The organism is Plectonema cf. radiosum LEGE 06105 (assembly GCF_015207665.1).
Lineage (GTDB): Bacteria > Cyanobacteriota > Cyanobacteriia > Cyanobacteriales > Nostocaceae > Rivularia > Rivularia radiosa_A.
On the sequence record NZ_JADEWL010000031.1, the window covers coordinates 1 to 53,364 of the forward strand.

The following is a 53,364-nucleotide window of genomic DNA, read 5'->3' on the forward strand; positions in this document are numbered from 1 at the left end:
CTCTCCCCCTCTCCCCCTCTCCCCATTTCCTCCTTGAGCGCATATTGGGATACATTTAATTTGTGCGATCGTTAAGGATGCTATTAAATGGAGACCAAAATGAGTGAAGGTGTAATCAACATTAATGATGCAGATTTTGATCGAGAAGTACTGCAAGCCGAACAACCAGTATTAGTATACTTTTGGGCTTCGTGGTGTGGACCTTGTAAATTGATGTCCCCAGCGGTTGATGCTGCTGCTGCAAAATATAGCGACAAGCTCAAAGTTGTCAAAATGGAAGTTGACCCCAATCCAGTTTCGGTTAAACAATATCAAGTGGAAGGTGTGCCTGCTTTGCGATTAGTTCAAGGAGATCAGGTATTAGCCTCTAGCGAGGGAGTTGTTAATAAAGAAAAATTGATGAGCTTATTAGATAATCATTTAAGTGGATAGTGGTTCGTGGATAGTGGATAGTGGTTGGTGGAATAGTGGATAGTGGTTGGTGGAATAGTAGATAGTAGTTGGTGGTTCGTGGCTCTAATAACAACTAACAACTAACAATCAACAACCAACAACTAACAACTAACAACTAACAACATTAAAAATGCAATTTGCGAAGCGTTTAGAACCCCTGCAATCGAATGTATTTGCAGTTATGGACATTGCCAAGGCTAAAGCTTTGGCTAATAATCGTCAGTTAATTGATTTGTCTTTGGGATCTTCCGATTTACCAGTAGAAAGTCATGTCATCGAGGCGATCGCCAAGTCTTTGGATGACAAAAGTACTCATGGTTACTTGTTGTTTCATGGAACCCAAGACTTTAGAAGAGCCGCAGCAGAGTGGTATTCGACGCGATTCGGTATCTCGGTAGATCCGGAAACTGAAGTGTTACCCCTAATTGGTTCCCAAGAAGGGACGGCACATTTACCTTTAGCTGTGTTAAATCCGGGAGATTTTGCTTTATTACTTGACCCCGGTTATCCTTCCCACGCTGGGGGAGTTTACTTAGCTTCTGGTCAAATTTATCCGATGACTCTACGGGAAGAAAATAATTTTTTACCCGTATTTGAGGAAATCCCTGCGCCGGTATTGGCACAGTCGCGGATGATGGTATTAAGTTATCCTCACAATCCTACTGCTGCGATCGCAACTCTATCTTTTTTTGAACAAGCTGTATCTTTTTGTCAGCAGCATAATATTGTCCTGGTTCACGATTTTCCCTATGTCGATTTGGTTTTTGCAGAAAACGAAGCGCCAGCAAGCACCAATCTTAAGTCTTTTGTTCCTTCAATTTTGCAAGCTGACTTAGAAAAAAGCATATCAATAGAGTTTTTTACTTTGTCTAAATCCTATAATATGGGCGGTTTTCGTATCGGCTTTGCCATTGGAAACCGCGAGTTGATTGGGGCTTTACGTCGAGTAAAAGCAGTAGTTGACTTTAACCAATACCGGGGAATTTTGAATGGTGCGATCGCTGCTTTAAACGGTCCACAATCGGGGGTTCAAGCCGCTGTAGACAGTTTTCAAAAACGTCGCGATGTTTTTGTTAACGGTTTGCACCGCATCAACTGGGAGGTACCCACACCAAAAGCAACAATGTATGTTTGGGCAAAGTTACCGGAACCTTGGAGTCAAGATTCGATGAACTTTTGCCGTTCGTTAGTTGAAAATACGGGTGTTGCAGTTTCTCCCGGTGTCGGTTTTGGTAAATCCGGAGAAGGTTATGTGCGCTTTGCATTGGTACATGAACCACCTGTATTAGAACTGGCTGTAGAAAAAATTTCTCAATTTTTACAGTTAGTTCATTAAATCTTTATTTGAAATTGATACAAACTTAACTCATTTGTGTCAGTAGTTATAGTAATACCACGTTAAACTGAGCGTGGTATTACTTATTTTGTGCATCATTTTTTTGATATTTTGGGGCAATATACTTATTGTTAGAGAATTAATTGCACTTGAAAGAAATGGGTATCAATTAGTTGTTTTTTAGGTTACAAGGAACTAATTCCATGACAAAAAGTATAAAAAAAGTTTTTAATTACGTATTCCTTGGTACGATAATTAATGTAAGCGCTACAGTTCCAGCACAAGCAAGTTCATTTGAAAATTTTGCGCCTGATGATGATTTAAGAAAAACTCCACAAAATAAATTATCATCTGGTAGTAAAAATATCTTGTCAGAGACAGGATTGTCTAATAAACCAGATTATTGTATATCTTTCCCCGAATTGGATTTGTGTAATCAATTCACGAGGGATAAGAATAAAAATTCATTAAATAATTTATTGTTTCTAAAAGCTCAAAGCACCATACAATCAATTGAAGCTGCTGAAAACATCATATATAATACTGAATTTACTTCATCGCAAAACCAACAGCAATCAAATTTAGAGACTTATACTACTACTTATACTAGTGTTTGGCAGTCTAGAGTTCCGCATAAAAAGAAAGTTCCGGAACCTTCCGCACTACTAGGATTAATAGCATTCTACTTATTTGCTGCAAAGCATCGATCCGCAAAAAATAGCTCAGATTAAGTACTGTTATTACCCCAGAATAAAAATTTTGAATGTGACACTGAGTCTAACCTCTAACTAACTAAAGCCTTCCCCGGAGTATGACAAAAGTTTTAATTTCAGTTTAAATTTTACCTGTTGAGAATATAACTCAATCGTATTTTGTGAAATACAACCACAAGTAATGTGTCTCAATGTCAACTTACTTATCCTTAAAAAAATGTAAAATTTATCATAAAAACTTAAGGTAAGGTTAAAGATTAGTTTAACATTACCTTAACTTTTTATTTTAAGCTAATATGAATAAGCAGAAATAATCATGAAGCTAAATTTTGTTGATAGATAAGCATTGACTAATTAGCTTTTTTTTGTATATATATCTTTAAAATCAGTCTGATTGGAAATGATATATTGTATTTTTTCATGAACAATTCACTTGTAACCTAATAATGATAGGTGAAAATGACAGTGCAGCTAATAAGTGCAAAGCAGCAATTAAAGTTACATCAAATCAAAAAAATTTTATTAGTTGAAGATAATCATGCTAATCGGATGCTGTTGGGTGATTGTCTAAATTTTTGTGGATACGAAGTCAAAAGCTTATCTAATGGTTCTAGGTTTTTCTCTACAGTGGAGACTTTTCAGCCAGATTTAATTGTATTGGACTTAAAGTTACCTGATATTGATGGTTACTTGCTGCTAGAAAAAATGCAGCAAAACTCACAAACTGCTAAAATCCCTGTAATTATAGTTTCAGGGTTAGCTTTTAAATCAGATTGCAAAAAAGCGATAAGTTTAGGCGCTCGTCGCTATTTCATTAAACCTATAATTCTCAACGAACTTACTCAAGCTATTGAAAAAGAATTATCCTGTCACCAGATATAGTATTTGCTTGACAAATTGTACTTGAAAATGCATAAAAAATCATCTTTATTCGGACTTTTGTTTAATTAGATATTCTTCTACACTTTCACTCAAGTTTTTGACGGAAGAGCCAATTATGGAAATTTTACGTTGAGCTTGTGCTAATAATAAAATTGCTGATTGTAGTTCGTTGAGTGTTTGATTCATAGCTTCACGATACTGAGACTCAAAGTCTTGGGAATTCATGTTTTTCTCCTACTATATTTCTTTCAAATAACTGCAACTAAAAGGCAAATAAGAAAAAATTTTCTTTATCGACCTAAAGTAATTAATCTCAAAGGATACATGAGTTGATCATTAGTGCGTAAGCTATATTTATACCAATCATACTCATTCGATCGCAGTCTATGAATCCGTTAATATTCCTAATACTTAAAGGTTTGGAAAAAATCAGGGATTTTGCTTATCTAATTTGAGGGAGTATAACGAATTGATTATGAACAGCGGCTGAAGTATTGAGATTTAACGAAGAAAAGGGTCAAAATAGATGTATTCTTGGTTGAAATAACTTGAAACAAAATATATATCTATGTATATCTCCCAGATAATCGTAAGTTTAAAATATTCTAATTTAATTGTTAAAGATTTTCTAGCTCATTGATAAACAATTGAACAAGTAGTAGTTACAATTTACATAGTGGTTGTGAAAATAACTACAAAGCTAACGCAGCCGAAAGAGTGGAAACTAAAAAAAAATCAAATCTGTGCCAAACAACTAGGGATTTTACTTAAAATAGTAAATATGGTCGATTAGTAAAATTTTCCTTTGTTGATTTGTGACAAAAACTGCTGAAACTTTACCACTGCTTAAAAATCCAGAACGTCTGGAAAATCGTCTTCAAGAAATTCCCCCAGAAGCGGGAGTTTATTTGATGCGGGATGCAACTGACCGTATCATATATATAGGTAAATCGCGAAAATTGCGATCGCGAGTTCGTTCTTATTTCCGGGAGTCGCAAAAATTAACCGAGCGTATCGCTACCATGGTAAGACAGGTGACAGATATTGAGTTCATTGTCACTGATACTGAGACGGAAGCGTTAGCGTTAGAAGCAAACTTGATTAAGCAGCATCAGCCATATTTTAACGTGCTGCTCAAGGATGATAAAAAGTATCCTTACGTTTGTATAACTTGGTCTGAGGAATATCCGAGAATTTTTATTACCCGCAAACGCAGAATTGGTAAAGAAAAGGACAAGTATTATGGTCCTTATACTGATTCTCGCTTGTTGCGCTCCATATTGCATTTGTGTAAGCGGATATTTCCTTTACGACAGCGGCCGCAACCGCTATTTAAAGACAGACCTTGTTTAAACTACGATTTGGGAAGGTGTCCTGGTGTCTGTCAGCAATTGGTTACACCAGAGGAATACCGCAAAATCGTGCAAAAAGTAGCAATGGTTTTTCAAGGTCGGACTTCTGAATTAATTGATACACTGACACAGCAGATGCATCAAGCTGCTGAAGAACTGAACTTTGAAACTGCGGCTCGCACACGCGACCAAATAGCCGGGTTAAAGTCGTTAAATGCCGACCAAAAAGTATCTTTACCTGATGATACTGTTTCCAGAGATGCCATAGCTTTAGCGGCAGACGAAAAACACGCTTGCATTCAATTATTTCAGATTCGGGCAGGGCAATTAGTAGGGAGATTAGCGTTTATAGCCGACGCTCAAGCTGAAGCCGGAGCTATCTTACAACGAGTATTAGAAGAACATTATCAAACTGCTGATTCAGTAGAAATCCCCATAGAAATTTTAGTCCAGCACGATTTACCAGATGCGGAAATTTTAGCGGATGTGTTGACTCAGCGGAAAGGGAAAAAAGTCTCTATCATAACTCCCCAACGTCAGATTAAAGCAGAATTAATTGAAATGGTCGAGCGAAACGCTAGTTATGAATTGCAAAGAGTGCAAAAACTTGGCGATCGCGATCAATTAGCACTACAAGATTTAGCTAGTATTCTCGATTTACCCGATTTACCGCACCGCATCGAAGGTTACGATATTTCCCACATTCAAGGTTCCAATGCGGTAGCTTCCCAAGTAGTATTTATTGATGGTTTACCCGCAAATCAGCACTATCGTCGTTATAAAATTAGAAATCCCAACGTTACAATCGGTCATTCGGATGACTTTGCTTCCTTAGCTGAAGTTATCGGAAGACGCTTTCGTAAATATGTAGAAGATCCACAATTGCCGCGAGCGGGTAATCCTGATTTTCCCGATTTAGTAATGATAGACGGTGGAAAAGGACAACTATCTTCTGTGGTAACAGTTTTACAAGAAATGAATTTATTGGAAGATGTGCGAGTTGTCAGTCTTGCAAAACGACAAGAAGAAATATTCTTACCCGGAGAATCCATACCCTTAGAAACAGAAGCCGAACAGCCGGGAGTCCAATTACTGCGACGTTTACGCGATGAAGCACACCGTTTTGCTGTTAGTTTCCATCGTCAACAACGTACCGCCAAACTAAGGCGATCGCGCTTGGATGAAATTCCTGGTTTGGGACACAATCGTCAACAACAACTATTAGCCCATTTTCGTTCCATAGATTATATCCGGTTAGCTACACCCGCTCAAATCGCCGAAGTTTCCGGAATTGGTTCGCGTTTAGCACAGGAAATTTATGATTACTTTCATCCCAATAATTAAAGGTTAAAGGTTAAAGGTTAAAGGTTAAAGGTGGTTAATTAGTAATTAACTTTTTCCTCATTTCTGATCGCGGATTAAAAAGGATTGCACGGATTACACAGATTTTAATTACCTATTACCAATTAACCATTAACCATTACCAATTACCAATTATCAATTACCAATTTTATTTTATTGAAGGTAATACTTGTTTTTCAACTAATACACGTCTGTCCATACTAATTTCAGCAACATATTCCCTACCATCAAATTCATAAAATAGTAACAAAGTTGTGGAATTCTTTTGATGCGAACCTAAAAGCTGATCAATTTGATCAATTACTTCTGTATAATCGCTTCCTGAAACATCAGAAACGGCGATAGTTTTCTTATCTCGTTCATCTAAACGTCCATCATTATTACTATCAGCTTTAACGACTTCATACCACATCCCCGTGATAATTTTATCTTCACGTCTTTGCAATACTACTTCTTGAGCATTTAAAAACAAAAACTGATTGCCAGGAACTAATCGCTGTGCTGATTTATCGTTAATATTGAAAAATAAATAATTATAGATTTGTAAAGCATTTTTATCGTAATAGCTTTGACGAGAATTTTCTTGAGAATTAACAGGTGCCATTAAATAAGGTGTACCTTCAAGTTCTCGAAAATTTCCCAAAGTCATTTTTATGTTATTATCCTTTTCCGTTTCCTTACTTACTAAATTACTTGCTGTACCTCCGCTTAAAAAATAACGCCCCATGTGATAGCCTCCGTAGCCGAAGACTATAAGTACAATTAAACCAACACCCAAAAATAGCCAACGATTCGCGGATTTCATCTTTAATTTTGATGGAAATATGAAATTGAATTTATTTTACAAATAAATATATTATTTCATTAATTGTTACACACATACGTTAAGTAAAATAACTGGATACATCTATTTTCGATTTGGGATTCTGGTTCAAAATGACATGGTTTGGACTAAGGAAATTTTCCACCATAATTATCATAAGATTCTTAAAAAAGGTCAATTTAAACGAAATAAAGCGTAAACCCTAACTAATCAGAACTTACGCTACATATTCTATATTTGACCAACTGTTGCTAATTTTAATTAAGTAAGTCGGCAGAAATAAACCGAATCATGTAACAGAATGTTAATTAGCCTTAAACTCTTACCCCTACTGCCGACTGCCTACTGCCTGCCCTAATTATAATTTTCAACGCCAACCTACTTACTGTTGGGTGTTGGAAGAACCGTTAACAGGTTCAAAACCATTACTTCCAAAAGTAAAATCAACATCAGCACTCATAGGATCATCATTGCTTTGTGACGAAAAAGGAACAACACCAGTGGGAATCAGTTTTACATCGTCAAGCAATATTGCAGAATCGACAATAGAATCAGTTAAATCTACAATTCCAAAACCTAAATCGTATGTTCCTGCTTGAGAAATTGCAACTTTAATAGTTTTACTGTCGGTTGCTTCTGAAAATCCTTGTACAGATTTATCAGAAAAAGTCGGATCGAATGTATCACCTAGTTCCAGAGCAAAATTGCCCAAAGTAAAGAAAGCTGAATCGTTGAAAGTTGCAGAGGGTGTAGCTTCATTGGTAAGAAGACTGTAATCAAACTCTAGAATATCACCAGCTTGTGCGGTAAATGTTTGTTTGATTCCGGAACCTTCTGTCGCATTTCCATCAAGCAGAGCATCGAGAGAAGCGGATGGTAAATTCAGAAATTGCGATAAATCAGACTCTTCAACTGAACCACCCGCATCGCTAAAACCATTAGTAATCAAAGCTTGGAATTCTCCATCTGTCGGCTCGATTCCTATTTCTTGTGTTTCAATGCTGGTATCACCAATGGTTCTCCAATTTTGGAAAGTCCCTCCTTCAAAGGAATTACCCTCAAAACTACCGTTGTTAATAAAACTGTCTATGATTAAAGATTGTTCCTGTGAAGATTCTGTTTGTCTTGTTTGAGATATGTCTTCTTCAGGGGCTGTACTGGTTAAATCAGTTATGGTAATAGCTTCATCGTCGTTAGCTGTATTTGAGTTGGAACCAGACGTAGTATCTCTTACATTTGTACCATTTTCACCACTCATACCATTACTAGAAACCGATAGAGTCTTAAGGTCACCTGTACCATCATCAACAGATACAGAAGCCAGAGAATATCTAGTCTCAGTTCCATCTGGATTAATACTTACAGCAGATTTAGAACTTGAATTTTTTGTCTCTATGGGAGTGTTATTGTTAGCCATTTTTAAATTTACTCTTGAATTCTATCTGGGATTTTGACGTAACCATTCACATGGTAAATCATAAGCCATGATGATTCTCTGAATATAAAAAAAATCAATATTAGATATTTATGATTTTTCGTTGTTTTAATCATTAAAGGATTATTTTATTGTCTTCAATTTGATAATATAGGGGCATTTCAAAAATAAAAATATTTGAAAAAATAATTTATTTTTATAAACTAAGCGAATTGATATTTTTAAATTTGTTATAAGTTAAATTAGTCAACCTTTGAGTACTTGCATTTTTTAGACAAATGTTTTAGTACCTTTGTTTAATTTAAATAGGTAAGATAATTTTGTAAATTGAATAAATCACAGATAGAATCAATTTTTACTCAAGATATTACCTGAAAAAAGTATTCATTTCCCCAACATTAATGAGAAAATATAAAAGCATCTCGGAATTTTGACTGGAGGTATGGAATTATTATGAGTAAACCGACTGTTTTTATAGATGGTGCAGAAGGTACTACAGGCTTGCAAATTCATTCGCGTTTAAACCACCGCCATGACATGGAAATTGTCAGCATACCTCCAGAAAAACGTAAAGATGCTCAAGCGCGATCGCAATTAATCAACTCAGCCGATGTAGCCATTCTTTGTTTACCCGACGATGCAGCCCGCGAAGCCGTCAGTTTTGTCACTAATCCCAACGTTAAAATACTGGATGCAAGCTCTGCTCATCGCGTTACAGATGGTTGGGTATACGGTTTTCCCGAATTAGAACAGAACCGCAGAGAACAAATCAAACACGCAACACGAGTCAGTAATCCCGGTTGCTATCCCACGGGGTTTTTAGCCTGTGTGCGTCCTTTAATTGCATCTGGTATTATTCCCAATGATTTTCCCGTGACTATCAACGCAATTTCCGGGTATTCGGGAGGAGGAAAAAAACTGATTGAGGAATATCAAAGCATTTCTCAACAGCAAGCAGATAATTATGCTTACGGAATCTATGGTTTAAGTTTCGGACACAAACACGTTAAAGAAATCCACAAGCATTCGGGGTTAAAATTTCCACCTTTGTTTGTTCCTGCTGTGGGAAACTTTGAAAAAGGAATGTTGGTGCAAATTCCTCTACCTTTACAAGCTTTGAAAAATCAACCCAGTGGTGAATTGATTCATAATACCCTTAAAGAATATTATCAAAACGAAAAATATGTTCTTGTTGCTCCTTTGAATGATGATTCATTACGTAAAGGGAAATTTTTTGACGCTCAAGCAGCCAATGATACCAACTTAGTGCAAGTATTTGTGTTTGCGAATGACGAAACAAAAGAAGCTTTATTAGTAGCAAGATTGGATAACTTAGGAAAAGGTGCTTCGGGTGCAGCGGTACAGAATTTGAATATTATGCTGGGTTTGGATGAGGATTTGGGGCTTTGTTGAATATTTTTACAATTCTTCTCTGTTTGGTATAATTTCCTGTGCGCCATGTATCACAGCAAGTACGTCTATTTGTTCGGGTTTGATGTAATAAATAATTCGGTATGAACCTTCGATAACCTCTCGAATTTGCTCGGTTTCAAACTCAATTACAATTCGATCAGATAGAGGAAAATTCCTTCGCAATTTGTTGGGAACGTTTGGTTATGCGATCGATAATCCTGTCTGCATACTGAGGTGAGTTTTGAGCAATATAGGTATAAATTGCTGATAGATTCTCTACTGCTGTTTCTGTCCAGAAAACTTTCACTCTGGTAATCCAAATTTTGCCCTAACATCTTGTACCGAAATTACTTTACCAGCGTTACTATCGGCAAGTCCAGCTTCAACTGCTTGTCGAACATAAATCTCGTACATCAAGTCATCCCACGTAGAGTCATCGGGCAATTTATCGATCAGCTTTCGAGCTTCTTCTTTTATATTAAGCTTTTCCATAGAAATTCCAGATAACTTACTTTTTATATTCTAAATAAAAATACTTTTTTTATCTGTATTAAATATTATTTATTCAGCTTGCAGATTTAAAATAATCGAAGAGGCAATAAGCCTTATGTGTCACGGACACCCTTTGCTAAGAGTTATGCGCCAAGCGTTCGCAGAAAAAAGGACGAAATAACTCGCATCTCAAATTTGCCATTCTACCATACAGACGCACCAACCCCATATTGCACAACTGTCCGGCTTGCACAGCCTCGCAATCTACAGGACTTGATTGGTTGACAATTTCTGTGAATAATGGCAATAAATCGGGATATCGTAGCAGGTTCCACCATTGTGATTCTAGATGCTCTGCATAAATGGCAGCAGCAATTGAAGAATTTTCTAACAGTTGTTCCAGGGTTATAGTTTGCTGCTGAAGATAATAAAAAGCCAACTGCAAGCGATAGGGATGTCCTCCCAGAAGGGTAATTAATTGCTCGATTTGTTCTGCTGTCATATCCTCTCCCCATCGATTGGCTAATTCCTGCACTTGAGATGGGATAAACTCAGGTAAATCAATTGCCAACCCTGTATTCAAGAGGGATTTATCGATCGAAGCGGGCATTTGGATTTCGGTAGAATGAACCGTCACCAGTCGGAGGTTTTGCCAAAGATTGCTTTCTCCTACCCTTGCTTTCGCTCGCTCAGACCAAGTTCGCAAAAGTCGCAGAAATTCACTAGCAATGTCTGGGTAAGCAAAAAGCCGGTTGAATTCATCAATCGCAATCACCACAGGACAATTCTTCCTTGGAGAGTTTGCGCGATCAAAGTTAGCTAAGATAACATCCTCGAAGTAGTCAGTAGTGTTCGATTTGCTACCCAAGCTGTTGTTGTCAAAAGATGCGATGCCTACGGTGGGCTGCGCCAACGCATCTGGTAAGTCTAGCTGCTTGCTGACTCTGGCGCAAAACCATTTTAGGAAGTGTTCTAGGTTCTGTAAAATCTCACCGTCGGCAAGTTGTAAATTCAGGGAAACGGTTTTATGTCCCAGAGTTTTAGCGTAAGCCAGGATGCGGGTCATTAGGGAGGTTTTGCCCATTTGCTTGGGAGCGCGGATGTTGAGCATAGCACCGGGTTGCTGGATGGCTTCGTAACAAAGGGATTCGACGATAGGACGGTCAATGTAAAAGATTGAATCCAGGGGTATTTGCCCTCCCGGTAAGGTTGAAGCACGAAATTGCTGATTGTCTTGCGCTTGTTCCATTCTGTAGGTTTGAGGGGAATTGGTGCGAGAATTGCAAACTGATTCGATGGGACAGATGGTTTCATTCATGGACATTAAGCCAATCTCGGCAAAATTGTCTTTATCAGTCTTCAGGTAGAGATAATCGTCCTTTAACAACCTTAGATTAAAGGCATTGAAGCAGCATTCCAAGGTTCGCTTATCGACTCCTACTGAAGCATTAAAGACTTTGCTGAGGGTATTGGCAGTTAAATTTGTTTTCTCACTCAGGTCTTCGAGAGTATATCGCTTAAAGTCTTGCTGAATTTCTACCTCCGCTTTTGCCTGATTGAGTTTTTTGAAGCCTTGAGCAGTTAGAATCGCACCCCGTCGCCGTAGTTGATTTTTTGATTGTAATTGCATTTTTAACTACGAATAAAAGTATCAAAATGTGTTTAGTAATCCACCTACTAATATATGTAGATGAATACTGTTATGACTTATGCACTTTGCAAATTTACGCAGTATAGTTACGTAATTGATGAATTCAATTCTGAAAAGTTTATTTTCAACAAGCTTATTATCGACAATTTCAATAAAAGTCTATATTGTAAATACTTCTAAATACATAAATATATAAGCTTTGCATTGAAGTTTTCTATGGTAAAGGTAAACAAAATTATATTTATTAACTTAGGGTTTTTTCCAAAGTTAAGAACGGCGTTAATTAATAATTGCGAGGTTATTAAATTTTCGGTAACTGAAACCAATATGGGAATGGATTTGGGGATTTACTGGGGCTAAATCCTTAACTTTTTTCTTAAAGTTGTAAACTTTGGTGGCTTGGTTTTGATTGAAGCTGCAAACTAAGAGCAATAGTTAAATAGTTACAAAGAACGAAAGAAATAGTTATCAAATTAGTCAAAGGTGGGTGTAATTAGTTCATAGCATGGCAACTATAACGACTGACTTTACCGATATTTCAGCATTGCCCGGACTCAAATCACTTTGGGATGAATCACTGGGCGCTCCTGGCGTATGTGTTGCCGTACTTGACGGACCAGTTGACCAGTCTCACCCCTGCTTCGATGGAGCTAATCTTACTCGGCTTCAAACCTTGGTTTCTGGTGTCGCCGATCGCGGTTCTGCCTCCCAGCATGGAACTATCCATCCAGCTAGTGCTAGCTCTAGCAATTCTTAAATTAGGCGAAGGTATTGATAATAAGTATTTCTTCAGACGTATCAAATTACTGATTAGAGATGTGTTGATACTTGCGATTTTATTCAATAGACATCTCTAAAATAGTAACATTTTATGGTAAATCTAATAATTTTGTGAACTACTTAAATAAGCGTCAGGGCTGTTCTAAATGAATCTTTTACCTCTTGAGCAACTATGTACAAAAACTTCCGGTAGTCCCCAAATTTGTATTGCTGTACTCGACGGACTGATTGATTTTAAGCATTCCTGCTTTCTGGGAGCAGATTTGACCCAGCTACCGACGTTAGTTAGTGGGGAGGCAAATCCGAATGGCGGGATGTCTTTACATGGCACTCATGTTGCCAGCATAATCTTTGGTCAGTTGGGTACCCCTGTTAGGGGAATTGCTCCTCAATGCAAAGGATTGAGTATTCCGGTGTTTGCAGACGAAGGACGACAGTTGTCTCAACTGGATTTAGCCCGTGCGATTGAGCAAGCTGTCAATGCGGGAGCGCATATTATCAACATTAGCGGTGGGCAACTCACCGATGAAGGCGAAGCAGAAGGGTGGTTACGACGCTCTGTTCAGCTTTGCCAGGAAAAGAATGTGCTGATTATTGCAGCAGCAGGCAATGATGGCTGTGCTTGTTTACACGTTCCGGCAGCCCTTCCTGCGGTGTTAGCGGTTGGAGCAATGGATGACCAGGGTAAACCCATTGAATTCAGTAATTGGGGCGAGATTTACCAGAATCAAGGCATTCTAGCACCGGGTGAAAACATCTTAGGAGCAAAGCCAGGAGGTGGAACAACTCGGTTGAGCGGCACAAGTTTTGCCGCACCAATCACCACGGGAGTCGCAGCGCTGTTATTAAGTTTACAAATTCAGCGCGGTGAAACCCCCAATCCGCAAAAAGTTAGGGACGCAATCTTAAAGAGTGCTTTGCCCTGTACACCTGCCGATACATCCGACACAAGTCGTTGTTTACTTGGCAAGCTTAATATACCTGGTTCACTTAAATATATTTTTGGAGGAACTGTGTCTGACACTAACACTATAGAAGCCGTTACTGCCTCTGGTTGCGGCTGTACTAAAATCAAACCAATTACCGAACCAACTGAGGTGGAAGCATCCGATCTATCTCGTGTTAATGGATTAACTGCAAGCCCAACTACAAGCCCAACTGCAAATTCAATCGCTGCCTCAATTCCCCAATCTATAACCCCATCAATACCTCCTATGACTCCATCTGTATCGAATTTCGTCACTGCTAGCCAAGCTCCTAGTGAACTTACTGACAGTCAATTTGTATATGCTTTAGGAACCCTTGGCTATGACTTTGGCACGGAATCAAGGCGAGATTCTTTCAAACAATTGATGCCTGCTAATAATATTGGTGATATTACCGTACCAGCAAATCCCTACGATGCACGGCAAATGGTGGATTACTTGGCAGCAAGTCCTTCGGAATCCAGGTCGCTAATTTGGACGTTGAATATTGAATTGACTCCAATTTATGCGATTGAACCCCAAGGAGCATTTGCGCGAGACACCTACGCAGTTTTGCAAGAGCTATTAGCAGGGCAAATTCAAGCCGAAACCAGCGAGGAATTTGTGGAGCGGGTGAGTATCCCTGGTGTTTTGACCGGAAAAACTGTGAAGTTGTTTTCTGGGCAAGTTGTGCCGTTGATTGCACCCCAAAACCCACGGGGGATGTATGGCTGGAAGATTAATACTTTAGTATCTGCTGCCATAGAAACAGTACAAACTACCGTGGGAGATGCCCAAGAAGAGGCAATTCGGCGCACATTGGCTAGTTTCCTCAACCGGATTTATTACGACTTACGGAATCTTGGCACCACTTCTCAAGACAGAGCGCTCAACTTTGCCGCAACGAATGCGTTTCAGGCTGCCTCTACCTTTGCCGAAGCGGTGGCAACAGGCATGGAACTCGACAGCATTGATATCGAGAAAAGCCCCTTCTGTCGCTTAGATAGCGATTGTTGGGATGTGAAACTGAAGTTTTTTGACCCAGAAAACAGCCGTCGTGCCAAGAGGATATTCCGCTTCACCATTGATGTGAGTGACCTGATTCCAGTGACCCTGGGTGACGTGAGAACTTGGTCTTCGGCGTATTAGATTGAAGCACTGAGCAAACAGTCTTATTTTACACACAAGAAGCGGTCATAGTCACTGACTGAGCCACGACTCGACAACAGGACACTAACAAACAACAAAAATGGAGAAAAACTCTCATGGATAAGCAAAACTTAATGCCCCAAGCGGCACAACCCGTCAACCGCATTACCACTGGACAATTGCCTGCACAGTTAGCTGAATTATCGGAAGAAGCTCTGCAACTGAATGCTAGAGGCAGCAGTGCATCAGTTCTATCATCTCGTGAGTGTGTATTTGAAGAATGTATTATTACTGGTGGTCGTCCTATGTGGTGTTCTTATGACGGAGACGACGCAGAATAGGTTCCCACTCCATTCGGTTCTCAAATCTCTCTCAAAATTCCCTTTCCGCTCGCCCTGGAGCCTGGGAAAGCTCGGATAAATTGATTCGCGTGGCCTTCACCTGGGGAGTTTCCGTTACCTGGCATCTGTTGGGTTGAGGGGAAGATGAATGAAGTATAAGGGGAAGTTGCGCTGCGCCTACCGTAGGTAATCGCCTTTCTCGATATATAAGTAGTAGTGCAAAAATATTTATACATTGCGAAAATGCTAAAGCCTTGTGATTGCTTCGTTCCTCGCAATGACAATATATATTTAATTTTGCGTAATTACTTAGTTTGATTTTACACCAAAAAGCGGTCAGACCCACCGACTGAGCCACGGCTCGACAACGGGACACTAACAAACAACAAAAATGGAGAAAAACTCTCATGGATAAGCAAAACTTAATGCCCCAAGCGGCACAACCAGTCAACCGCACTATTACTGGACAATTGCCTGCACAGTTGGCTGAGTTGTCGGAAGAAGCTCTGAAACTGGATGGCGACAATTGTGCATCAGTACTATCGTCTATGTATGAGTGGAACTGTTGGATTAACTGTTCTTATGACGGAGACGACGCAGAATAGGTTCCCACTCCATTCGGTTCTCAAATTTCTCTCAAAGTTCCTTTTCTTCCCGTCCTGAAGCCTGGTTTGGTCGGATGAATCGATTCGTGATCGCCCTCACCTGAAGGATTTCGTTACCTGGTACCTGTTGGGTTGAGGGGAAGATGAGGGATTAGGGGAAGTAGGGGAGGTGGTTACGAGGGGAGGTTTTCCGCTTTTCTTGCCCCTTTAATATCTAAACCAGCTAGAAGTTTATTTCCCCAATTAGACTTTCTAGCTGGCTTACCTACACAACGTTTTGGATCATCTCAGCCATAACACATCCCAATTCACTAAAAGGAACTAAGCTATGAAACTTCCTAAACAATCTTCTCCCGTCAAACGTCCCGATTTAATTCAGCCCCACGAGGCTGTTGATGTGGTTCACGGCAGCGTGGAAGATTTGGTTAATATTCGGATTAAATTACTGCATGGTGCAAACTATAACGACCCCGCAGGGTTTCAATACCGCAGCTACAATCAACTTAAAGCTTCCGGTGGCTGTGGTTGATTTCACGCCGTCGCTGGAGCGTTTTTGTAATTTAAAAGGCAGGAAAGCAAGGAGCAGGGAGAATGAAAAAGGAAGCAATTAAAAGTAAGGTGCTGGTTTTCGATACCAATTCTCAGGGAATTGCTGTAGGTAGCTCCGCATTGCGACCACAAGGACGGTTCACCATCGAAGCATGGGTATGTCCCGCCACAGATGCGGAAAAGCAGGTGATTTTTGCCGATGGGGAGACGCAGTTTTATCTAGAAGCTGGCGAATTGAAGTTTCAGCTTACCCCAGAGGCAGAGGCCATTTCCTCAGTTGCTGCGGGTTTGGTGGCTGGTAATTGGTATCATGTTGCAGTGGCACGGGGGGGGAGTCGTCCCGGTGATACGAAGCTCTATATTAACGGCGTAGAAAACGACAATAAAACGGCAATTACTCCAGTTATTTCCTTTGGCAATACCTATTTAGGTAGATATCCAGAAGTGCCAGACTCCGGTTTTCATGGCAAACTGCTGGAAGTGCGGGTATGGCGGTTCGCGCGATCGCCAGCCGAAATTCAGGCAAATATGACCTACTTTCTCACTGGACGGGAACTGGGGTTAGTGCGCTGCTGGACATTAAATGAAGGTTTTGGTACCGCCATCGGCGATAAAACGACCAATCGGGCGACGGGAACTGTTCTGGGGAATGCCACTTGGGAAGAATCCGAGATTCCCATCAAAACCAATCTCAATGCTCAGGAACGGTTAACGCGATCAACCGGATTAGAGGATTACGCCTACTGGTATAAGGAAATGGCAAAACAACAAAAAACCGAGGCAGATTCCATATTCTGGCGGGGGCGGATTTGGGTATAGCGTATCACATTTCTCGTTAAGGGACTTCCAGAAAACTTCTTTATATTTATGTTACAAATTTATCAAGTGTCATGAAAATTCCCCAAATTAAACCCCACTTCCGCGTGGAGATTGTTGAACCCAAAAATGTCTATTTGCTCAGCGAATCTGCCACTTACGCGCTGACAGGTAGCCTTTATTGCCAAATTCTTCCCCTTCTGGATGGGCAACATACACGAGCAGAAATAATTCAAAAACTTGATGGACAAGTTCCCCCCGAACACTTTGATTATGTCCTTGAACGCTTGGATGAAAAAGGCTACCTCACCGATGCTGCTCATAGTCTAACCCGCGAAGCCGCAGCATTTTGGAGTCTGCTGAATGTTGATCCGCTACTAGTGAGCAATGGCTTACCCCAGACAAAAGTCTTCGTCACAACTATTGGTGCTGTTGACGCGCAAAATTTGATTGCAGCGTTGCAAGCAGTGGGAATTCCTGTACAGCAAGGACAGCCACAGGAGTCAACAGAGGAGTCAACATTGGGGATTCATTCCCTGTGGGTAGTTCTCACCGATGACTATCTTCAGCCAGAACTGAGTCGTATCAATAAAATAGCACTGCGAACTCAGCAACCTTGGCTACTGGTTAAGCCAAACGGTGGGATACTGTGGTTTGGTTCCATCTTTACTCCCAAAGAAACAGGTTGCTGGGAATGTTTAGCTCATCGGTTACAGGGCAATCGAGAGGTAGAGACTTCCATTTTACGACAGCAAGGGAAGACGGGGAATGGATGTTTACCGACTGCTATAGCTGGGTTGGCTTCGACGGAGCAAACAGCTATAACACTTACAACTACCGAAGTTGCGAAATGGTTGGTGCAACAGCTTGTCCCAGAGGCGAAAATTCAGACTTTAGCAGGGAAAATCATAACTTTAGACCAAACGAATTTTACCCTGAAAACCCATTCCCTAACTCAACGTCCCCAGTGTCCTGCTTGTGGAAATCCCGATTTAGTGAGTCAACAAGTCAAAAGTGCAATCGCTCTCACTAGCCGCAAAAAGCTGTTTACTCAGGATGGCGGACATCGTGCTTTTACACCAGATCAAATCTTAAAACGTTACGAACATCTAATAAGCCCAATTACTGGAGTCGTCAGTAGCCTAACGCGATTGTCCGATCCAGAGAATCCCTTTGTACATACCTACAGCGCAGTTCACACTTTTGGTTCTTCTGACAGTTTGGGTCAATTGCGGAAATCCCTTGGTCACAAAAGCGGTGGCAAAGGTAAAACTGACCGTCAATCTCAAGCAAGTGGATTTTGTGAAGCGGTTGAACGCTATTCTTGTATTTACCAGGGTGACGAACCCCGAATCAAGTCTAAGTTGGCTGATTTAGACGGTGCCATTCATCCAGCACAGTGTTTGCTGTTCAGCAAAACTCAGTATCAAAATCGGGAGGAATTAAACAAAAAGTTGTTGGTTGAACACGATTGGATTCCCAAACCTTTTGACGAAACCCAGATAATTGACTGGACACCTGTTTGGTCGCTCACTGAGCAAACCCACAAATATCTCCCCACTACCTTCTGTTATTACAATTACAAGCTCAATAAAGAACATTGCTTCTGTTGGGCTGATTCCAACGGTAATGCGGCTGGTGGAACCCTGGAGGATGCTATTTTACAAGGATTTTTGGAACTTGCAGAGCGCGATAGTGTGGCAATTTGGTGGTACAATCGTCTACAGCGTCCTGGTGTGGATTTAGCCAGTTTCAACGAACCTTATTTACTGGATTTGCAAGCCTGGTATGGCACTCAACAGCGAGAATTGTGGGTCTTGGATTTAACCACGGATTTGAATATTCCCGCATTTGCCGCCATTTCTCGTTATACGGGTGGAGAACAGGAATACATTATCGCTGGTTATGGCGCCCATTTCGATGCCAAAATTGCCATCTTACGAGCGGTGACGGAGGTAAATCAAATTGGTTGTCATTTACCAGAGAAGTATCCCTCAACCAATGCAGACTCGGCATTGAATTACTGGTATACTCACGCATCCATCGCCAACCAACCATATTTAGCACCTTCTCAAGCTCCTGCCAAACAAGCCACTGATTATAACCAACAGTGGAACGACGATATCCATCAAGATGTCTTGAACTGTGTGGATATTGTAGGAAAAGTTGGGCTGGAAATGCTGGTACTTAACCAGACTCGTCCTGATATTGGCTTACCTGTGGTCAAAGTTATTGTACCAGGTTTACGTCACTTCTGGTCGCGTTTTGGGGCTGGAAGGTTGTATGATGTGCCTGTAAAACTCGGCTGGCTCCCTGCACCTATAGCTGAAAATCAAATGAATCCTATGCCAATGGTGTTTTAATATGTCCGATACCTTCACCCTCTCCTTCCGCCCCGAAATTGTCTTTACCGATGAAACTGATCGCTTGACGCTGCAATTCGCGACCCACAGCCTCACTCTAGATCGCCCTCAACCAGGATTGAGATCGGCATTGGAACATCTAAAACATTCTGCCCTAACCACAGCCCAACTAACTGCTTTGGTTGTAGAAGCTGATGGTGTGGAAGACAGTTCAAACTTTGAAGCTGAGTTACAAAAGCTGATTAACCTGGGCTGGATTTGTCATTCTGTTTTACCCTTAGCAACCGCCGTTGCCATCACTACTGATTATCAATTGATTTCTCCGGTTTTTGATTGGGATAAGAATTTTAACCTATCTCGCTTTGCCTTTCTGCGTCAAGAAAATCAACAATTTGTCTTAGAATCTCCCTTATCTAAAGCCAAAATTATTCTTCTAGATTGGCGTGCTGCCGCTTTAATTGGGAAACTGGCTCAGTCTGATTCGTCATTGACGTTAGAGAATTTAGCAGATTCGCTAATTAATGTAGAAATAGTGCAATCGCTGATTAAGTTGCTGATTGCTACTAAGATGATTTCCTTAGAACCTGAAAGTGAAGCATTAGCGGAATGGCAATTTCACAATCTTCTGTTTCATCGTCAAACCCGTTTAAAGCGATTAGACGATGCACGAAAATCACAAATACCGAGCTTCGAGGATAGCGAGCGCGCGCACTTTGTCAAGTCTCCCATGAGCGATGAAGTCATTTTCTTAGAGAAACCTCACCTAGAAGCGTTAGCCAAAACAGATATTTCCCTCACCCAAGCGATAGAATCCAGACAATCAATTCGTGAGTATGACAACCAACCTATCACCCTCAAGCAGTTGGGAGAATTCCTATATCGCTGTGCCAGGGTGAAAGAGGTTTACACCCGTGAGGAGGATATTATGAACATTGGAGAACTTACAAAACGTCCTTACCCTGCTGGTGGTGCTTTATACGAGTTGGAAATTTATCCTGTGATTAATCAGTGTCAGGGATTGGATTCAGGATTATACCACTATCAGCCATTGTCTCACGCCTTGTATGCAATCGCCGATGGAAATTCAACAGTTGAAGCCTTAATTTTCGATGCCTGGAAATCAACGGGACAGCAAAATGTTCCCCAAGTGCTTCTGATTGTGACGGCTCGGTTTGGGCGATTGTTCTGGAAGTACTATGCCATCGGTTATGGGTTGATTTTAAAACATATTGGTGTTTTGTTTCAAACATTTTACCTGGTTGCTACTGCCATGCAATTAGCTCCCAGTGCAATTGGTGCAGGAAACTCGGAACAGTTCGTCAAAATCGCCAATCTCAACGAGTACGAAGAGTCTTCTGTGGGAGAGTTTATTCTCGGTTCATTGAAGCAATAAATTAAAATCTTTGCTTGCCCAACTCGATCCCACTTTATCCTATTTATTACTTCTATGCCTGACTTTAATACCATTCCCGGTTTTGCTGCTCTGCAAGCTCTGACTCTTGGTGATTCTCGGATCAAAATTGCTGTTTTAGATGGATCAGCCGATTTAGAGCGCGCTTGCTTTCGGGGTGCAAACTTGAGTAAAGCTAAAGCTTTTTGGCAAACAGATTTAGAGCCAATCGATCCGATTTATATTCAAAGGGAACTTCAAATTAGGAAGTTGGGAGACAAAAAAAAGGCTTTAAAGAAAGCATTGAAGCAGATCGAAAAGCAGAATACGGATACAGCCCCAGTGCTATCTGTTGCTGAAATAATGCCGCCGCATTCTATCACTACCATCTTCAATGGTGTATTAGAAAACACAGAGGCACCATTGCTAGAACATTATCATCAGTTAAAAAACTTCAAGCAACAGCAAACAAAACTCAAACCAGAAATCCCCGCAAACACCGACTATAAAGCAGAAATTAAAGCCTTAGAGGAAGAAATTGAGGCATTGAGAGACTCAATTCCCAAACTTGTTCGAGAACGTCTCAATTGTATCTTTCATGCAACAGGCATCTTTGGTACAATATTTGGGCAACCAGGTTCCCCAGTGGAAGGAGTTGCTCCCTACTGCACCGCTATTAACATTCCCCTATTTGAAACCTCAACGGGTGATGAGGCACTCTCACCGTTGAACTTAGCTCATGCCTTTAACCTGGCATTGGAACTGGGAGTAAACATCATCCACTGTGCAGCCTGTCATCCCACTCAAACTGGGTTTGCCCACGAAATGATTCAGAAAGCGGTGAAGCAGTGCCAAGATAATAATATTCTAATTGTAGCTCCATCAGGCAACAATAAGGGCGAATGCTTTTGCGCTCCGGCGATTTTGCCAAATGTCCTGGCAGTGGGTATGATGAAAGACAATGGTCAACCCGCCAACTACAGTAATTGGGGTGGACAATATCAGCAACAGGGTATTCTTGCACCGGGTGAAAACATAGTAGCAGCACAACCCGGTACCGATGAACCAGCACGCCAAGAAGGAACCAGTTTGGCTGCCCCCTTAATGACAGGCATTTCTGCTTTACTAATGAGTCTACAACTACAACGGGGCGAAAAACCTAATGCCGAAACTGTTCGTCAAGCTATTTTAAATAGTGCTATTCCCTGCGACTCCAAGGAAGTTGAGGAACCAGAACGCTGTCTAGTCGGTAAATTAAATATTCCCGGAGCCTATCAATTATTAACTGGGCAGCTTTTACCCAACATTCAATCAAGTGCAGTTGTCCTTCCGCAAATGATTTTACCACCAAACAGCAACTCTTTCCCAGATAGTTCTGAATCTGCCGTAATAAGTGCCTCCCAATCTCTTAATGAGGTTGACAATTCTGCCGCTATGAAACTTGTTACCGCCTCAGCTACAATTATAGATATTTCCCCTGCTCCCCTTTCACCTTCTAACATCACCCCCAGTGCCGTCTCCAACACAGTCTACGCCCTCGGCACCCTTGGCTACGATTTCGGTTCTGAAGCCCGCCGCGATACCTTCAAGCAACAGATGCCTGGGGTCAACATTGATGGGGTATTAATTCCGGCTAATCCCTATGATGTCAGCCAAATGGTTAATCATCTGGAGTTGAGTCCCACTGAAGGTAAATCTCTTATTTGGACGCTGAATCAAGAACTTACCCCAATTTACGCCCTAGAACCCCAAAAGGCTTTTGCCAGCGAAATATATACGGTATTTCAGATGCTTTTGGCTGGACAAATTCAGCCAGAAGAAAGCGATGATTACATTGAGCGAGTCAGCATTCCTGGCAATCTAACCAATCGCAGCGTCGAACTTTTTTCCGGGCAAGTCGTTCCTATCCTTGCACTGCCTAATATTCGGGGGATGTATGGTTGGCAAGTCAACTCATTGGTCGAAGCAGCCGTTGCCACCGTTAGCCCTGAGACCCGCGAATCTGATAACGTGATGATGCGCCGTACCCTCAAAAGTTTCCTGCATCGCATCTACTATGACCTCCGCAACTTAGGACATTTAGACCGCGATCGCGCTCTCAATTTTGCTGCGACAAACGCCTTTCAAGCAGCCTCCACTTTTGCTGAAGCCATTAATAGCGGCATGGGATTAGACAGCATTGAGATTGAAAAAAGCCCCTTTTGTCGCTTGAACGGTAATTGTTGGGACGTGATGCTGAAGTTTTTCGACTCAGAAAACGGCCGACGCGCCAAAAAGGTGTATAGATTCACCATTGACGTTGCCAATATTATGCCAGTCACTCTGGGGCAAGTGCGTTCGTGGTCAGTACCACGTTAGCTTTCTCACCTAGCGTTTTTGCGACACGACTCTTCGTCACATTCCTATAATATTCACCTATAAATTAATCAGGTAAATAAATGTCCAATAATTGTGGTGAATTTCTGTTATTAAATCTCCTAAAGATTACGAAGTCTATCGCATTAGTCCTGATGATTCTAATCGGTTAGCCTGAGTTAAGAATTATGCAAAAAGCACACCACGCTGGTACTGTTTTAAATTCCCAATAATGCGTGCTGAGTGCTATTGAGCGTAATGCGGTTATTTCAGTTTTTTGGGGATTAACTTCTGATAAATAGCTCATAAATAACCGAACTCATACATTGCTATTTATACAGCAAAAAATCAAGTTTTGATACCATCATCCCATAGTTTATATTTGGCATTTTCTGGGTTAATTCCCTCTTTTGTACCAGTTTATGTTAAGTAATCTGGTAGTGAAAAGATTGTTTTAAATAAAACTAGCCAAGACCAGGGAATTTACTATTATTTGCTTCTATAATTAATATTGACTCTAGACTAATTTGTTGTGGGTACAAATTTTACGAAAGCGGAAATTTCAACTATTTTCGGTGTTCCCAGGCTTTACAGGTGGTGGAAAAAGTTTCTCAGAAGGTTATTAGCTTTGGTTTTTTCCCAAAGTTAATAATGACGTTAACTAATAGTTGCTCGGCACTTAAATTTTCGGTAACTGAAACCAATATAGGGACTGTGTTGGAAAATTGCTGCTGCTAAATCTTTAACTTTTTTCTTAAATTTGTAAACTTTGGTAGCTTGCTTCTGATTGAAGGTGCAAACTAAGAGCAATACTATCGAAAATTAAGGAGAAAATTTGATATGGATCTTGTACAACAAGTTATTGCACTTACCAATCAAGAACGTGCTAATCATGGCTTAGGAGCCTTAGAATGGAATGAGCAACTGTTCAAAGCGGCACAAGGACATTCTCAAAACATGGCACACGGCGATTTCTTTGAGCATGGCGATCCCGTTAAACGTGCCAGAGAGGAAGGATATCCATCTTCCTTTGTTGGAGAGAATATTGCGGCAGGCAGACCTACACCAGAAGCTGTAATGCAACAGTGGCTGAATAGCCCAGGACACCGCAACAATATTCTTAGTCCAGATTATACAGAAATTGGTGTCGGTCATTGCTATCTAGAGAACGACCCAGGTCGATTGCAATACAAACATTATTGGACGCAAGTCTTTGGAAAACGCTAACCCAAACTAATGAGCCATCCTTAAAAACTTTATGATCGAGAATAGAACGTGCTTAGGTTTTACTCTCGATCATAAAGTGCGAGCGCAATCTCCTGTAGGTTGGAAAAATAAAGATTCTTTAAATCACAAAAATATATAAATTCAACGATTAAAATACGCTTCAAACAATTTATAAAATGTTGGGTTACAACGCAAATCTAGATTTTTCATATGGCTGCAAATATCTCTTGTGCGTTTCCACCCAGCCTACAAGACTGAAGGTTGATCAGCGTACTATTTTTTTTGTGCAAGTGCGATAATATTGATTTAGTCAGTTGTTGGATCGGGAGCAATCGTAATTACATAGTTCAACATCAACGATACATTGCTGCAAGAGGCACTTTCCCTGGATGACCAGATAACCGTTGATGCCCTGGTCGAAACCGCGCTGCGGGAATATATCCAACGTCGTAAGCGACTCAAAGTGTTAGACCTCTTTGGCTCCATTGATTATGACCCAGACTACGACTACAAACAGCAACGTCAGCAGGCATGAGCGTCATAGTTGATACTTCTGTTTGGTCACTGGCTTTGCGTCGGAGAACCCCACCCGATTCTTCCCCTGTAGTAACCCGATTACGAGATTTAATTATCAATGACCAAGTTGCTTTGCTGGGTGCGATTAGACAAGAAATCCTTTCTAGCATTCGCAGTTCGGAACAGTTTACCCGTCTACGAGATTACCTGCGAATATTTCCAGATATGGAACTCTTACCTGAAGACTACGAACTCGCCGCAGAGTATTTTAATACCTGCCGTAGCAATGGTATCCAAGGTTCAAATACTGATTTTCTGATTTGTGCAGTTGCCCATCATCGAAGCTACAGCATCCTCACAACCGATAACGATTTTCAGAGTTTCCAAGCACACATTCCTATGATTCTATTGAGTGTTGAAGGTTAGTGCGATCGCAATACAAGATTGGGTTGACATAAGGAAACCCAAGATTATCTATAATTAATCTCAACCCCATAACCTTTGAATACAATAAGCATCAAATTTGACATCCCGGCTAATTAAGATAAAAGAGTGATTCATAGCTTGAACAATTAACATTCAATCAAAGGGATCGCGATGATTTGATGGGAAAGTAAGTGTTGAGTATAATTCAACATCTTTATTGATAATAGGTAAGATTTGAATATTTATAGATTGCAATTCTTTAGATAAATCTTCAATAGGTCGATTTATTTGCAGCTTGCCTATGTTAATTTTAATAGCAGTTTCCCATAGACTCACTATACTAAAATACAAGCTTTCTTTGGCATCAATAATATCCTTGGCTTTAATCGTTAGATTAGTATCACCTAGTAAATACCAAAGAAAAGCATGAGTATCTAAAATATATTTCATGTTACATATATTCTAACAAATCTTCTAATGGTTCATCAAAATCATCTGACATAATGATTTGACCTGCCCAACTACCGTAAGCCCGATCGGTTTCTATCTTTTCCTGATATTGTTTATTATCTGGATATTTTTCTCTTAAATATTCTGCATCATGTAATAGCTCCATTTTCAGAGATTCAGGCAGATTAATAACAACTTTCCACAAAGCTAGTTCAGTATTCATACACTTTTATTTTAACCAGATATTACGATTATCAGCCTTTAAGCTTTCAATATATAATTCAATAGCTTCTGTGATATTATCAATGGCTTCTTCAAAAGAATTTCCTTGAGAATGACAACCTTTTAGGATCGGGCAAAAAGCATGATAACCTCCATCTGACTCTTTTTCTAGAAGAACTGTGTAATTGTAAATTTGCTTATCGTTGTTGTCCATATATCTCCATCTTGTTTACGTTCCATAATTTAGAAATTACCAATTAACAGAAGTAATGCAGAGTTTATAAGCAATTTCTAGGTATCATTTGAGTTAGCTAATTATAAATAAATAAATAAATAAAAACTGTAGTCAGCTACAAAAAACTACAGTTTCCAATCATCTACTTTCAACCACTTTTATCTAAAAGTTTACTATTGAGGTGATTCTACTGGTGTAGGAACTACCGTTTCTTCAGCAGGAATCAACTGATTTAAAAGGTTAATATATTTAATTATCTCAAGAATATTCCCAAAACACTTGTCATTTAATATACGCAGTAATTAAGAATTAATAACTCTTCACTCCGGTGGTACTAACTCCTAATTCCTAACTCTTCACTCCTAACTCCTTAAAGCGGACGCTGAGCGGGTACACCTACTGAACGAGGAAACTTTGCGGGTGTACTACCTACTTTTCTTAAATACAAACAATGGCGATCGCTATTACTTATGGGTGTATTAAATTGTTCAATTGATTCTATTACTCCACCTAACTGCTGTACGGCATTTTCCGTATTGGTAATTTCTTCGTCCGTTAAATTACCCCGGTAAATTATAGCTAGTCCCCCTTGTTTCAACAATGGTAAAGTATACTCCGCACAAGCCGAAACAGAAGCTACAGCCCGAATCAGTGCGATATCATAAGTTTCTCGATGCTGGTTTTCTCTACCAATTTCTTCTGCTCTACAAGTAGTAGCAAAAACATTATTTAACTGAAGCTGAGGCAAAATACTATCGATAAAATTAATTTTCTTCTTCGTAGAATCGACAAGATTAACAGTACAATTTTTAACAACCATAGCTGCCGGAATACCCGGAGAACCCGCACCAGTTCCCAAGTCAATTATAGTAATTGCTTGATTGTCTACGCTCTCTTCCCCTATTTTTTGTGAAATCAAGAACTTAATTCCTCGCAAAGAATCCCACAAATGTTTTTCCCAAAAATCTTCAGGGTTAGTAATGCGGGTTAAATTTAGCTGACGGTTCCCTTGAATAATCAACTTATACAGAGATTGAAACAGTTCTTGCTGTTGAGGAGATGGTTTCCACTCAAGGGTTTTTTCCCAGATATCCATCATCTGGGGTAGACAAGATATAGTTGAATCGTTCACAAGTAAAACAGCGAGTTACATTCTAGTACAAAGTAGTATTTTAGATATTAACTCGATAAAGGTTATGGAATCTGTGGTTTAAGTTTCGGACACAAACACGCCAAAGAAATGCATCAGCATTCGGGGTTGAAATTTCCACCATTGTTTGTTCCTGCTGTGGGAAACTTTGAAAAAGCAATGTTGGTGCAAATTCCTCTACCTTTACATTCCCTGCAAAATCAACCTAATGGTGAATTGATTCACAATACTCTCAAAGAATATTATCAAAATGAAAAATACCTTTATGTTGCTGCTTTGAATGATGATTCATTGCGTCAAGCTAAATTTTTTGATGCTCAAGCAGCGAATGATACCAACTTAGTACAAGTATTTGTGTTTGCGAATGACAAAACAAAAGAAGCCTTATTAATAGCACGATTGGATAAATTAGGAAAAGGTGCTTCGGGTGCAGCAGTGCAGAATTTAAATATTATGCTGGGTTTGGATGAAGATTTGGGTCTTACTTGAATTTAGATGATACAGATTGCTTTCACCGAGGAATATCGGGAATAAAATATCAGCCGTGAAAAATTAATTATTCTTTATAATTCCCAATAATTCACAATAATTCACAATTTCCTTTTCCGATGATTTTACCAGCAATTAAGACAATTATTTACTTTTAAGATGCAATTTTTAGCGCTTCCACATTTTGCTGCGAAATTTGTAACAAAAGTTTGTTAAGTAATGTAAAAAAATCCCTAAATTTACTTGACCTTAAAAGTAATAAATAAGTTTTTGAGTGTCTGAGTGCGGTACTCTATATAGAATATATCCCCACAAGAACGACACATTGGTTTATGACATCAGTTGTTTCGAGTTCTATCACTACTATTCGCATTGGTTCTCGTAAAAGCCAGCTCGCTCTCATTCAGACGTACTGGGTACAGGAACAACTTTCTCTAAGGTTTCCTCATATCAAGTTTGAAGTTCACACCATGTCTACCAAGGGTGACAAAATCTTGGATGTGGCTTTAGCAAAAATTGGTGACAAAGCACTTTTCACCAAAGAATTGGAGACGGGAATGATCAATCGGGAGATTGACTTTGCAGTTCATTCTCTGAAGGATTTACCGACTCGTTTACCATCCGGGTTGGGTTTAGCAGCAATCACCGAAAGAGAAAACCCAGCTGATGCTTTAGTCGTGCATTCCAAGCACAAAGATAAACAACTTGATACCTTACCCGAAGGTGCCGTGATTGGTACATCTTCTTTACGACGTTTGGCACAATTGCGGCATCATTTTCCCCACTTCGAGTTTAAAGATGTACGCGGTAATTTGAATACCCGCCTTGCTAAATTGGACGCGGGAGAATACGACGCTTTAATTTTGGCAGCAGCAGGATTGGGACGCTTAGGAATGGCAGATCGTATTCATCAAGTTATTCCCTCAGATATTTCTCTTCACGCCGTCGGACAAGGTGCATTAGGAATTGAATGCCTTGCTGATAACAAGCAACTGATATCCTTGCTCAAAGAACTCGAACATCCCCAAACTCGCGATCGCTGTCTTGCAGAGAGAGCATTCCTACGCGACTTAGAAGGTGGTTGTCAAGTACCCATAGGGGTAAATACGGAAATTAATGGTGATAAATTAACCTTGACGGGAATAGTCGCCAGTATTGACGGTACAAAGCGGGTTCAAGATACCGTTTCTGGTTCCATTTACGAACCTGAGCAGATTGGAAGCGAACTAGCGCAGCGTTTACGCCAACAAGGAGCGCAGGACATCTTAGATGAGATTTTTGCAACCGTTCAACGCGGGTAAATTTCAGTTGACAGTTGACAGTTGACAGTTGACAGTTGACCACCAACAACTAACAACTAACCACCAACAACTAACCACTAGCAACCAACAACTGATAACTTATAACTGACAACTGATAACTGATAATTCAAATGCGGATTCTATTTGTGGCAGCGGAAGCGGCTCCGGTGGCGAAAGTTGGCGGAATGGGTGATGTTGTGGGTGCATTGCCGAAAATTTTGCGACAGATGGGGCATGATGTGCGGATTTTCATGCCTTATTACGGTTTTCTACCGGACAAGATGGAAATTCCTTCCGAACCAGTTTGGAAGGGATCTGCCATGTTTAATGATTTTGCGGTTTACGAATCGGTGCTTCCCGGTACTGATGTTCCTTTGTATTTATTTGGACATCCGGCTTTTGATCCGCGCAAAGTTTATGGCGGTGATGATGAACATTGGCGCTTTACTTTCTTTTCTAATGGTGCTGCTGAGTTTTGCTGGAACTACTGGAAGCCAGAGTTAGTTCACTGTCACGATTGGCACACGGGGATGTTGCCGGTATGGCTGCATCAATCTCCTGATATCAGCACAATATTTACGATTCATAATTTAGCTTATCAAGGTCCTTGGCGCTGGTATTTAGAGAAAATTACTTGGTGTCCGTGGTATATGCAAGGACATAATACGATGGCGGCTGCGGTACAGTTTGCCGATAGGGTAACTACAGTTTCTCCAACTTATGCCGAGCAAATTAAGACAGTTGATTATGGTGAAACATTGGAAGGATTACTGTCATTTATTAGTGGTAAATTATCGGGTATTGTCAATGGTATAGATACTGAAGTTTACGACCCTGCAACTGATAAGTATATTGCTGAAAAGTTCACCAGCGATAGTTTAGAGAAACGCAAGGCTGATAAAATTGGTTTGCAAGAAGAATTGGGATTAGAAGTCAACAAAAATGCCTTTTTAGTTGGGATGGTATCCCGTTTGGTAGAGCAGAAAGGCATCGATTTAATGATGCAGGTTCTCGATAGATTTTTATCTTATACAGATGCTCAGTTTGTGGTTTTGGGGACAGGAGATCGAAATTACGAAACCCAACTGTGGCAAATGGCATCTCGTTTTCCTGGAAGGATGGCAAGCTATATACTATATAACGATGCTTTAGCTCGTCGTATTTACGCCGGTAGTGATGCATTCTTAATGCCGAGTCGTTTTGAACCCTGCGGTATCAGTCAAATGCTGGCGATGCGTTACGGTTGCGTGCCGATTGTCCGCCGTACAGGGGGATTAGTAGATACGGTATCTCATCACGATCCAATGAATCAAGCAGGTACGGGTTATTGTTTCGATCGTTATGAAGCCTTAGATTTGTACACTTGCATGGTGCGGGCTTGGGAAGGCTTCCGTTTTAAACCCCAATGGCAAGAATTGCAGCAACGGGGGATGAGTCAGAATTTTAGTTGGAAGCTTTCGGCTGAGAAATATGTGAGTTTGTATCGTTCGATTCTGGGTTTACCCGAAGAAGAGAAGAAAGAGTCGGTGCCGGTGAAGTCTTTGTAAGTTGACATTGAAACCTTACCCCTTTCCCTCTCCGATGCCTTGGAGAGGGGTTCTTAGCTGAGATTCATCTCAATCAAAATTTTCCTGCACTTTGTAGAGGTACTTCAATTTCTTCTACCCGCCAAGCAGCATAAGCAAGCGCTTCGTAGATATCAGCTTCTTCTAAGTACGGATATGCTTTGAGAATATCACTAAGTGTATGTCCGGATACCATTAAACCAACGATAGTACCTACTGTGACACGCATTCCTTTAATACAGGGTTTACCGCCCATTATTTCGGGATTTAAAGTAATTCTGGTCAGGTTTTTCATGGATGCAAGCTAAGATATTCCCTTTTATTGTAATTGAGCTGTTGCTCCAGGCTACGAACGCAGGAAACTCCGTTATGGCTCGGTTAATCTTTTTGGTTTACTGACTATACTCAACCGCAAACCGCTATATTTACCTGTGCCTACCTGAATTCAATGTCCCAAAGAACGCATCCGTTATAGAAATCCAAAATCGAATGTGAGATTTATCTAAGCATATTGATAAGCATTAATTAAAAAATTTATTCTTTTCCGTAGAAAAAAGAAAAAGTTACGTATATTCTCTGAAATTGAGATGAATTAAAAAGCATATCATGGCAATTAATAGCCGATTCAGTTATCCGTGTATATTCTAATTATTTTCCTTTTGATAAAGATTGCTCTAAACCCCTTCCCATTTTCAAATTATTTTGTCAAACTTAATAATTAGTTACGGAGCTAAAGCAACACTGCTAAAACTGAATATTGTTTAATACAGTAATTCAGAAAAAGTGAGTTGATTTCAAGCTCAATTGATTTAATGAAAGTTCTCAGCGTGCAGCCTTTTAGTGATGTAATATTCACATTTTTTATTGGGTGAATATTGCGATTATTGAAAGATAGTGTCAGGGATTAGTGCAAATACCATCTGTTAATTAAACAAGATTGTACCTTGACCCTAGAGAATTAAAATGAAAGAAGTTTTAGAATTGATTGAACAGAAAAAGCAAGAGTTTGCGAAGTTGCCGTTTTTTGAATATTTAGGGGATGAAAGTATAGATCCGAGGCAAAGATTGGTTTGGGTACCCTATATTGCTCCATTTGTGATGACTTTTGGAGAGTTAAATCAATATTTTTTCCGTAATGAAAAATTTGTTTATGAAAAATTAGAGGATAAGCAACTTCAGGAATTGATTAATCAGCATACTTATGAAGATCAGTATCATTGGATATGGTTTTTAGAAGATTTAGAAAAAATGGGATTAAATCCTTTAGTAAATTTTACAGATGTGTTGAAATTTATTTGGAGTAAAGAAACTCAAACAGCACGTACTATAGCTTATGAATTAATAATATCTGCTTTTAATGAAGATCCTGTACTTAAAGCAATAGTTTTAGAATCAGTAGAAGCTACAGGAAATGTCGCGTTTTCCGTATTTGGGAAATTAGGTAAGGAACTCGAAGAAATAACTCAAAAAAGCTATCGTTATTTCAGTTACAGCCATTTGAAAGTAGAAACAGGTCACCTTATCGCAGAAGTAAGTAATTTAGATGAGTTATTAGAAAGAATTTACCTTACACCCAATCAAAAAAAACAAGCTTATAAATTAGTTGAGAAAGTTTTTGATGGTTTTACAAAATTTATGAATCAAATGATGTTTATAGCATCTAAAGAAGCTTGTGATAAGCCATTTATATATGCTGCTTCTACTCCACGTTCATTAATATCTGTATAAAATGGTTGACTTGAAGTTAGTAGAATATCCATATTAATCGTCATTGTCAGCCAATTTAACGAAGTAATAGAATAGTTTTAAGATTGCTTCGTTAGCTTAAATATGTAGGTTTACTTAAAGACCATATCCGGTACTCTGAAGTATAATACTATGAAATTTATTGGATTAAGTATGGGAAATTCGGGTCAAAACCTATTCTAAACAGGACTTATGTAAAGCAAAATTGTTATTGGCACCTAAACTGGGTTTACAAAAACAAGCAAGCGCATTTTGTAAGATTACCTCATTATCAACCGAAGGGTGCAATTCATAAGTTCTAATGACGTAATTGCATTATTATGATCTAAGTACCAGTGTCTGTTTAATTTTCAACCAAATTTTGCCATAAGTGTTTAAAAAACTGAATATTTGGGAACCCTAGATATACAGAACATATTTATAATATTCTAGGAAGGATTGTGTAATGCTCGCATCTACCTTGGTTCCCGGTTATGACATTACGGAAGTCATTTATGAGGGAATCAACACTATTATTTATCGGGGTACATCGCACCTAAACCAAGAAAAAGTCATTCTTAAAATCCTTAAGGAAGACTATCCTACTTTAGATGCGATTACTCGTCTCAAGCATGAATACAAAATTACTGAAAATCTTAATTTAGAAGGTGTCGTCAAAATATTAAGGCTTGAGACCGAGCAAAATCGTTTACTACTGGTATTAGAAGATTTTGGGGGACAGTCCCTCAAGCAATTACTTTCTCTTTGCAAATTAGAATTACTGGAATTTTTAAATATTGCGGTGCAATTAGCAAAAGCTTTGATATCGCTGCATTCTCATAATATTATTCATAAAGATGTCAAAGCTGATAATATTATTATTAATCCTAAAACACGAGAAGTTAGGCTGACCGATTTTAGTATCGCTTCAAGACTCGGCAAAGAAAAACTGCAATTAACTAACCCCAATCAACTGGAAGGGACATTAACCTATATGTCCCCAGAGCAAACTGGGAGAATGAATCGGGTTCTTGACTATCGTACCGATTTTTATTCGCTCGGTGTAACTTTCTATGAAATGCTTACCGGAAGATTACCTTTTCAAAGTAACGATCCCTTAGAATTAGTTCACTTTCATATTGCCAAGCAACCCGTTGCAATTCAACAATTAAATCCAGAAGTTCCCAAGGCGATCGCAAATGTGGTAGAAAAGTTAATGGCAAAAAATGCCGAAGACCGCTATCAAACAGGTAAAGGACTTTTAGCGGATTTAGAACTATGTCGGGAACAGTTGGAAATAACCGGAACAATTATCGAGTTCCCACCGGGAAGATTAGATGTATTGAGTCAATTACTGATTCCTCAAAAACTTTACGGTAGAGAGACTCAAGTTACTAAACTTCTGGATGCTTTTGAAAGAGTCAGTAAAGGAAGTTGCGAACTGATGCTTGTTTCTGGCTATTCAGGAATTGGTAAATCATCCGTAGTTTATGAAGTTAATAAACCTATCACCCAAAAACGCGGTTACTTTATCAGCGGTAAATTTGATCAATTTAAGCGCAATATTCCCTATGCTTCATTAATTCAGGCTTTTAATAGCTTGATGCAGCAATTACTTACAGAAAGTGCAACTCAACTCGAAAAGTGGCGCAATAAAATATTAACTGCTGTTGGTGCAAATGGACAAGTAATTATTGATGTAATTCCAGAAGTGGAATTGATCATAGGTAAACAACCAGAAGTACCGCAACTAGGGGGAACCGAAGCACAGAACCGTTTTAATCGGGTTTTTACCGAATTTATTCACGTTTTTGCCAAAAAAGAACATCCCTTAGTTATCTTTCTTGATGATTTACAATGGGCGGATTCTGGGACATTAAAGTTAATGCAAATATTGACTGCTGACCCCGAAAGCAAATATTTACTACTAATTGGGGCTTATCGTGATAATGAAGTTAACCCCGCTCATCCTTTAATTCAAACTTTAGAAGAAATAGAGAAGAATAATACAATTGTTAATAACATTGTTTTACAACCACTGGAGAGTGCAGATGTAACTCTGTTAGTTGCGGAAACTTTAAAGGATAATACAGAACGAGTCAACACTTTAGCAGAGTTAATTTGTAATAAAACTGGCAGAAATCCCTTTTTTATCACTCAATTACTGCAAGCACTTTATCAAGAAAACTTATTAAAATTCGACTTTACTCCCTTTTCTTCCCTAACTAATAAACAAAAAAATCAAGGAATGTGGAATTGGGATATTGAACAAATTCAAGCTATAGGCATCACAGATAAAAGCGTAGTAGATTTGGTTGCCAATAGAATTAAAAAGTTGCCAGAATCTACACAACAAGTATTGCAACTAGCTGCTTGTATCGGAGATACATTTAAGCTCGAAGTATTGTCAATTGTAAATCAAAAATCTCTCGTCAGTACTGCCAAACAATTAGATGCAGCATTACAAGCTGGATTAATTTTGCCTTTGAGCAAAGCTTATAAGATTCCTTTAGTATTTGATGAAGATATAGAAAACTATGAGCAGGATATAAATAATCAAAATTTTTATCCAAAAAACTTAAAATCAAATATTATTGAAGTTGGTTATAGATTTTTACATGATAGAGTGCAGCAAGCGGCATATGGGTTTATTCCTGAATCAGAAAAACAAGTAACTCATCTTAAAATCGGTCAACTATTGTTAAAGCAAACACCACCAGAATTATTTTCAGAAAATATTTTAGATATTGTCAATCAGTTAAATGTTGGGGTTGATTTAATAACGGAACAATCAGAAAAAGATGAGCTAGCAAAACTTAATTTAATGGCTGGGAAGAAAGCGAAGACAGCCACAGCTTATGAAGCTGCTGTTAAGTACTTGAATTTAGGATTGGAACTTTTGAAACCAGATAGTTGGCAAAGTATCTATCAACTTACGTTTGATTTATATGTTGAAGCTGCCGAAGCACAATATTTAAAAGGTGATTTTCAAACTTCAGAAACTCTTTGTAATCTTTCTTTACAAGAAGTTAATACTATTTTGGAAAAAACTAAAATTTATCAAATAAAAATTCAATCTTATATTTTACAAAATAAAATATTAGAAGCTTTGGAAGAAGGAATAAAAGCTCTCAATCTTCTTGGTGTAAGATTACCTAAAAAACCTAAAAATTGGCATTTTTTAGAAGCATTAGTTCGCACAAAAATCATCTTAGCAAGACAACCAATAAAAGATTTAGTTTATTTGCCGAGAATGACTGATCCTTATAAACTTGCAGCTATGCAAATTTTAATGTTAGTTAATCCAGCAGCTAGCCAAGCAGGGTCTTTAATATTTCCATTGACTATATTAGGAATGGTCAGATTATCAGTTGAATATGGTAACTCAGCACCTAGTGCTTATGGCTATAGTATTTATGGTGCAATATTATGTGATAAATTTGAGGACATTGAAGCTGGTTATCGATTTGGGCTGTTAGGTTTGTCGCTTCTGGAGCCGATGAATGCTAACTCATACAGATGTAAAGTCTTCTATATCTTCAATGCGATGATTCAGCATTTTCATAAACATCACAAAGAAACTATAACTTCTTTGCAACATGGAATGCAAAGTGGTCTACAAACAGGGGATATAGAATTTGCTAGTTATTGTAATTGGACTGTAAGCATTAACTTATTTTTAAGTGGAAATAATCTAGAAGTTATTCATCATAATATTTTTAAATATTTCTTACTAACTCAAAACTTAAACATGATAGCTGTAGCATATTCTATCAGTTCAATAAGACAAGCAATTTTAAATTTTCAAGGAAGTCTATCTATAAAAGATATTTTGAAAAATGAGGCTTTTGACGAAGCTGAAATGATAGCTGGTTTAGGCAATAATTCCTCTTGGTTAAGTACATTTTATTTTACTAAAACAATTCTAAGTTATTTCTTTCAAGACTATCCACAAGCAATTGAAAACGCTCGCCTCACCGAAAAATACCAAGAAAGCAATCCAGGCTTTTTGATGTATTGCGTCAACAATTATTACTACTCCCTTGCACTCCTCGCTAATTACAAAAACGTCACATCAACTGAACAAAAGCAATATCTCAAAAAAGTCGCTGCTAATCAAAAGAAAATGCACAAATGGGCGCATCATGCGGCTTGTAATTTTCAACATAAATACGATTTAGTCGAAGCTGAAAAAGCGCGAATTTTCCGCAAAAATATCAAAGCGATGCATCTGTATGACCGCGCTATTGCTGGTGCTAAGGAAAATGAATACACTCAAGAGGAAGCACTAGGTAACGAACTTGCAGCACTGTTTTATCTCAATTTAGGTAAAGATAAGATTGCTAAAACCTACATGACTGATGCTTATTACGGTTATATTCGTTGGGGTGCTTTCGCTAAAGTTAAAGATTTAGAAGAACGTTATCCTAATTTAATTATTCGCAGCGAAACTAGCACACCATCACAAGATATCAGCAGAACTATTGTGAGTAATTCTGCGAGAATGTTAGAGTCATCAAGCAACAGCAATAGTATTCTTGACTTAACTACGGTAATGAAGGCTTCGGAAGCTATTACCAGCGAAATTGTTTTAGATAATCTCCTCGACAAGCTATTATCTATCATTCTAGAAAATGCAGCTGCTCAAAAAGGTTGTCTCATCTTACTCAAGGACAATCAATTGTTTATTGAAGCTATTGATAATGACCAAGATAGCGATTTAGTTGTGCTGCAATCAACCCCAATAGAAGAAAGTCAAGATATCCCCTTGAGCGTTATCCACTACGTTACCAGAACTCAACAACCTCTGGTACTCAAAGACGCAACCAAAGAAGAGATTTATAAAGAAGACTCTTACATACTACGAAAACAACCGAAATCGGTTTTATGCGCTCCCATTTTCTATCAAGGTAAGTTTACTGGCATTATTTACCTGGAAAACAACCAAGTCACTGGTGCATTTACCAACTCTCGTTTGGAAATTCTCAAACTACTCACCTCACAAGCTGCGATCGCGATCGAAAATGCTCGTCTTTATGCTCGTGAACAAGAAAAATCACAGCAATTACAGCAATCTCTCGAAACGCTCCAACAAACTCAAGCGCAATTAGTACAAACGGAAAAAATCTCTTCTTTAGGACAATTGGTAGCAGGTGTTGCTCACGAAGTCAATAACCCAGTTGGTTTCATTGCGGGTAATTTATCCATTGCTAATCAATATATCGAAGACTTGCTACAACTATTAAATCTTTACCAGACTAATGTACCTTCCCCACCGGAAGAAATTGAAAGTTTTCAAGAAGAAATCGACTTAGATTATCTCCTAGAAGATTTACCCAAGATGATAAATTCTATGGAATTAGGAACCGAACGAATTCGCGATATCATGCAGTCTTTGCGGAATTTCTCCCGTACTGATACTGCTGACAAAAAGCCGGTTAACGTTCACGAAGGTATTGAAACAACTTTGATGATTTTGCAACATCGCTTGAAAGCGAAAGCAGAACGTCCCACAATTCAAATTATTAAAAAGTACGAAGAATTACCCTTAGTTAGATGTTATTCCGGTCAACTCAACCAAGCATTCATGAACTTATTAGCAAATGCAATTGATGCTTTAGACGAATCCAACGAAGGTAAAACTTACGCAGAAATTGAGAAAAATCCCAACGTTATTACTATCCGTACTTCAGCAAAGGAAGAAAAAGTTACCATCCAGATTGCAGATAATGGTCCGGGTATGACAGAAGAAGTCAGAAGTAAACTATTCAAAGCATTCTTCACCACGAAACCGGAAGGAAAAGGAACTGGTTTAGGACTATCAATCAGCTATCAGATAATTACCGAAAAGCATGGTGGTAATTTATACTGCATTTCCTCTCCTGGAAATGGTGCCGAATTTGTGATCGAGTTACCGTTGGAAGTAACAGATGATGAAGAGTAAAAGGTGAGGAGTGAGGAATTGAAGACAAGAAAGGAAGCAGTGACTTGTTAATTCGTTCCCAGCCTCCAGGCTGAGAATGCATTTCCCTTATAATTGTTTAAGTCCCGCTAGTGGACACCAGTGTTTAAGTCCCGCTAGTGGTCACCAGGGAGCGAGACGCTCCCACTACGAATTTTTACACATCAAACTTAGTGTCACAGACCCCTAGCAACCACTCATAACTCCTAATTAACTCCCAAAAACCCCTGTACAACTTGTAAAATCCGCTGCGAAGCGTGACCATCTCCAAAGGGATTAATTGCACTTGCCATTGTTTCATAAGCTGTAGGATTGCTTAATAATTGTGCTGCACTAGCGACAATTGTCTGTGTATCTGTTCCTACAAGCTTGGCTGTTCCTGCACTTACTGCTTCCGGTCTTTCTGTTGTTTCTCTCAGTACTAATACTGGTTTTCCTAAGCTGGGCGCTTCTTCTTGTAACCCACCTGAGTCAGTAAGCAATAAGTGCGATCGCATTACCGCACCCACGAGTTGAGCGTAGTCTAAAGGTTCAGTTAAGAAAATTCGGGGATGATTTCCCAACATTGCCTGTAAGGGTTCTCTAACTGTAGGATTACGGTGTAGTGGTAACAATAATGCTGTATCCGGAAATTTATCTAATATTTGTAAAAATGATTTGGCAATACTTTCAAGCGGTTCTCCCCAATTCTCTCGGCGGTGAACTGTAGCTAAAATGACTCGATAATTTCCCCATTCCAAACCCGGTACATTACAAGGAGGTTCGCTTTTTGCCACATTCAACAGCGCATCAATTACGGTGTTACCCGTCATGTGAACTTCCCCTAACACCCCAGAACGTTGTAAATTTTCTGTAGCCAGAGGTGTAGGAGCAAAATGCAGCTGAGCAATTTGAGAAATTAAACGTCGGTTAGCTTCTTCTGGGTAAGGATTAAATAAGTCATCGGTTCTTAAACCAGCTTCTACATGACCAATAGGTATTTTTTGATAAAAAGCTGCTAAAGCTGCTGCAAAAGCTGTAGTTGTGTCTCCTTGTACCAAAACTAAATTTGGCTGTTTTTCCTCGAATAACTCTTGCAAACCACCCAAACTACGACAAGTAATATCGCTCAGAGATTGTTTTGGTTGCATAATCTCTAAATCGCGATCGGCTTTTAAATTGAACAATCCCATCACCTGTTCAACCATCTCCCGATGCTGTCCGGTTAAAATTACCTGAGTTTCCAAGCCTTCATAGCCTTGGAAAGTTTGAATCACCGGAGCCAGTTTAATCGCTTCCGGACGAGTACCTAAGATAATACAAACTCGCTTCATAATTAGTCATAAATCACTAGTTAATAGTCAATAGTCATTACCATAGGGGTGATTCGTCAATAGGCGATTGTCACAAAACCAGATATTTTATAACAAGGTTAAAGGTTAAAGGTTAAAGGTCAACTAACCACTATCAACCATCGACTAACCACCATCAACTATCAACCATCAACTAACCACTGTCAACTGTCCACTGTCCACTGTCAACAATGAAAAAACCCGGATAAACCGGGCAGAAATGCACTGTTTGTCGAATTAGTAGTGATGGTTATAATTTATTGAATTTATTGCAAGCTGAGGGATTCAACTTCGCAAGTTAAAGGACAAGCTGCATAAACACTTGTGTTTAATTCTTCTTCTTCTCCATGCAACCAGCTTAACCATTTAATTTGATTGGGATGAACACCTCGCAGTGTTAGTACACCAGCAGCCATTATTACTGCCATCACATTAAACATTACTAAGCTACCGGCTACAAGCAAAACCGCGCTAGCAGGCATTACAGATTGTAGAACAATAGACAGCAAACATCCAATCGTAGCCATCAAAACAACTAAAGGAAAACCGACAACCAGCAAACATACTGCCAGTGTAAATGTCCAGATTAAAAAGCTTTTTATCATTAATAATGAGTAGGTTTTTCTCATATCAGTAGTTTGTGACAAAGCCATTATTTTTCCTCCAAAGTACAATATATAGATTGAAATCGAGCAATAGTTTAATTAATTCCCGCCGGGATCAACATATTCAATTGTTCAACATATATGAAAATCAAGTATATATAAATTGCCTCAGAAGATGAGCATTTATTTAATAAACTTTACAGTTAATATTTCGTAATTATGTATTGGGATTTCTTTGCGGTTTAATTTGTTTTTATCATCTATCTGAAGGCATACACCCGAATACAAGGAAAATTATTTCCACTTTAAATATAAGACTTTAACTCTGTTTGCTTAATATTTCTTATTAAAATACCCGTTGATTCTGATAGTTTTTCTTTTAATTTAAGAAATCAGAGATATGGTAATGACCGATGAGTTGTTAAAACCTGTGGTGTTAAGAAACTCGGTTTTTTGAAAAAATGAGTTATTCAATAATTAGTTAAAATTCGGTTAAGAGTTAAAGGTAAATGCTGTTTTTTTTCTTTCGCAAATTGGGACGGGGTAAGGTTTTGGTGTACGATAGTAATGTAAAATGTCGAAGCCTTTTTCGGGATTGCATCTCTAGCTAAACTTTGATGTCATGCCTAAACGCCTGTTGATAGTAGAATCTCCTGGTAAAGTTAAAAAGCTGAGTAAAATTCTGGGAAGTGATTGGATTGTTCGTGCTAGTTGCGGTCACATTCGAGAACTCAGCAATGAAGGTGAGGATTCCTTGGGCTTTATTATGGATGGCGATCGCGTGCGGTGTCGCTACATTCCCCGCAATCAGCAAGCGAAGGAAACTATTAGTAAGTTAAAAGCTGCGGCTAATCAGGTTAATGAAGTTATTTTGGCTACAGACCCCGATAGAGAAGGGGAAACAATCGCGTGGCACCTCAAGGAAGCTTTGGGATTGAAGGAGCCGAAAAGGGTTGTTTATACGGAGATTACGGAAGCTGCGGTGCGGGCTGCTGTGGCTAAACCCCGCAAGCTTGATACTAATTTGGTTGGTGCTGGATTATGCAGGGATTGCTTAGATAAGTTAGTTGGTTATAAGGGAAGTCCGTTAGTTTGGGCTTTGAATAATGGTGCAAAAAGCGTTGGTAGGGTTCAAAGCGCTACCCTACATTTAATTTGTCAGCGTGAGAGAGAAATTCTGGCTTTTGTACCCCAGGATTATTGGAGCGTTTGGGTAGACTATGCTGAAGGGTTCCGGGCTTTTTATAAAGCAATAGTCGCCGTTACTCCGCCGTGCAACGGCGGAGCCGTAGTGCACCGGCGTTCCCCGGTCAATTCTCCACCGGAAACAGTACAGCAAGATGCTCAAGAGAATGATGACACGGTAATCAAGCAGTCAGAAACCGCAGAATCGACTCGTGTACTTTCCGAAGCTGAAGCCGAACGGTTGGTGACTCAAGCGCGAAATCATTCTCATAAAATAGTGCAATACGAAGGAAAAATTGCCAGCCGTCAACCACCTCCACCTTTTATTACTTCGACTCTGCAACAAGCTGCTGGTTCACGGTTGAAATTTGCTCCTGAAAAAACTATGCTCGTAGCACAAAAGCTGTATGAGGCTGGTTTAATTACTTATATGCGGACAGATTCGGTAATGTTGAGTCCAGAGTTCTGTGCTAGCGTCCGTAAGTGGTTGGAGCAAAATGACCCGCAAAATTTACCCCAGACAACAGCAAGACATCGGAGTAATAAAACTGCTCAGGAAGCTCATGAAGCTATACGTCCTACTGATGTATTTCGTCCTTCGGTTGAGTTGCGGGTTGAACTTACCCCGGATGAGTTTGATTTGTATGTAATGATTTGGAAAAGAGCGGTTGCTTCTCAATGTCGTGCAGCGCAGTTACGTAAAACTTTGGTCATAATTCAATCTGGTGAGATACTTTGGCAAGCGAGAGGACAGGTAGTGGAGTTTCTCGGTTATGCTAAATATTGGTCAAATTTGAGTAAAGATACACTTTTACCCAATTTACAACAAGGACAAATACTAACTTTAGAAAATGCTGGTCATGAGAAGAAACAGACTCAACCACCACCACGGTACAGTGAACCAAAGTTAGTTCAATTAATGGAGCGGAAAGGAATTGGTCGTCCTAGTACTTATTCTCCCACAATTGCAACTTTGAAAAAACGTGGTTATGTGGAGTTAACAAAAGCAATTTTACAACCGACAACTTTAGGTCTTGAGGTAGATGACTTTTTAGAGAAAGCTTTACCAGATTTATTAAAAACTGAGTTTACTGCCAAAATGGAAGATGCTCTTGATAGCATTGCTTCGGGAAAAGAACCTTGGCAAAAATATCTTACAAGTTGGAATCAAGATTACTTTGCACCAGCTTTAGTAAAAGCGAAAACTGTACCCGTCGCTGCGTCAAATGGAAAGAAAACAACAGTAGCAGAGCGTGAATATGAAAAATCTAGAACTCGCTGTCCTGAGTGTAATAATTATCTAGCAAAAATTAAGAGCAGTAAAGTTAAAAAGAAATACTTTCTTAAATGTGTCAGCGGTTGTGAAAATGTGGTTTTATTCTGGAACGATTATAACAAAACATGGCAAGCACCAGGTTCTAAAACAGAGAAGACTACACCTTCTCAAAAATCTCCGGGAAAAGTTACCAAGTATCCTTGTCCGGTATGTAAAAAACCTTTGGAAGAATATAATTACACAAAAGATGGACAAAATAAAACGATGTTACGCTGTTCCGATTCCGAATTACGTAAAGATAGCAAACACAAAGAAGCCGTTTATTTCAACACAGCCAAAGGATGGTGGAGTCCGAAATATGGAGAATTGAAAGATTAAAAAATTTTCAAATTAAAAAAATTAAGAATTGATTTTATTTTGGGTTTGAGATTGTATTGTGAAGAAAGATTTTTGTAGATTGTAGGTACTAATAAAAAGTTGCAAACAAATCAATGAGACTTATAATCAGCTTGAAAAACCGCTTCATGCAGTAGTCTAAATATTCAGCAATTACTGCTCGTGATTAATTATTAAGAAATAAAACTAAAAGGTTGACTTTTTGCCATTTCTCGTTGTTGCTGTAAACGTTCTTGCCATCTTAATACTCTTTCCCATCGTTGTTGGGGAGAACTTAATTTCTGAGTGAGAATTTTCTCAACCATTGGTGTAAATATGGGTTCAATTTCGTCAAACACTTCCAGAGGATTTTTACCATAAATACTAGGGATAAAAGGAATTTTACCCACAATAGTATCTTGGTGTTCCGCTTCAAAAGCTTCAACTTGGGGAAACTGATTGAGACATTTATTTAAAACGTAAACTACCGGAATTCCCAATTCTTCATCAATAGCGCGGATATCCTCGGAAATTGCGATCGCATCGGGAGTTGCTTCTACTACTACAACCACCACATTCGCACCAATAGGTAAACCAAATCTACCGGAATCCTCACCACCACCACAATCAAGAACTACAATCCCGTTTGTAGACAGCGCTAACCAAGCTTTTAAAGGGTTTAAAGTTGCGTGAGAACAACGAGTAGAGTATAGTTCTTCCATCCGCATCGCACTGGTTCCTACCGACATCAAAGCGAGTTTATCATCAAGGGATTTTGTGTATTTTTGAGTAAAATAGTCCGGTGGTTCAACCGAAAACTTCTGAACTCGCTCGAATGGAGTACCGTAAAATTCGCGGTAAGTTTGTTCGGAATCTAGTTGGTGATAATCGTAAAAATCTTGCTCAGCTTGAGTTATCAGTGGAAGTTGTTTTAACTGTTCTTCCCCATACCCTAGATAATGAGCAGCAAGATAGCGTGAAAGTGACCTATTAGTGTCTGCATCCGCTACAATCATTTCTCGATCCAACTTTCTCAAACCTTGGATTAAACCCAGTGAAGTGAAAGTCTTACCCGTTCCACCTTTACCCATCAAAGCTATGACAAGTTCGTTATCAAAAGATGCATTAACTGTATTGATAGTCATTGCGATATCTTAAGGCTGAAAAAATATTTGTTTCAATGACAATAATAATCATTCGCGTTGAGAGAAACAAGTAGTATGAGGCAATATAAAACAAGTGCTAATTATAACTTTATGTTAGAAAAACTACTTTTCAACAAAGCTTTCCGTATTATCTTGATTATTTTTAGCGTATCATTTTATGGTTGTAATAATTCTGACAATTCAACAAATAGTTCATCTTACACAACAACTGTAACTAAAACTACAGTTGAGAAAAATTTACCGCAAGTTGTGGCAACTACCAGTGTTTTATGCGACTTAACAAAACAAATTGCCGCAAAAACAATTAATCTTACCTGTTTAACTTCACCATCAATTAATCCCAAAATTTATCAACCAACTCCATCAGATCAACAAGCAATAAATCAAGCGAAATTAATTATTTTTAATGGTTACAATTTAGAACCAGGATTAGAGAAATATATTCTTTCGAGTAAAAATCCTGCAACGAAACTTCCAGTAGCGAAAATTGCCGTACCCACACCATTAATGATAACCATAAATGGGAAAAAAGTAGCCGACCCTTATGTATGGCACAATGCGAAAAATGCGGCAAAAATGGTAGAAGTAATTGGGATTAATTTAGCTAAATCAATACCCGAAAATGCCGAACTTTATCAAAGTAATACTAAAAAAATCAAGAATCAACTTTTACAATTAGATAGTTGGATAAAAACTAGAATTGCAACTATTCCTGCGAATAAACGGACTTTAGTAACAACTAATAATGCAATGGCTTATTACGTTCGTGCTTATGGTTTGAAATTAGCGGGAACTTTAAGGTTTATTAATCCTACAGAACAAATATCCGATGTGAAAGTTAACTTACTAACTAAAACACTGCAAAAAGCTAGCGTGCCAACAATTTTTGTCCAGCCGACAGTTAGTCCTCAATTAATAAAAACCGTGGCAGAAAAAGCAAAAGTAAATATATCACAAAGACAGCTTTTTGCCGAGAATTTAGGTTTACCAGGAAGCGAAGCAGACACTTACCAAAAAATGATGACAGCCAATACTCGTACTATTTTAGAAGGTTTAGAAGGAACTTATTTGATATTTGAAAAATAGAGAGTTAGTTGACAGTTGACAGTTGACAGTTGTTGGTTGATAACTGATAACTGATAACTGATAACTGATAACTGATAACTGATTTCACCATCCCCAACTACCGGGAATTCCTTTAAATGGCCCGACTATATCTTTAGTTATCCAACCACCATAAAAATTTCCTGGTTGTGGTTCGACTTTTTCTCCGTTTACGTAGCAACCATCCATAACGTGAGCGTAAAAAGCTACGTAATCTTTAAGTGATGCAAATGCTTCGGTGGGGTTAGTATAGAACCAGCAGACATTTTGGGCTTCTTTCTCGCCTACTTTCAGAGTGTAATAACTAGCACGTCCTTTCCATTCACAAAAACTTGATTGCGGTGTTTGGATTAAATATTCCATTTTGATGTCTTCGGGTGGAATATAGTAATTGGGAGGATGGCTGGTTTCTAAAACGCGCTTTGCTCCCTTGGTATCGGCAATAGTCTCACCGTTAAAGATGATTTGAATATGTTTATCAGTATCTTCTAAACGAGGGGGACGGGGATAATCCCATACTGATTCTTGTCCAGGTTCGGGTTCTATGGGTTGGGGATGGAACATTTTGGATTTTGGATTTTGGATTGATAAATATAGTAATTGTACTATCCCAGAAGCCCAAATCTCTATTCGTCGGGTTTCTCCTCAAACATACCCGTAACAACTCAAAATCATCCTATAAACCCGACTTCTTACAAAACGAGAAAATCCCCAAATACCTATAATTTTAATTAACTAAATACTCCACAAGCAACGATCGCATATAATCTAAAGTACGAATGTACGCCTTAGTGTATGGATAATCATCACCTGTTTCCAGGTAGAATAAAGCGATGGCAGGTATATTAATCACCGCAAGAGAGTGTAATTTTTCTACTGCTTGCTGTTTATTTTTTACCTGATCCGTCACCAAGATTTGACTTGCGTAACCTCTAATATCTACCGTTAAAAGTTCAAGTTCTTCCAATGGTGTAAATTCATCATCAGATTGAGATAACAATGAAGCTATTTTCTTTGTTTCTGATTTGATATTTTTATAATCATTAGTTAGCTGATTTAATAAACGATGAATATAAATTTTATGAATATCTGGATTTTGGATACTTAGAACTGTATCAGTCATCATTAACACCATATGTAACTATTTTTTCAGTACCAAAGCGGTCAATTCTTACAATCAAAAATTCACTCCCCTTACGGTAAACAGCAGAACCATCTTGACGAAAACCATTTTTGGGAACTCTAATGGCTCCCTTTTTATTAAAATTATGCGCTTTACGCAAATATTTCAATGGCTCAAACTCTTTTCTTAAAGCATGGTCTAAAATATTATGGGATACAGTAATATATGTAGCAGCATCCCACTCGTTGATATACTTTTTAATCTCAGCGACTTCTGTTTCTGAATATCCCTCACAAAGCTGTTCTAAAAATGGATCAATAGATGATTCATCTGTCATAGTCAAAAATTACAAGTAGATGCTGATTGTATTTCACTGATAATATCAAGCGATGGCAATCTGCAAGACCCCCATTCGTCGGGTTTCTCCTCAAACATACCCGTAACAACCCAAAATCATCGTAGAAACCCGACTTATTGCCCAGCGGATATTTAGAATATTGCGCTCCAATCGAGTAAATTTTATCGCTAATTTCTCTGCCAAATTTTAATAGTTTTATCTAAACTACCACTGACTAAGATATTTCCTTTTTCAGCAAAAGCTACCGCAGTGACAGTGTTATTATGCCCTGTAAAAGTGTTTAGTAACTCTCCCGTTTCTAAATGCCATAATTTAATCGTGTTATCAGCACTTCCACTAGCAATAATTTGCTCATCTTGACTGATTGTAACTGTATATACTCCATCTTCATGTCCTTCAAGAATACGAAGCAATTGTCCTGTTTTCAAATCCCAAACTTTAATTGTTTTATCTGTACTCGCACTCACCATAATTTTTCCATCTTTACTCACCGCTAAGGAACGAACTATGTGAGAATGACCTGTAAGAGAATGCTCTAATTTTACCTTTACGTCACATATTTCTTGATTAGGAGAGATTTGCCAAACTTTTATTTTCCGATAGCTACCCGTAACTAAAGTCTTTCCATCTTGACTGAAAATTAAAGAATGAGCCGCAGTATCATCTAAAGAAAGCGTCATCGCAACTTGACGATCGCTCATATCCCAAAACTGAATTTTGCGATCGTCACCACCAGTAGCTAATATTTTACCATCAGGACTAAAAGCAACACAGCGAACCATGCCATTATGTTTATCCATGATATCAATCAAGTCTTTAGCACCTAAATGCCAGATTTTGATAGTACAATCAGCCCCACCGCTTGCTAAAATTTGTCCATGAGGACTAAAGGCTAAATAATTGATTTCATCTGCAATTCCGGTACGAACCCAAGGATATTCCGATAAAGTCGCAATTAAATCACCCTTTTTTAAATCCCAAATTTTTATTTCTCCTCGACTTCCACTAGCTATTAATGATTGGGAATAATGTTGATTTTTAGGTGTTAAAGCAATACAATTAATTCCTTTAATATGTCCAGTTAAGGTCTGGGAGCATTGCCATTTACCTATTATAGTTTGTAGAGGATGATTTGATGAGAGAGTTGCGATTGTTTTGGCTTCTTGAATATCATCAACTTTTTTCGGCAGATTTTTCTGGTTTTTAAGTAAATTTAAGTACCAAGATAATCCTCCTGTATACAGTAATTTACTTGGGTTAACATGAGTTTGCAAACCGTTAAATTCAATTTGATTCGTTGGTAAAAATCCAGCAATTAGAGCTTCTTTTTCATATCCTCTTTGTCCGGAACCAGGGAAAAATAAACATAAAAAAAATAAAATTTGGTAATTATTTAAATCTTCTTGAGTGATTGTCCAACGTACTTTATCTTTTTTGAGACTATTAAAGCTTTCTGAATCAGAAATACAAGCTCTAATTTTTATTTCGGGGTCATTTGTAACTAAAAAAGAATATTTACTTTCACCTCTAAGATTTCCTTCATCATCTAAAGGAATATTTGTTAAAACATCTAGGGGTATCTTTTTCACCAGCTTACCAAAACAAGCTTTCATCACCTCTTCAACAATCAATTCCCGCAACAAATAACTTTCAGCTTGGTGTTGAAAAAAAGTGGCAAAAGGTATTGTCCAATCAGGGTCTTCGGGATATTCTAATGGAATTGGTGGCGGATTTCGAGCCAGAATTTCTGCTTGTTGACGAGCATTTTCCATGAGTAAAGTCAATCTTTCACCCCAAAATGCCATATATTCTCTATGACAACCTTTAAAACTAGTTTCGAGCAAACTAATCTCATAAGTTTTTGGTTTTTTGATTCGCTCAAGAAAGTCGGCTTGTAGAGCTTTTAGTAAGTTAATAGAATTTACGTCCATACTTTAATGCACAACCTTGAATAATTAACTTAATTTAAAAGAAGACAATTGTTTCTCGTTGATCAAGTAAAGTCGATTAATATCCATAAAAAAAACATAAATCAAAATAATTTTATTTCTTTTAATACAGCTAATCTGGTTAAATCAGTATTTTAAATGTTATCAATAATTCCTTAATGGTACAAGCCCCAAGATTGATTTGTGGGGTTAATCCAAAATCGATTTTGAAAAGTTTGCGGGGCTAGGAGGAATCTTCCTATCTAACTTTTCGCAAAATTTAAAACTTATACTGAGCGGAGCGAATTGCTAGAGACAGCTACTAAAAATAATTTTTGAATCAAATTGATCAATATTACTTGTTTGTAGTGGAAGTAAATTATAGCGAAATTATAGAGATTGTGTAGTTTTTAGTTGATTTCTAGCTTTTCTCGGCATCCTCTGTAGTCACGATTGTTTCTAAAAAAGCGATTCTCTCTTCTAATTGCTTAACTTGGGAATTATTATTTCCTCCAAACCATACCGCAAAAGTGGCAACTGCTGCTCCTATAATCGTCGCTAGAGGTAAAATTGCACCAGTTTTTGTCACCATTACAAGGGGAATGCAAATTGCCAGCATTCCTCCACTAACTCCCCAAATTACAGATGTGGCAGCAACTCTTCCAATTTTTTGCATTTTTTGCGAGTCTTCTTCTAATTTATCCATAAGTTTTGAGCAAAGTATAGCAATGGGATATTGGTTAAGACATGATATTTTTGCTTTTAAGGGTTGGGGGGAAATCTCCTAAAAGGCTACCGCCATAACAGCAAAAATATAGAGACATGAAGTCTCATGTCTCTAGAAAATGTCTTACATTCTATTTTAGATAACTCTATTTTTACCAGAGTTGGATATCAAAGCTATTTGTCTTCAACATACATTTTTGGTTCAACCGCGAAGTTATCGAGTTTACCCGATTCATCAATAATGTAACCGTCGGTGGTGTTTAATGTACCTTCTTCTTGCTTCTCTAAAGCTTTAACTTGCTGTTTACTCTCTTCTGTCGGGGTATTCGCTGGGATTTTTGCATCAGCGGGATTCACTGCGGTTGTTTGTGCCATTTGCACCCCGCTATGATTATTTCCGGGCGCACCTTTTCCAGGTTCTGCTAAATCTGGATTTTCTGGTAAAGTTTCTTTTTCTTCGTTATTCATATATTTGACCTCTATTTTGCTTTGAAAGCGATATTAATCACCTTTGATCTAATATTGATTTTTGGTGACTAATTATGATTCACATACTTAGTTATTTACGAATTTACCGCGATTAATACTTAGATTTACTCTTTCGCTAGTTATATTTTTTTGTCTTTAAGGTAGGACTTATGATATTGTCATAATTGGTGGCCGGTGCGTGACGCTATAAATCTCATTGCTACGTTCAAATTTTCTCATAGCGTCACACATCCTACAGGAAAAATCTCCTCAATCAAATCAACTTACCTTTTCAGTTTGATAGATTTGTTGTTCTCGATTAATAAAAATCTCAGCTAATGCCTGATAAGCTTGAGTCCACGCTGTCATGATTTCTTCGCTTGCAGCGTCTCCCAATACATCTTGAATTGCTTGCAATAAACATTCGCCGACAATGGGATATTGTTCTGGTAAAACGTGGGTTTGTACGTGACGATGAGCAACTTTATCTACCATTGCTTTTAATGCTTCTAAATCATCGATATGAGTAGCATAGCTATAAACTGCGGTAGCAAGTTTAGCTGGTTGAGTACCATTCGCTTGTGCGGACATATCAAATTGTGCTTTCACTTCTGGATGAGTGCGAAACATAATTTCGTACATCCGAGTAGTAATTTTTTGCCCATGTTGTTTGATTACGGGAGCGGTAGATTTGACAATATCAATGGTTTGTTGACTAATTTTTTTCTTGGCAAGATGTTCGGATAAAGTCAGCACAAATGCCAGATTTTCTTTTGCTTGTAAAGCATGGGGTGCATTTGCCCGCATAAAGACAAATACTCCTGGTGCTAAAGCAATATCTTTACCTTCTAAATTCAGGTTTCCCGTTCCTTCTACTACTGTGATTACAGCATTACGAGTGGAGGTATGTTCATCAATTTCCGTACCTGCTGCCAAACAAAATAAGCTGTATTGACTGTTATTATCTTTGAATATAACTTTACTGAGAATGCCACTTGTAGGATATTCAATTAAATCCTGCAAAGTAGTATTAAAAGAATTGTTGGATGTTGTCGTATTCATAATTTGATAAACTCCTATTTATTCAACTAAATGACCAATAATCAATTACTAATCTTTGCCCAAAAAACGATGTTACCGATATTATGACGCTGCTGTTGAAAGCTACGGCGCATTTGTAAGACTCTTTGACGTAAATCAGAATTAGTTAAAACATTCCAGACAATTTTGATTGTTCTGAATAAACCTTCATCCCGAAGTATCCGATCAAAGTTAAGTAATCCCATTGCTCCTGTTTGCTGCTGTTGTATGCTTAAACCAGCTTTTTTACAGACTGTTTGCCATTCTTCTATTGTTAGAGGATTAGCATTCACCCGAATAGTTTGAGACAGACTTTTACGCACTTCTGACTCATGACTACGAACCAACATTTCATGGGAAAGAAACTTCCCTCCTGGTTTCAAACAGTCTTTAATTGCTGATAATATCTTGGCTTTTCCTGTATTTGATTGCATGGTTAGTATGGCTTCAGCCAAGACATAATCAAACTTTTCTGTAATCTGATTTAACTCAAAGATATCCCCTTCAATAATAGTTATTCGATCTGATAATCCCGCAGCTTTGATGTTTTCTCGCGCTTTAGCTACGCTATCTGGATTGTTCTCAATTCCCACAACCCGGACGTTAAATCTTTTCGCTATTTCAATTGCACTTTCACCAAAGCTAGCTGCTAACTCTAATACTGTTTCTCCTGGTTGAAAATTAGCCCAACTAAATAGTTTTTCTGTAGCTGCTTTTCCTCCGGGACGTAATATTCTTTTTCCTGCTGCGGCTAAAACTTGATGACCTGGTGCAGTGGCATAATTAAAAGTAGTTGTCATGAGTCGTATCCAAACTCGATACTCTTACTTTGACATCAAGTTTTAGTCCCGTCTCTGAGGTAGCTCATATTTAAGTGTAAACTTTTGTTTATCGGACGCTTGGGTTAAACTACAAACAGGTTTAGTGAATGATTTTTAATGAGGGGATTGATGTCGGGGAAATTATCGAAACCTTATCAACCATTATTACTACGTGTTCTTCACGGTTTAACTGGCTTATTCGCAATTTTAGCTGTTATTACGGCTTTCTGGACTTACGATGTTTATGATGGGCGTTGGGGACAAATTCCACTACCCAAATGGACAGAAATTGAAGGTATTCATGGTACCTTTGGACTGTGGACTTTACTTATTTTTCCTCTATTTGCTATCTATGCTTTTCATCGTGGTCAAAGTCGATTAATTCAGTCAGATTCTTTAAGTAAACTAACTCGATTTGGACAACCAATTTGGTGGTATACTCTGCATCGTTTAGTTAATACCTTGAGTATTTTGGCATTAACTTTTGCTGTTTATTCGGGCAAGATGATGAACGAAAAGTGGCTACCCCAAGGAGAACTTAATCATTCCTGGTACTATGCTCATCTGATTTCTTGGCTTGTCTTAGTAAGTTGCATCGCGCTGCATTTATTAATGAGTATTAAGGTTGGAGGTGTACCTTTAATCTTATCAATGATTAATTGGCGATTTCGTAGTAAAGATAGTCCTAATTTGTGGCGCAAAAATATTGCTAATTGGCGTTCTGATTTTGATATAATAATGATTAAGCAATGGCTATCATCTCTCTCTTTGCTTAAAATTATCGAAATTTTTGTATTAATTACTATTGTTTTAGCTTGGATAATTTCCCTCGTCAAAGAAGTTGGTTAATTACTCTTTTTTCCCCAGAAGATTATCTAAAAAATAATCGCACCAGACACTGAGAGCGCAGAGGAAACACGTAAAAAGAGATAAAGTCTTATTCTGAATTTCTCACAATTAAGTGGTAAGCGTTGAAGGCAAGTTTGGTCAAGGTAAAAGAAGATTTAGTCTTAATCGTGTGATGACTAAACTTTCTCATACTTCTAAAACTGCAATCGCCATCACTTTTTTAGTAATGAATCTTTCTGCTTATCTCTCACGTTTATTAAGAGCTTTTTTGTGCTTCTGCATTCAGAAATCGATCTTTTTTACAGTCTGACATTAGCAATCATTATGACTTTCTTGTTTTTTATAAAAAAACTTATTTTTTGTCCTTCCTTGAATAACCAATGAATCTCCATCTCACTTTTTTATGACTTTTTCAGCAACCCCTACATTATTTACAGCAACGGAGCAAGTAAATGAAGTACACCCCTCCCCAACCC

Annotated in this window: 49 protein-coding genes and 1 pseudogene; 27 read left to right on the forward strand and 23 right to left on the reverse strand. The window is 38.6% G+C overall.

Annotation, left to right across the window (positions count from 1 at the left end; all coding sequences use genetic code 11):
- The first annotated feature begins 99 nt into the window (after positions 1 to 99).
- The 4 genes from IQ247_RS11850 to IQ247_RS11865 all read left to right on the forward strand — a co-directional run bounded on the left by IQ247_RS11850 (position 100) and on the right by IQ247_RS11865 (position 3,384).
- Positions 100 to 432 carry a thioredoxin family protein gene (locus tag IQ247_RS11850; protein WP_193920161.1) on the forward strand — a complete coding sequence of 111 codons (333 nt, stop codon included), beginning with the start codon at positions 100 to 102 and terminating at the stop codon, positions 430 to 432.
- A 151-nt stretch (positions 433 to 583) separates the two neighbouring features.
- The gene (locus tag IQ247_RS11855) at positions 584 to 1,789 is read left to right on the forward strand and encodes an LL-diaminopimelate aminotransferase (protein WP_193920163.1); all 1,206 of its coding nucleotides are present in this window, start codon (positions 584 to 586) and stop codon (positions 1,787 to 1,789) included.
- 203 nt (positions 1,790 to 1,992) lie between these two features.
- Positions 1,993 to 2,520, forward strand: a complete 528-nt coding sequence (locus IQ247_RS11860) for a restriction endonuclease, SacI family (RefSeq protein ID WP_193920165.1) — start codon at positions 1,993 to 1,995, stop codon at positions 2,518 to 2,520.
- A gap of 441 nt (positions 2,521 to 2,961) precedes the next feature.
- Complete coding sequence (locus tag IQ247_RS11865) at positions 2,962 to 3,384, forward strand: response regulator (RefSeq protein ID WP_193920167.1); 423 nt, start codon at positions 2,962 to 2,964, stop codon at positions 3,382 to 3,384.
- A 45-nt stretch (positions 3,385 to 3,429) separates the two neighbouring features.
- Here IQ247_RS11865 and IQ247_RS11870 read toward each other — a convergent pair whose 3' ends face one another.
- On the reverse strand, positions 3,430 to 3,609 hold the full coding sequence (locus IQ247_RS11870) for a hypothetical protein (RefSeq protein ID WP_193920169.1): 180 nt from the start codon (positions 3,607 to 3,609) through the stop codon (positions 3,430 to 3,432).
- 590 nt (positions 3,610 to 4,199) lie between these two features.
- Here IQ247_RS11870 and uvrC point away from each other — a divergent pair.
- Positions 4,200 to 6,080: an excinuclease ABC subunit UvrC gene (gene uvrC, locus IQ247_RS11875; protein WP_193920171.1), complete on the forward strand. Its 1,881-nt coding sequence runs from the start codon at positions 4,200 to 4,202 to the stop codon at positions 6,078 to 6,080.
- Positions 6,081 to 6,246: 166 nt separating this feature from the next.
- On the opposite strand, the gene IQ247_RS11880 is transcribed toward uvrC, so the two are convergent.
- Together IQ247_RS11880 and IQ247_RS11885 are read right to left on the reverse strand one after the other, a co-directional pair.
- Complete coding sequence (locus IQ247_RS11880; protein ID WP_193920173.1) at positions 6,247 to 6,903, reverse strand: hypothetical protein; 657 nt, start codon at positions 6,901 to 6,903, stop codon at positions 6,247 to 6,249.
- Between the two features lie 400 nt (positions 6,904 to 7,303).
- The gene (locus IQ247_RS11885) at positions 7,304 to 8,338 is read right to left on the reverse strand and encodes a hypothetical protein (protein ID WP_193920175.1); all 1,035 of its coding nucleotides are present in this window, start codon (positions 8,336 to 8,338) and stop codon (positions 7,304 to 7,306) included.
- A 471-nt stretch (positions 8,339 to 8,809) separates the two neighbouring features.
- Between IQ247_RS11885 and argC the strand changes: the two genes are divergently transcribed.
- Positions 8,810 to 9,769, forward strand: coding sequence for an N-acetyl-gamma-glutamyl-phosphate reductase (gene argC / locus IQ247_RS11890; protein ID WP_193920177.1), 960 nt, complete (start codon positions 8,810 to 8,812; stop codon positions 9,767 to 9,769).
- Positions 9,770 to 9,775: 6 nt separating this feature from the next.
- Here the strand turns inward: argC and IQ247_RS33585 are convergent, their stop codons facing one another.
- From IQ247_RS33585 to IQ247_RS11905, 4 genes are all read right to left on the reverse strand, one after another.
- On the reverse strand, positions 9,776 to 9,952 hold the full coding sequence (locus IQ247_RS33585; RefSeq protein WP_265579682.1) for a type II toxin-antitoxin system RelE/ParE family toxin: 177 nt from the start codon (positions 9,950 to 9,952) through the stop codon (positions 9,776 to 9,778).
- The gene (locus tag IQ247_RS33125) at positions 9,927 to 10,076 is read right to left on the reverse strand and encodes a type II toxin-antitoxin system RelE/ParE family toxin (protein ID WP_322745492.1); all 150 of its coding nucleotides are present in this window, start codon (positions 10,074 to 10,076) and stop codon (positions 9,927 to 9,929) included. The genes IQ247_RS33585 and IQ247_RS33125 overlap by 26 nt, the downstream gene beginning before the upstream one ends.
- On the reverse strand, positions 10,073 to 10,261 hold the full coding sequence (locus IQ247_RS11900; protein WP_193920179.1) for a hypothetical protein: 189 nt from the start codon (positions 10,259 to 10,261) through the stop codon (positions 10,073 to 10,075). Before IQ247_RS11900 ends, IQ247_RS33125 begins: the two co-directional genes overlap by 4 nt.
- Positions 10,262 to 10,397: 136 nt before the next feature.
- Positions 10,398 to 11,891, reverse strand: a complete 1,494-nt coding sequence (locus IQ247_RS11905; protein WP_193920181.1) for an AAA-like domain-containing protein — start codon at positions 11,889 to 11,891, stop codon at positions 10,398 to 10,400.
- Positions 11,892 to 12,417: 526 nt separating this feature from the next.
- Between IQ247_RS11905 and IQ247_RS11910 the strand changes: the two genes are divergently transcribed.
- The 12 genes from IQ247_RS11910 (at position 12,418) to vapC (ending at position 25,394) form a co-directional block, all read left to right on the forward strand.
- A complete protein-coding gene (locus tag IQ247_RS11910) occupies positions 12,418 to 12,669 on the forward strand; it encodes a S8/S53 family peptidase (protein WP_193920183.1) in 252 nt (83 codons plus the stop codon).
- Between the two features lie 169 nt (positions 12,670 to 12,838).
- A complete protein-coding gene (locus IQ247_RS11915; RefSeq protein WP_193920191.1) occupies positions 12,839 to 14,806 on the forward strand; it encodes a S8 family peptidase in 1,968 nt (655 codons plus the stop codon).
- A 116-nt stretch (positions 14,807 to 14,922) separates the two neighbouring features.
- Complete coding sequence (locus tag IQ247_RS11920; RefSeq protein ID WP_193920192.1) at positions 14,923 to 15,147, forward strand: DUF5837 family cyanobactin class RiPP; 225 nt, start codon at positions 14,923 to 14,925, stop codon at positions 15,145 to 15,147.
- 407 nt (positions 15,148 to 15,554) lie between these two features.
- On the forward strand, positions 15,555 to 15,752 hold the full coding sequence (locus tag IQ247_RS11925; RefSeq protein WP_193920193.1) for a DUF5837 family cyanobactin class RiPP: 198 nt from the start codon (positions 15,555 to 15,557) through the stop codon (positions 15,750 to 15,752).
- Between the two features lie 328 nt (positions 15,753 to 16,080).
- Entirely contained in the window at positions 16,081 to 16,281 is a 201-nt protein-coding gene (locus IQ247_RS11930) for a cyanobactin biosynthesis system PatB/AcyB/McaB family protein (protein ID WP_193920194.1), read from the forward strand.
- A gap of 89 nt (positions 16,282 to 16,370) precedes the next feature.
- Positions 16,371 to 17,120 (forward strand): LamG-like jellyroll fold domain-containing protein, encoded by a 750-nt coding sequence (locus tag IQ247_RS11935; protein WP_322745493.1) that lies wholly within the window; start codon positions 16,371 to 16,373, stop codon positions 17,118 to 17,120.
- 71 nt (positions 17,121 to 17,191) lie between these two features.
- Positions 17,192 to 19,480, forward strand: coding sequence for a TOMM precursor leader peptide-binding protein (locus IQ247_RS11940; RefSeq protein WP_193920196.1), 2,289 nt, complete (start codon positions 17,192 to 17,194; stop codon positions 19,478 to 19,480).
- 1 nt (position 19,481) lies between these two features.
- On the forward strand, positions 19,482 to 20,873 hold the full coding sequence (locus IQ247_RS11945; RefSeq protein WP_193920197.1) for a SagB family peptide dehydrogenase: 1,392 nt from the start codon (positions 19,482 to 19,484) through the stop codon (positions 20,871 to 20,873).
- A gap of 54 nt (positions 20,874 to 20,927) precedes the next feature.
- Positions 20,928 to 23,228 (forward strand): S8 family peptidase, encoded by a 2,301-nt coding sequence (locus tag IQ247_RS11950; protein ID WP_193920199.1) that lies wholly within the window; start codon positions 20,928 to 20,930, stop codon positions 23,226 to 23,228.
- A gap of 837 nt (positions 23,229 to 24,065) precedes the next feature.
- Complete coding sequence (locus IQ247_RS11955; RefSeq protein ID WP_193920201.1) at positions 24,066 to 24,452, forward strand: CAP domain-containing protein; 387 nt, start codon at positions 24,066 to 24,068, stop codon at positions 24,450 to 24,452.
- A 352-nt stretch (positions 24,453 to 24,804) separates the two neighbouring features.
- Positions 24,805 to 24,987 carry a type II toxin-antitoxin system VapB family antitoxin gene (locus IQ247_RS11960; RefSeq protein WP_193920245.1) on the forward strand — a complete coding sequence of 61 codons (183 nt, stop codon included), beginning with the start codon at positions 24,805 to 24,807 and terminating at the stop codon, positions 24,985 to 24,987.
- A complete protein-coding gene (gene vapC / locus IQ247_RS11965; protein ID WP_193920210.1) occupies positions 24,984 to 25,394 on the forward strand; it encodes a type II toxin-antitoxin system VapC family toxin in 411 nt (136 codons plus the stop codon). The genes IQ247_RS11960 and vapC overlap by 4 nt, the downstream gene beginning before the upstream one ends.
- Before the next feature lie 153 nt (positions 25,395 to 25,547).
- Here vapC and IQ247_RS11970 read toward each other — a convergent pair whose 3' ends face one another.
- The 4 genes from IQ247_RS11970 to rsmG all read right to left on the reverse strand — a co-directional run bounded on the left by IQ247_RS11970 (position 25,548) and on the right by rsmG (position 27,433).
- A complete protein-coding gene (locus tag IQ247_RS11970; RefSeq protein WP_228059677.1) occupies positions 25,548 to 25,844 on the reverse strand; it encodes a type II toxin-antitoxin system VapC family toxin in 297 nt (98 codons plus the stop codon).
- A gap of 1 nt (position 25,845) precedes the next feature.
- A complete protein-coding gene (gene vapB / locus IQ247_RS11975) occupies positions 25,846 to 26,067 on the reverse strand; it encodes a type II toxin-antitoxin system VapB family antitoxin (protein WP_193920212.1) in 222 nt (73 codons plus the stop codon).
- 6 nt (positions 26,068 to 26,073) lie between these two features.
- Positions 26,074 to 26,280, reverse strand: a complete 207-nt coding sequence (locus IQ247_RS11980) for a type II toxin-antitoxin system HicB family antitoxin (RefSeq protein ID WP_193920214.1) — start codon at positions 26,278 to 26,280, stop codon at positions 26,074 to 26,076.
- 391 nt (positions 26,281 to 26,671) lie between these two features.
- Positions 26,672 to 27,433 (reverse strand): 16S rRNA (guanine(527)-N(7))-methyltransferase RsmG, encoded by a 762-nt coding sequence (gene rsmG / locus IQ247_RS11985; protein WP_322745494.1) that lies wholly within the window; start codon positions 27,431 to 27,433, stop codon positions 26,672 to 26,674.
- Positions 27,434 to 27,502: 69 nt separating this feature from the next.
- On the opposite strand from rsmG, the gene IQ247_RS11990 reads away from it, so the two are divergent.
- The 3 genes from IQ247_RS11990 to glgA all read left to right on the forward strand — a co-directional run bounded on the left by IQ247_RS11990 (position 27,503) and on the right by glgA (position 30,788).
- Positions 27,503 to 27,940: an N-acetyl-gamma-glutamyl-phosphate reductase gene (locus tag IQ247_RS11990; protein ID WP_375341224.1), complete on the forward strand. Its 438-nt coding sequence runs from the start codon at positions 27,503 to 27,505 to the stop codon at positions 27,938 to 27,940.
- Between the two features lie 332 nt (positions 27,941 to 28,272).
- Positions 28,273 to 29,241, forward strand: coding sequence for a hydroxymethylbilane synthase (gene hemC / locus IQ247_RS11995; RefSeq protein ID WP_193920215.1), 969 nt, complete (start codon positions 28,273 to 28,275; stop codon positions 29,239 to 29,241).
- 131 nt (positions 29,242 to 29,372) lie between these two features.
- Positions 29,373 to 30,788, forward strand: coding sequence for a glycogen synthase GlgA (glgA, locus tag IQ247_RS12000; RefSeq protein WP_193920217.1), 1,416 nt, complete (start codon positions 29,373 to 29,375; stop codon positions 30,786 to 30,788).
- A gap of 73 nt (positions 30,789 to 30,861) precedes the next feature.
- Here glgA and IQ247_RS12005 read toward each other — a convergent pair whose 3' ends face one another.
- Positions 30,862 to 31,101, reverse strand: coding sequence for a DUF433 domain-containing protein (locus IQ247_RS12005; RefSeq protein ID WP_193920219.1), 240 nt, complete (start codon positions 31,099 to 31,101; stop codon positions 30,862 to 30,864).
- A 668-nt stretch (positions 31,102 to 31,769) separates the two neighbouring features.
- Between IQ247_RS12005 and IQ247_RS12010 the strand changes: the two genes are divergently transcribed.
- Both IQ247_RS12010 and IQ247_RS12015 read left to right on the forward strand, forming a co-directional pair.
- Positions 31,770 to 32,534: a hypothetical protein gene (locus IQ247_RS12010; RefSeq protein WP_193920221.1), complete on the forward strand. Its 765-nt coding sequence runs from the start codon at positions 31,770 to 31,772 to the stop codon at positions 32,532 to 32,534.
- 463 nt (positions 32,535 to 32,997) lie between these two features.
- Positions 32,998 to 38,475 carry a trifunctional serine/threonine-protein kinase/ATP-binding protein/sensor histidine kinase gene (locus IQ247_RS12015; RefSeq protein ID WP_193920223.1) on the forward strand — a complete coding sequence of 1,826 codons (5,478 nt, stop codon included), beginning with the start codon at positions 32,998 to 33,000 and terminating at the stop codon, positions 38,473 to 38,475.
- A 224-nt stretch (positions 38,476 to 38,699) separates the two neighbouring features.
- Here the strand turns inward: IQ247_RS12015 and wecB are convergent, their stop codons facing one another.
- Together wecB and IQ247_RS12025 are read right to left on the reverse strand one after the other, a co-directional pair.
- The gene (gene wecB / locus IQ247_RS12020; RefSeq protein ID WP_193920225.1) at positions 38,700 to 39,806 is read right to left on the reverse strand and encodes a non-hydrolyzing UDP-N-acetylglucosamine 2-epimerase; all 1,107 of its coding nucleotides are present in this window, start codon (positions 39,804 to 39,806) and stop codon (positions 38,700 to 38,702) included.
- 284 nt (positions 39,807 to 40,090) lie between these two features.
- The gene (locus IQ247_RS12025) at positions 40,091 to 40,477 is read right to left on the reverse strand and encodes a hypothetical protein (protein ID WP_193920227.1); all 387 of its coding nucleotides are present in this window, start codon (positions 40,475 to 40,477) and stop codon (positions 40,091 to 40,093) included.
- Between the two features lie 574 nt (positions 40,478 to 41,051).
- On the opposite strand from IQ247_RS12025, the gene topA reads away from it, so the two are divergent.
- Entirely contained in the window at positions 41,052 to 43,268 is a 2,217-nt protein-coding gene (gene topA, locus IQ247_RS12030) for a type I DNA topoisomerase (protein WP_193920229.1), read from the forward strand.
- Between the two features lie 191 nt (positions 43,269 to 43,459).
- Here the strand turns inward: topA and IQ247_RS12035 are convergent, their stop codons facing one another.
- Positions 43,460 to 44,410 (reverse strand): nucleotide-binding protein, encoded by a 951-nt coding sequence (locus tag IQ247_RS12035; RefSeq protein WP_193920231.1) that lies wholly within the window; start codon positions 44,408 to 44,410, stop codon positions 43,460 to 43,462.
- Between the two features lie 75 nt (positions 44,411 to 44,485).
- Here IQ247_RS12035 and IQ247_RS12040 point away from each other — a divergent pair, with 75 nt between their 5' ends.
- Positions 44,486 to 45,517, forward strand: a complete 1,032-nt coding sequence (locus IQ247_RS12040) for a metal ABC transporter solute-binding protein, Zn/Mn family (RefSeq protein WP_228059679.1) — start codon at positions 44,486 to 44,488, stop codon at positions 45,515 to 45,517.
- Between the two features lie 84 nt (positions 45,518 to 45,601).
- On the opposite strand, the gene IQ247_RS12045 is transcribed toward IQ247_RS12040, so the two are convergent.
- The 8 genes from IQ247_RS12045 to IQ247_RS12080 all read right to left on the reverse strand — a co-directional run bounded on the left by IQ247_RS12045 (position 45,602) and on the right by IQ247_RS12080 (position 52,018).
- A complete protein-coding gene (locus tag IQ247_RS12045) occupies positions 45,602 to 46,099 on the reverse strand; it encodes a DUF427 domain-containing protein (protein ID WP_193920232.1) in 498 nt (165 codons plus the stop codon).
- A gap of 163 nt (positions 46,100 to 46,262) precedes the next feature.
- Positions 46,263 to 46,661, reverse strand: a complete 399-nt coding sequence (locus IQ247_RS12050; RefSeq protein WP_228059680.1) for a hypothetical protein — start codon at positions 46,659 to 46,661, stop codon at positions 46,263 to 46,265.
- A complete protein-coding gene (locus IQ247_RS12055; RefSeq protein ID WP_193920236.1) occupies positions 46,651 to 46,995 on the reverse strand; it encodes a hypothetical protein in 345 nt (114 codons plus the stop codon). Before IQ247_RS12055 ends, IQ247_RS12050 begins: the two co-directional genes overlap by 11 nt.
- 188 nt (positions 46,996 to 47,183) lie before the next feature.
- Complete coding sequence (locus IQ247_RS12060; RefSeq protein ID WP_193920239.1) at positions 47,184 to 48,947, reverse strand: WD40 repeat domain-containing protein; 1,764 nt, start codon at positions 48,945 to 48,947, stop codon at positions 47,184 to 47,186.
- Positions 48,948 to 49,365: 418 nt separating this feature from the next.
- Entirely contained in the window at positions 49,366 to 49,650 is a 285-nt protein-coding gene (locus IQ247_RS12065) for a hypothetical protein (protein WP_228059681.1), read from the reverse strand.
- Positions 49,651 to 49,844: 194 nt separating this feature from the next.
- A complete protein-coding gene (locus IQ247_RS12070; protein WP_193920241.1) occupies positions 49,845 to 50,138 on the reverse strand; it encodes a hypothetical protein in 294 nt (97 codons plus the stop codon).
- Between the two features lie 279 nt (positions 50,139 to 50,417).
- Positions 50,418 to 51,200, reverse strand: coding sequence for a globin domain-containing protein (locus IQ247_RS33390; protein WP_193920242.1), 783 nt, complete (start codon positions 51,198 to 51,200; stop codon positions 50,418 to 50,420).
- Between the two features lie 41 nt (positions 51,201 to 51,241).
- On the reverse strand, positions 51,242 to 52,018 hold the full coding sequence (locus tag IQ247_RS12080) for an SAM-dependent methyltransferase (protein WP_193920243.1): 777 nt from the start codon (positions 52,016 to 52,018) through the stop codon (positions 51,242 to 51,244).
- Between the two features lie 150 nt (positions 52,019 to 52,168).
- Between IQ247_RS12080 and IQ247_RS12085 the strand changes: the two genes are divergently transcribed.
- Both IQ247_RS12085 and IQ247_RS12090 read left to right on the forward strand, forming a co-directional pair.
- Positions 52,169 to 52,888, forward strand: a complete 720-nt coding sequence (locus tag IQ247_RS12085; RefSeq protein ID WP_193920244.1) for a cytochrome b/b6 domain-containing protein — start codon at positions 52,169 to 52,171, stop codon at positions 52,886 to 52,888.
- A gap of 118 nt (positions 52,889 to 53,006) precedes the next feature.
- A pseudogene (locus IQ247_RS12090) lies at positions 53,007 to 53,198 on the forward strand (transposase); the annotation flags it as partial.
- Positions 53,199 to 53,364: the final 166 nt, after the last annotated feature.

Bases quoted from the DNA above. Each gene is read 5' to 3' on its own strand.
- IQ247_RS11850 (WP_193920161.1), top strand. From the start codon at position 100: ATGAGTGAAGGTGTAATCAACATTAATGATGCAGATTTTGATCGAGAA.
- IQ247_RS11855 (WP_193920163.1), top strand. From the start codon at position 584: ATGCAATTTGCGAAGCGTTTAGAACCCCTGCAATCGAATGTATTTGCA.
- IQ247_RS11860 (WP_193920165.1), top strand. From the start codon at position 1,993: ATGACAAAAAGTATAAAAAAAGTTTTTAATTACGTATTCCTTGGTACG.
- IQ247_RS11865 (WP_193920167.1), top strand. From the start codon at position 2,962: ATGACAGTGCAGCTAATAAGTGCAAAGCAGCAATTAAAGTTACATCAA.
- IQ247_RS11870 (WP_193920169.1), bottom strand. From the start codon at position 3,609: ATGAATTCCCAAGACTTTGAGTCTCAGTATCGTGAAGCTATGAATCAA.
- IQ247_RS11880 (WP_193920173.1), bottom strand. From the start codon at position 6,903: ATGAAATCCGCGAATCGTTGGCTATTTTTGGGTGTTGGTTTAATTGTA.
- IQ247_RS11885 (WP_193920175.1), bottom strand. From the start codon at position 8,338: ATGGCTAACAATAACACTCCCATAGAGACAAAAAATTCAAGTTCTAAA.
- argC (WP_193920177.1), top strand. From the start codon at position 8,810: ATGAGTAAACCGACTGTTTTTATAGATGGTGCAGAAGGTACTACAGGC.
- IQ247_RS11900 (WP_193920179.1), bottom strand. From the start codon at position 10,261: ATGGAAAAGCTTAATATAAAAGAAGAAGCTCGAAAGCTGATCGATAAA.
- IQ247_RS11905 (WP_193920181.1), bottom strand. From the start codon at position 11,891: ATGCAATTACAATCAAAAAATCAACTACGGCGACGGGGTGCGATTCTA.
- IQ247_RS11910 (WP_193920183.1), top strand. From the start codon at position 12,418: ATGGCAACTATAACGACTGACTTTACCGATATTTCAGCATTGCCCGGA.
- IQ247_RS11915 (WP_193920191.1), top strand. From the start codon at position 12,839: ATGAATCTTTTACCTCTTGAGCAACTATGTACAAAAACTTCCGGTAGT.
- IQ247_RS11920 (WP_193920192.1), top strand. From the start codon at position 14,923: ATGGATAAGCAAAACTTAATGCCCCAAGCGGCACAACCCGTCAACCGC.
- IQ247_RS11925 (WP_193920193.1), top strand. From the start codon at position 15,555: ATGGATAAGCAAAACTTAATGCCCCAAGCGGCACAACCAGTCAACCGC.
- IQ247_RS11930 (WP_193920194.1), top strand. From the start codon at position 16,081: ATGAAACTTCCTAAACAATCTTCTCCCGTCAAACGTCCCGATTTAATT.
- IQ247_RS11940 (WP_193920196.1), top strand. From the start codon at position 17,192: ATGAAAATTCCCCAAATTAAACCCCACTTCCGCGTGGAGATTGTTGAA.
- IQ247_RS11945 (WP_193920197.1), top strand. From the start codon at position 19,482: ATGTCCGATACCTTCACCCTCTCCTTCCGCCCCGAAATTGTCTTTACC.
- IQ247_RS11950 (WP_193920199.1), top strand. From the start codon at position 20,928: ATGCCTGACTTTAATACCATTCCCGGTTTTGCTGCTCTGCAAGCTCTG.
- IQ247_RS11955 (WP_193920201.1), top strand. From the start codon at position 24,066: ATGGATCTTGTACAACAAGTTATTGCACTTACCAATCAAGAACGTGCT.
- vapC (WP_193920210.1), top strand. From the start codon at position 24,984: ATGAGCGTCATAGTTGATACTTCTGTTTGGTCACTGGCTTTGCGTCGG.
- IQ247_RS11970 (WP_228059677.1), bottom strand. From the start codon at position 25,844: ATGAAATATATTTTAGATACTCATGCTTTTCTTTGGTATTTACTAGGT.
- vapB (WP_193920212.1), bottom strand. From the start codon at position 26,067: ATGAATACTGAACTAGCTTTGTGGAAAGTTGTTATTAATCTGCCTGAA.
- IQ247_RS11980 (WP_193920214.1), bottom strand. From the start codon at position 26,280: ATGGACAACAACGATAAGCAAATTTACAATTACACAGTTCTTCTAGAA.
- hemC (WP_193920215.1), top strand. From the start codon at position 28,273: ATGACATCAGTTGTTTCGAGTTCTATCACTACTATTCGCATTGGTTCT.
- glgA (WP_193920217.1), top strand. From the start codon at position 29,373: ATGCGGATTCTATTTGTGGCAGCGGAAGCGGCTCCGGTGGCGAAAGTT.
- IQ247_RS12005 (WP_193920219.1), bottom strand. From the start codon at position 31,101: ATGAAAAACCTGACCAGAATTACTTTAAATCCCGAAATAATGGGCGGT.
- IQ247_RS12010 (WP_193920221.1), top strand. From the start codon at position 31,770: ATGAAAGAAGTTTTAGAATTGATTGAACAGAAAAAGCAAGAGTTTGCG.
- IQ247_RS12015 (WP_193920223.1), top strand. From the start codon at position 32,998: ATGCTCGCATCTACCTTGGTTCCCGGTTATGACATTACGGAAGTCATT.
- wecB (WP_193920225.1), bottom strand. From the start codon at position 39,806: ATGAAGCGAGTTTGTATTATCTTAGGTACTCGTCCGGAAGCGATTAAA.
- IQ247_RS12025 (WP_193920227.1), bottom strand. From the start codon at position 40,477: ATGGCTTTGTCACAAACTACTGATATGAGAAAAACCTACTCATTATTA.
- topA (WP_193920229.1), top strand. From the start codon at position 41,052: ATGCCTAAACGCCTGTTGATAGTAGAATCTCCTGGTAAAGTTAAAAAG.
- IQ247_RS12035 (WP_193920231.1), bottom strand. From the start codon at position 44,410: ATGACTATCAATACAGTTAATGCATCTTTTGATAACGAACTTGTCATA.
- IQ247_RS12040 (WP_228059679.1), top strand. From the start codon at position 44,486: ATGAGGCAATATAAAACAAGTGCTAATTATAACTTTATGTTAGAAAAA.
- IQ247_RS12045 (WP_193920232.1), bottom strand. From the start codon at position 46,099: ATGTTCCATCCCCAACCCATAGAACCCGAACCTGGACAAGAATCAGTA.
- IQ247_RS12050 (WP_228059680.1), bottom strand. From the start codon at position 46,661: ATGATGACTGATACAGTTCTAAGTATCCAAAATCCAGATATTCATAAA.
- IQ247_RS12055 (WP_193920236.1), bottom strand. From the start codon at position 46,995: ATGACAGATGAATCATCTATTGATCCATTTTTAGAACAGCTTTGTGAG.
- IQ247_RS12060 (WP_193920239.1), bottom strand. From the start codon at position 48,947: ATGGACGTAAATTCTATTAACTTACTAAAAGCTCTACAAGCCGACTTT.
- IQ247_RS12065 (WP_228059681.1), bottom strand. From the start codon at position 49,650: ATGGATAAATTAGAAGAAGACTCGCAAAAAATGCAAAAAATTGGAAGA.
- IQ247_RS12070 (WP_193920241.1), bottom strand. From the start codon at position 50,138: ATGAATAACGAAGAAAAAGAAACTTTACCAGAAAATCCAGATTTAGCA.
- IQ247_RS33390 (WP_193920242.1), bottom strand. From the start codon at position 51,200: ATGAATACGACAACATCCAACAATTCTTTTAATACTACTTTGCAGGAT.
- IQ247_RS12080 (WP_193920243.1), bottom strand. From the start codon at position 52,018: ATGACAACTACTTTTAATTATGCCACTGCACCAGGTCATCAAGTTTTA.
- IQ247_RS12085 (WP_193920244.1), top strand. From the start codon at position 52,169: ATGTCGGGGAAATTATCGAAACCTTATCAACCATTATTACTACGTGTT.